We start from the raw sequence: 55743 nt of genomic DNA, 5'->3' as shown, positions 1-55743 counted from the left end.
ACGCAAGCTGCATCGGCGTCCGCTGGATGGGATTGTATGGGTAACCCCCACTTTTCAGCACCAGGATACACTGGTTCAATCGGCACCTGTTGTCTCTTTAACCGCAGAACAAATTGATAATGCCGCCCGCCATCTTCAGGCTGTTTTTACCACGCTCCGCTGGCGAGTACCGTTATACCTTTGGTCGCTGCATGGCACTCAATTCGTCCGGGATGACGTAACCCTGCACTCTGCGACATGTTTGTTCCCTGCAGGATGCACCACGTCTTTATGTCGTTCGCAGTTGACCTCGCTGGCAATGCAGATGGCGGAGCAGGGTACGCAGCAGGTTACGCGCAATATCCGTGATAACTTCTTACTGAAAATGGCTAATTTGCTGATGCCTGGCGCAGAAGCTATCAGCGAATCGTTGTCCACTTTTTTCAGCCCGCATCGGCCTCTGCCGCTGGCGGCGGTAATCCTGAGCCAGTATGCGGAAAATACTTCATCGCACGTCGCGCATGCCTGGATGCGTGATGAGCGCTGGCGTGCGCTGCTTGATTCACTCCCTGCGTTACCTGCTGAACTTAAGGCACAGCGTACAGGCCGTTCAGGGATGCGCGTGCTGGCAGTCGGTACAGCCGGTTTGATGCTGCTATGGGGAGCGGGAATGGTGGTGTCTTTCCTGGCGAATCGCAATCTGATTGGCGAAAGTCTGGACCAGGCGAGCCTGGCAGGCGGTGCGGATAAACCGCTCGCCGAGCGTCTTACGGCGCTGTCTGCTCTGCAGCAAACGCCAGGCATGCTTCGCTGGCGTCAGCAGAATGGGACGCCGTGGTACTACCGTTTCGGCTTAAGCCAAAATGATGCTCTGCTGGATGCGCTATGGCCGCGCTATAAGCGTATCGCTATTCCGCTCCTGCGTGATGAAGCCGCCCAACATCTTACCCAGGAATTAACGGCGTTAACCCGACTGGCTCCAGACAGCCCGCAGTTTGCCGCCCAGGCAAAGATCGCCTACAACCAGTTGAAAATGTATCTGATGCTTTCCCGGCCTGAACAGATGGAGGCGTCATTTTTTAGTCAGGCGCTGATGCAAGACTGGCCGGAGCGAGCGGGTATTTCGCGCGCATCATGGCAGGGCGTTGGCCCTGTGCTCTGGCAATTCTGGGGAGAGAACCTTCAGGCGCATCCTGAATGGAAGATAGCAGCCGATAAAAATCTTATTAGCCAGGTGCGAACGCTGTTAATTCGTCAGATGGGGATCCGCAATGGCGAAGCCGCCCTGTATCAGAAAATCATTGAACAGGTAACGCCGCATTACACCGATCTTCGTCTGGAAGACATGACCGGCGATACCCGGGCAGAGCACGTATTTTATACCCGCAGTTCGGTTGCTGGCGTGTATACCCGCAAAGCCTGGGAAGAGGAGGTTTTGCCCGCCATTGAGAAAATCGTCAACAACCGTCGGGAAGAAATGGATCAGGTGCTGGGAGATGATACGCATTCTGCAAGCGACCCTCTCTCTCCACAGGCCTTAAAGGTGCGTCTTAGCGAGCGTTACTTCACGGATTTTGCCGACAACTGGCTGGATTTTCTCAACAGTATTCGCTGGAAGCGCACCCAGACGCTAAGTGATGCTATCGATCAACTCACGTTGATTGCAGATATCCGTCAGTCTCCTCTGGTTGCGTTAATGAATACGCTCGCCGTTCAGGGACGCACAGGGTTAACCGGAGAAGCGCTGTCGGACTCACTGGTGAAGTCGGCAAAGGATCTATTTAACACCAAAGAAAATCAAACCATTGACCAACATGCGCGGGAAGAAGGCCCTATGGCGAGTACCTTCTCGCCAATCCTGGCATTAATGGATGAACAATCGGCTGGGCAGGATATCAGTCATCTGAGTCTGCAAACCTACCTGACCCGGGTAACGCAGGTCAGGCTGAAACTCCAGCAGATTACTAACGCTGCCGATCCGCAAGGCATGAGCCAGGCCCTGGCGCAAACGGTGTTTCAGGGTAAAACCGTCGATCTCACCACCACGCGTGACTATGCCAATCTGGTGGCTGCCAGTCTGGGGCAAGCATGGAGTGGATTTGGTCAAACGATGTTTGTACAGCCGCTGGAGCAGTCATGGCAGCAGGTGTTGCAACCAACCGCGGCGGGCCTGAATGCGCAATGGAAGGCGCTGATTGTGAATGACTGGAACAGCGCATTCGGCGGACGTTATCCGTTTCGCGATGTTGGCAGCGAGGCTTCTCTGCCGCTGCTGGCGCAATATCTGCGAAGCGATAACGGGCGAATCCCGCATTTTCTCGAAAGTCATTTAAGCGGTGTGCTGCATAAACAGGGAAGTCACTGGGTTGCCGACACGGTGAATGCTCAGGGGCTGGAGTTTAATCCGGCGTTCATTGAGGCAATGGATCAGCTCAGTCAAATTGCGGATGTCGCATTTATTCGTGGGGAAGCCGGGATGCGTTTTGAATTGCGTCCTGGAACGGCGCGCGACGTGATGCAGACTGACCTCGTGCTGGATGGACAGAAACTCACCTACGTTAATCAGATGCCAGCGTGGAAAAATGTTGTCTGGCCTGCTGATACTCAGGCTTCAGGGGCAACCCTAAGCTGGGTGAGCACCAATACGGGAACCCGAATCTACTCCGATAATCCTGGTACCTGGGGCTGGATAAGATTGCTTGAGAAAGCGGAGATAACCGATAACGCTGGCGTGGGCAGCGGTTTTAACCTGCGCTGGACTGCGCAGGATGGATTGCCGCTGAACTATACCCTGCGAACGGAAGCCGGTGAAGGTCCCCTTGTATTACTCAAACTCCGCGATTTTGAACTACCAGAAGCAATTTTTGTTGTAAGCGGCAATATTTCCTCAGAGGAAGAAGAATGAGTGCCCTGAAACGTCTACTGGCCGCCAGCACGGCTTCGCCAGATGAACAGCAGCAACTAATGGAACAGGCGCAAACGCAGACTACGCTATGGAAAAACTGGCTATTGCCCATTTCAGCAGCCAACCCCGGTGGTGAAGATCCTGGCTATGACGATGATTTTCAGCGCATGCGAGAGGAGGTGAATAAACTTTCTGGCGCACAAACGGATCTCATCATTGAGCTTGCGGAAAAACTTCTGATCACCACCTGTAAGGATGTCCGTGTTGTCACTTACTACACATGGGCACGTTTGCATCAGGATGGTGAGTCCGGCCTGGCGGATGGTCTGATTTTGCTGGCTGGGCTGATGCAACAATATGGCGATTCTCTCCATCCCTTAAGAGCCAACAGTCATAAAGCTGCTCTTGAATGGCTGGCTGGCGGGCGGATGCTGGATAGTCTGGCGCGTTTTCCCGAAGTTTCACGACCTGACGCGCAACGGATCGCCGGTGCGCTGATGCTGCTGGAGCAGCAGTTTAGCCTGCGAGAGGAGAGTATTCGTCCTGGGCTTGGGGCGCTGTATAGCGCGCTGGAGAACCGTCTGGTCCAATCTGGCGGGGCTCAGGCATTGGTACCGCAAAATATCAGTGCTCAACCCAGTCGGCACAGCGCAGAAACCCCTGTCCTTAAAAGTATTACCTCTGGCCGTGAGCTGCTGGAGCAGGCACGAGTGTTGGCGAAATACTTAAGCGATCAGCCGGATGGCTGGCTGGCGGCGCATCATTTGATGAAAAGCGTGCGGCTCGATACGGTCAGCCAGCTTCCACCGCCAGATGGCGCCGGACGTACGCGCCTGGTACCGCCCAAGAGTGATTATCGCGCGCAGCTCAAACGTCTCTATTTGCAGCAAAGTTGGACTGAACTGATTGAGTTAACGGACAGCTTATTTGTTGAGGGGGTGAATCATTTCTGGCTGGACGTGCAGTGGTACCTTCATCAGGCATTAACAAGAGCGGGATCGCCATGGGATAAAAATGCCGGGATTATTATCAGCGATCTGAAAATGCTGCTGCATCGGATGCCGGGTCTGGAAACGCTGGCGTTTAACGATGGGACTCCCTTTGCAGATGATGTCACGCGTGAGTGGATAGCCCGTGACGTGCTACAGGAAAGTGACTGGCAGATGGAAAAAATCGCTGCGGCTAGTGCAGGAGCGGACGACGATATTCTGCTACTTGAAGGCGAAGCTTTGACGTTAGCGGATAGCGAAGGCGTTGAAGCCGCGCTCGCCTGGGTTCAGGCACGCCCTGGTATTGTTTCACGTCGACAGCGTTGGTTACGCCAGCTGTTGATGGCCCGTCTGACAGAACAATGTGGGCGCAACGATCTCGCGCTGCATTTGCTTGGGGAATTGAATACTACAGCACACTCTCTCACTCTCAAACAATGGGAGCCTGAGCTGCTGTTTGAAGTTAAAGCGCGACGGCTGAAACTTTTGCGTTTAAAAGCCAACCGCAGTGAAAGTGACAAAGCGCGTCTGGCACCAGAGATGGACTCACTGTTGTCCGGTTTGGTCGCCATTGATCCCGCCAGAGCCGCCGTTTTGTGCGGTTAAAACAAAATAAGCGAACTGTGAAATGGAAGATTTAACTCTGCGTTATTATGACGCGGAAATGCGTTATTTAAGGGAAGCGGCAAAAGAGTTTGCGCAGGCGCATCCGGATCGTGCAGCGATGCTGGATCTGGATAAAGCCGGCATCCCCGATCCCTATGTGGAACGGTTATTTGAAGGTTTTGCATTTTCGATGGGGCGATTGCGCGCCAAAATAGACGATCATCTCCCTGAATTTACCGAAGGGTTGATGAGTCTGCTGTGGCCACATTATTTACGTACCATTCCCTCCTTAAGTATTGTCGAGCTTTTACCTGATATTGATGTGCTGAAAATGAGCGAGCGGATTAACGCGAGGTTTGGCGTATTGTCACAGCCTGTTGGCCCTAAAAAAACGGTATGTCAGTATCGTACTACCCAGCCCGTTACGCTCAATCCGCTGTCTATCGCGGCAGTGAAAATCGATGCCGAACCTGATGGGCGCTCGGTTATCCGTATGCGAATAAAGTGCAATCCACAGATGGACTGGTCGCAAACCGATCTGACGCGTCTCAGCCTTTACCTCAGCGGTGACGCGCCGGTAACCCACGCGCTGCACCTTGCTTTGACAAAGCGTCTGGCTTCTCTTTATTTGAGACTCCCCAACAGCGTAGAACGTATTCGACTGGAGGGTTTCTTTTCCCCGGGTGGATTTGCCGATGAAGACAGTTTGTGGCCAAAAGGCGATACGGCGTTTGGCGGCTGGCAATTATTGCTTGAGTATTTTACGTTCCGCGAAAAGTTTATGTTTGTCCATCTTAACGGTCTGGAAAAAATATCGTTTCCTGAGGGTATAGACTGCTTTGAAATAGAAGCGGTACTGACTCAACAGTGGGATTCTGAGCTTCCTGTGCGGAGTGAAAACATTCGTCTTCATTGTGTTCCGGTTATTAATCTTTTCACTATCGAAGCCGATCCGCTGGTAGTTAATGGTCTGGAAAGCGAATATTTGCTGCGTCCGCGAAGGTTGCAAGATGGCCACACGGAAATTTATGCAGTCGATGCGGTTTCAGGATCACAGCGAACGCGTAACGCCGTTTATGCCCCTTTCACCAGTTTTCGCCACAAGGGAGGCATGATGCGCCGAAACGCACCCGAGCGTTATTACCATACTCGTGTCAGACGCGGCGTATCCGGGTTGTATGATACATGGCTGATCCTCGGCGGAGATGCCTGGGAGCGGGATCGCCTTGCTGAGTATGAAACCTTGTCTTTGAAAGTGACCGGAACAAACGGTCAGCTACCGCGGCGAGCTTTGCAAAGTACATTGCTCAATCGTTGTGAGCAGATCCTCCAGACGCCGCTTGCCGTGCGCAATCTGTCTAAACCGACACTACCTGCTTACCCTCCCGCTGAGGATCGTTTTCACTGGCGAGTGTTGAGTCACCTGGGATCCAGCTTTCTGAATATGATGGCCAGCGCTGAAGTGCTCAAAGGAACGTTGTCTCTCTATAACTGGCAGGATGATGAACTTAATTATCGTCGTCTGGATGCGATCATGGATGTTCAACAACATGAAATACAGCGCTTTGAAAAAGGATTTCTACTCCGTGGTGTGGACATCGAAGTAACGCTTGATGAAAACGGATTTACAGGCGAAGGCGATATTCATCTGTTTGGTGAAATGCTTAACCGCTTTTTTGCATTGTATGCGGATATTCATTTGTTTAATCAGCTTACTTTAATCATACAGCCGGCAGGGAAAAGCTTGCGATGGAAAGAGAATCACAATCAGCGACTACCCGGTTGCTAACGAGCCTTGGCGAACACCTGCCCCGTACTAATTTTTATCGTTTCTGTCAGTTGCTGGAACAGTGGGATCCACAAGCGCCCTGTCCCGGAAGCCAACAAAGCCCACGTTTCGATACTATTCGTTTTCGCCCTCATCCGGGGATGGGATTCCCGGCGGGTGAACTAAAAAGTGCAGAATATGATCCGCAGCAACCCACACTTCCACCAACGGTTCGTGTCACTTTTATGGGGCTGTATGGCGTGGAATCGCCGCTGCCGACAACCTATCAGGATGATATTGCCCAGCGTCAGGAAGGTGCGGACGTTGCCGCTGAGTTTCTGGATATTTTTAACCATCGCTTAATTACGCAGTTTTATCGAATCTGGCGTAAATACAGCTATCCAGCGACTTTTCGCTCAGGCGCGACAGATGAGACTTCACAATATTTGCTGGGGTTGACTGGGCTGGGAATTCAGGGGTGCGCCACACAAACAGCTACCCCGATATCGCGCTTTTTGGCGCTGCTGGGAATAATGAGAATGCCAACGCGTACGGCAGAAGGTATATCCGCGCTGGTTTCTTTATTATCGCCAACAACAAATACCACCGTGACCCCTCATGATAAACGCTTAATCCTGCTGGATAAGGCGTTAAAAATGAGTGTGCGGCAACCCGTTAGCCTCCATTCTCGTCCGGTGATGGGACGTAGCGCCGTAGATATTAACAGTCAGGTGCTAATTACGCTTACAACGGACGTTCCCGATGAAGCTCGCGAATGGTTACCGGGTGGCCAGCTTTACCATGATTTTCTCGCGCTGATGCACGTTTATTTAGGTGCCAGAGTGAATGCGAGGCTGCAATTACGCATTCCTCGATCGGTGCTTCCGGATGCTCATCTTACCAGTAATAAAAGCGAGCACGCAGTTCAGCTTGGCCGCACGGCTGTGATGCGTCTGGATAATCCGGAAGATAAGAATCAATTTATAACAATTAAGCTTGGGCTTTGGCAGAGCCTTACTCAACATGTTCAACGGAGGGAAGCCGATGAGACTGGCGATTATCGCTATTAATTTTGCCGTAATAACCGGAATGGTCAGTTTAGTTACTGGGTGTGGTCTGACACAAAAAGTATCTGAAGGTACCGTGTCATTAACGAAGTCGATTTTTTATAAGGAAATTAAAACCCTGCATTTGGATCTTTCCGCTAGAGAAGCCGCAAATAAAAATGCGCAGGGCATAGCGCTTTCGACGGTCGTGCGTATTTACCAACTCAAAGATCGAAAAGCATTTGACTCGGCTAATTATCAGTCCTTATTTGCGCAAGATAGTACGGTGGCGAAAGCAGATTTATTGGCTCAGAGAGATGTTCGGGTACGACCTGGTGAAAGCGTAACTGTCGATATTCCATTCGAAAACGAAGCGCAATATGTTGCCGTGGCGGGAATGTTTATTTCTCCCGATCAGTCTGAAGATTCATGGCGTGTGGTATTACGTCGTGAAGATCTCGATCCTGATAAGGCGCGAGTGATTGAATTAAATTCTCAGGCTCTGGTTCTCCTGATGCCGGAGGATGAGTAATGATTAAACAGCCTTCTCTTTATGACATCTTGCTGGGTAATTTTTCCGGTGGTTTTCCTTTGCACGCAGTCAGCGAAAATACGCAGGTCATCTTGTCCGTCCTCGATAATATGCAGCGCATTTTGAATACTCGTGCCGGTAGCCTCAAACATTTACCCGATTATGGTCTGCCGGATATGACCAAAATCCTCCAGGGTATGCCGGGAACAGCACATCAGCTTATCAGCACGCTTTCTCAGGTTTTGTTGAAGTATGAACCGCGACTAAAAGACATTCAGGTAACGATGCAGGAGCAGGAAATGCCGGGGCATTTGCGTTATTCCATTGATGCGGAACTTCATGATCTTGGCATTGTGCGCTATGGCACTGATTTTACCCCTGAGGGGCGGGTTCTTATTCGTCATCTTAAGAAGCAGGGGTGGCTTGAGACGGGAGTGTACTGACATGGAAAAGAATCGCATCAGCACCGGCGGCGATCCGCGTGCTTTCACGGAGTTTGGTCAGTTACGCGATGAAATCAGCAAGCTGACTCACCCCGCACGCCCGGACGTTGACTGGCAAAAAGTGGAACAGTTAAGCCTGGCGCTGTTTCGTCATAACGGAGTCGAACTGCAAACACTGGCCTGGTATACCGTCGCCAGAATTCGTAGCGCAGGTCTGGCTGGGCTGGCCGAAAGCGCTGAACTGCTGGAGGCATTACTGACGCATCACTGGAGCGTAATATGGCCGCAGCAAACCCATGCCCGCGTTGAAATATTGGCATGGCTGTCAGCTCGTTTACAGCAAGAATTACGCACGCTAACGTTGTCATATGCAGATTTATCGATGGTGTATCGGGTTGAGCAGAGTCTGAAACATGTCTGTGAGGTGCTGCAACGCCTTGAGTTAAAATCGTTAAGTAAACTAGACGCTGTCGTTACCTGGATGCATAACGCAGCTTTACGCCTGGAGAAGTCTGAAGCGGATTCGGGATCCACCTCTGTGATGATACCGGCTTCAGTTACGACTAATCACGCTGAGACGTCTTTGCCACAGTTGGTCTTTGTGGTTAATGAGGCATCGTCGCCCGATCAATCAAGCGCAGCGGAGTTTGCTACTCAAAGCGTTCATCGACCCCGGCGAATGTGGGTGGGATTCACCATCGGTGTCATGGTTACGGCAGTGGTGAGTACAGGCGCTTTTCTTGGTATCAGCCCTATGTGGGCCGACAGATTTGAACTGGTTCAGCCATTGCCACGGGGGCTGACACCTGAACAATTGTCCACATTGAAACATTCCTCAGATTTGAAGGAGAAGAAACAGGAATTAATCGCCGCAACGCAAGGGCAATTGGACGTTTTACATCACCTGTCGCCTTTGTGGTCAAGAGAATATGCCGCATCATTAGCACAGCAGTTAGTCACCCTGTGGCCGGAAGAATCGCAGACTACGGTATTCGCCAGTGGATTACAGAAACAGTTAAACACGGAAGCGTTGCCGGAAAGTGCTCTGCAAAACTGGCATCATGCCCAGCAGGGGCTGGAGGCGTTAACTGCCCAGCTAAATTCGCTTGATGAACGTAAAGGTAAATATCTGACGGGTTCGGAGCTGAAATCAGCCATTTTCACTATCCGCCGCCAGCTTGACCAATCGCCGCCGACAGAAGAGTTATTGCGTCAAATTGATGAGGAGTTAAAAAAGCAGGGAAGTGTATCACCCGCTTTGTATCAGCAACTCGATATGCGGATTAATCAGCTTCTTAATCGTTATGCGCTGTTGAAACAAAGTTCGGTGAGGAGAGAATAGTGATTATTCGCCAAAAGCAAAAACCCGCCTTTTGGGCGGGTTCTTTAAATGAGTGCTGCCTGGACTCGGACTAACGCTGTAAGCGTTGAACAGCGCGCTTGTCGCGCTGGCCCCGAAGGGGTGAGCCGCTGGCGGCGAATAATCGAACGAAGTTCGATGAAGAGTCCGTTTCGCCAAAAGCAAAAACCCGCCTTTTGGGCGGGTTCTTTAAATGAGTGGTGCCCGGACTCGGAATGGATTTTGTTTTGTAATTGCATTGATTAGAATGGTTTTTATCTTGTTCCATAAACGTTGAGGCCCCCATTAAGGCCCCCTTCTGCAAAGGGTCAAAATTTGATGGTTGAACAGGAACTTTTACATCCATCTGAATACTATTTGATGGCAAGGTATAGTGATCTACTACGGAATCGCAGTGAGCACCATCCATGTTTGAAAATGATACCATAATTTGGTTCCTTACTGTTTAGTGGGCAACGCCCCTGGATAGTGTTTCGCGATAATGTCGTTCAGCTTATCGACCAGCTCCGATCGCCTGAACGTGATATGGACAGTTCCCTTCTGAAAATACTTAATCACAGACATCTCATCCTCATAACGGGTGCTATGCCTGTTCTCATGGATATGGTCGCTTAACCGGCGCGTGACGTCGGCGCGATTGTCGGGGATGGCCTTCCCATCCAGCAGCATCAGCATGCGCTCAAGGTCCGTTAACCGGTCACGCTGCCAGCCCCAGTTCAGACCAAATCCCCACCGGTCATATTTGACAAGCCCCGTCACGATGATTTTCCCGCCAAACCTACAGGGGCTGTTTGTCTTAAAATTCCAGCTCAGACCTTTAAACACGTTAATCACACCTCGTTCAAACACCTCACCTTTATTCAGATGCAGTTGTTCGAATGTGTTGAGAATATTCTCTTCACTGATAGCCGGAATATCGTCTTTCTCCAGGCTGTTGTACCACTCGTCGCGGACCTGTGCGTCCATGAGCGCCAGCATTCCCGAGCGTTGCATCAGATCCCGCCATATACCACGATCGATATTGCGAGTAATGGCTTTCATGGCCGTATCAGTATCCTCCATCAGCCAGCAGTCGTAGCTGTATTGCCGCATTCCCTATTCATTCGCTTTACCACCGCCGATGCTGCGGGTCAGCGTCGAGATATCGTCAAGTTGTTGTATCAGCGTTTCAATCTGTGCAATCGCGAAATTACGTCCGGTGATGATGCGCTCAATACTGGTAGAACAAATCACATCGGTATGGCCGGTTAACACTTCAGGTTCGGTGAGGGTAAGATCTGACATTTTAATTTCCTTTATATAAAGCAAAGCGCCAGCCGGTAAGGGCTGGGGCTTATAGGTGTGTGGTGAGTATGGTTCGGTGGCTAACAGGTTCTGGTCTGTTGCAGAAGCTGAAGATGGCGGAGATTACGAACATCGTTTCGCGCCTGCTCAATCCAGGGCAACAGCACTGCTGAATCCGTCTTGTCTTCGTCGTTGTCGAAAATAATGCCGGTGTTGCAACTGATGTTGTCCTGCAGCCAGCCAATCAGAATGTTGAGAGCCACTTCGGTGGTTAATTCCGGCATGTAAAAACCTTGTGGTGATTGAGGTGGGGTTACCAGTCAAAGGTTGTAAAACTTGGTAGCACTTCGCCAAAGGCATCCAGATGAACAATGCCAGCGGCGTAGCGACGCATAAGCGTCACTAATAACCGACGGCAGGCTTTTGACAGACCGAGGCGTTTGAGGCGTAAGACCGGAAACGACCACGCGCCCAGGTGGAGCAGATAACCCGAGCCGGTATAACTAATCCATTCAGACTCGCCAAAGTCTTCATGCTGGTGTGAAAGGGTAAACAGCAGAGCATTGTCTTCCGCCGTGATATGTGCAGTGCTGCACTGAATGCCGTTCAGGCGGGCAACGGGCGGAATTGGATCTTCAACAATCAATTTCCCCGGTTCGTCAGCAACGAGAAGCGAATAACCGTTCTGGTTCACCACATTGATCAGGTCGGTCAGTTCAATACCGTCAATGTCTACGACGATCCGGCCCATGTTGAGGGCCAGTACGTTGATGGCATCGGCTTCCACCGTCAGGGACAGCTTCATGGTTGCACCTCACGGTATTTGCCGGTGGTGATGTCGGTAACGGCCCTGTAGCTATGACGGGTCATCAGCCCGGTGGCTTTGCGGGCGCGGAGAATATCGATACTGGTGAGAAGCGGCGACTGAGTTTCCGCGTTAAAACCGCGACGATCAGTGCGTACCAGGTCGTATTTCTCCACGATGAAATTCACCGCGTCGCACAGTGAGATACCGGCATCGATATGCTCTTGGATCACACCATCTTTGCCAAATGGCGTGTCGTTGAGCGTCAGACCGTAGTGACGGTCCAGCAGGTGACTCAGGAGGCGCTGCCAGATCGCCACGGGTGACGGGCGTGGCGAAACCTCCCGTTTCGGAGGAACAGGTTGTGTTTGCATAATGGAAACCTTTACTGGTGAGTTAAACGAAGGAAAACTGCCGGGAGGTTTATTCTGTTGTTGCAGGTGTCGGGTAAATTGCGAGATAGACGTACCCGTGCGAGCCGAGGCTGTCGGCCTCGCATATCAGCCCTTTTGCATACAGCGTGACGCAGTGCTGATGACGGGGATTCAGCTCACCGGAAAGCAGCATCAGCTCCAGTTGCTTCAGCAGTAGCGGGAATGCCTGGTCGAGATGGCGTAAATCCGCGTCGCTGAAGGTGCCGGTGATGCTGGCGCGGTCGTTCAGGTAATGCAGCCGGTTGCCCTCCTGCACCAGACGTGCGCCAAAACAGGGGGTGATATCGCGTTTAAGCCCCCACCAAGGGGCGGCGATATCGTGGTTTACAGGCGGTATTGTATTCGACAATTTTAGCCTTCCTTAAACGTGAATTAATTCAGCGTAACGCTGCGTAATACGACGTACGGGCCGTTGCGGTCCTGACGGTGTTCTGCGAAGACGGCGAGCACGCCGCTGATATCCTGCACTTCCCGACCTGCGTAGTGGCAGATGCTGCCGGACCATGTGTATTTGCCGGCACAGAAGCGAAACAACCGGGACTGCGGATGCTGGCGGTATATCGCCATCGCCTGGCGTTTGCTGATGATTTTCATCGTTATTCTCTCCTTAAAGCCACCCTCTCTCAGCAAACGAGACGATCTCCATGCCGCCCACCACCAGGTGATCAAGCAGTCGGATATCAACCAGCTCCAGCGCCTGCTGAATACGCGTAGTGACCTGACGATCTGCATTGCTGGGTTCGGCAAGGCCTGACGGGTGGCAATGCGCCACAATGACAGCGGCACAGTTATGCTTCAGACCGGCCTTAACCACCTCGCGGGGATGGACCTGCGTATGATTGATGGTGCCGGTGAAGAGCGTTTCGTGGGCTATCAGACGATGCTGGTTATCGAGGAAGAGTACAGTGAATACTTCACGCTCCAGTGAGGCGAGTTGCAGACGCAGCCAGTCACGAACGGCGGTGGTGGAGGTAAAGGAGGCGCCGGGCTCGCGTAACTGGCGTTCCAGCAGGGTCAGCGCACGTCGGATAGTGCGCTGTGCGGCGGGAGATATTCCCCCGCTGTCGGGGGGGCAAGGGGTTATATTCATTGGCTTTTCCTTTATGTTGACCCGTCCGGGATTGATGTGTTGTACAGTTTCACGGCAACGACGAACTCGTCGTGCTGGGATTCAAACCATGACCAGATAGGGAAGAGAGAGGTGCCCGTCAGAAAATGCAGGAAGAGTTCGTCGGTCACAACGTCTCCGTCCTCATCCCTGACCGTTATTTTCCCCAGCGCATCCCACAGGGTATTCAGGTGAGACAGTTCATACGACATGGCGGGATGCTCAGTCGATGATGTGCATGATGGCGCTGCATTCCGGGTGACTGAGCGCGTAATCCCGCAGGCGGTAGTAGTGCTCCGTCATGGCATCGCATTCGGTGCGCATGGCATGGTGGCTGTAAGTCATCAGACAGACGGCAATCCCCGCAGCGTCGGCACTGAGTTCACCGCCGTTGCCGTTCATAGTGTTGAACAGCGACCACGGTTCATTGTTCTCCGCTTCCGGGGCCATAAACGCACCACCGTTGCTGAGCGTATAAAAATTCCAGATACCGCCGTTGTAGTCGGCGCAGAAACGGTCCATCCACGCGAAGACCGTCGGCTCAAGGATTATCCACTGCGGTATGCTGCCGAAGTACTGCGGCCAAAAGCCGATGCGCTGCTCGTCCTGTACGAGGGTGGCGGTCAGCGCTGGCGCAGAACCGGCAGGTTGTGGCGGTAACGGAAGGGTATCGTGAAGGTTAATAATGTCGGTCATGTTAGTTTTTCCTTGTTTATTTATCGGGTTGGGGATGCTGGTTCAGCAGGAGTGACGGGCAGGACTGCGCATAGCCATCTTCATCGCACCGTGAGGGCCAGATGCTGTCAGATACAGACAGTCGGCACAGGCTGAGCTCGCCGGGACGGTAGCAAAGATGTCTGCACCAGGCGCAGAGGTCATCGTCGGAGATGGAACGGCAGCCGGACTGGTTTTGCAGGGAAACGGGCCAGACAGCCGTCAGACGGGTATTTGCAGGAATGTGCTGCATCAGCTCAGTGCCTGCTGCAGTTCTTCGGCCATCACCCAGAGCGCGCGGTTGAGTTTGATATCCCCGTCGATACCGTTAACCGCACGAGTGTGGGTACGTTTACCCTGTGCGGTGCGTCCGCTCAGCCCGCCTTTCAGCAACGATTCCTGAATGCGGTTATAAACGGTCCACAGGTCGTCCTGATGGTCCTCATACCGTCGCGGTGTCAGTATCTGCGCTGCGGTCACCGGCTGATATTCTTCACCAAAGCGGTATGTCAGTGCGGCGTTCGCCAGGGCATGTTGCGCGGGTGCTGGTAGTCGAAGTGACTGCATGGCCTCGCGCTTTTCTTCCACCCGATCAAAGACACCGAGCACTTCATAAGCCCCCTCAATCACTTTCCCGGCCACATCGCCACGATGCGGTACACGAATTTCACCGAACGACTGTCCGCAGACGAGCCCGTTGGTGCAGATGGCTCTGAACAGCCCCGGCAGCATCTGGTATGAGCTGCTACCATCGTGCGAGTTAAGCAAAATGATTTCGGGAACCTGCTGGCCGGTTATCTGACCGGTACGACGCAGGCGCAGCAGATGTTTGGTGTGCTCCCGGCGGTCAGGGTCGCGTACGCGTGACTGGCAGGCGAAGAAGGGTTCAAAGCCTTCGCGTTGAAGATTTTCGAGCAGAGTAATGGTGGGTATGTAAGCGTATTTTTCGCTCCTGGAACCGTGGCGATCTGCACTGAATACGCTGGGAACGACCTGCATCAGTTCTTCGCGGGTTAACGGACGATCGCGACGGATCTGGTTTGTCCGTCCAAAGCGGCTGGCTAGTCTCATGGTAAATTCCTTATTGTTGATTTAACGGCATAAACAAAACAGCCATGCTCCTGTGGGAGCATGGCTTTTTTGTGTGGTCGCTATTGGGTTAAGCTGTGGTGTGTCAGTGTTTGGGGATCCCGTGGCTGAGCAGATAGCGGTTAAGCCATTCCCCGGCACTGGCTTCAAAATTCCAGGCCCGCCAGATTAACGTCCCCTCGCTGTCGCGAATAACCAGCCGAAAGTGCGTACCCTGGTCATCTTCTATAGTGACGTTGTGGTAAAGCGTGACCACGGCTTCAGCCTGTCGGCGGGTGAATTGCCCTGGCGGTAACGACGTATCGTCAGTGACTTGCATATTCAGTTCCTGATGAATGGCATAAAACAAAATGCCCCGCTCAGTGAGCAGGGCATCAGTGGGTTAAGTGTGTGGCAATAAGCTGCAGTATCTGTTCCATGAGCGCTGTGATTAAGGCACCTGCGAGCAGGGTTGCCGCCTGTCTGGCGATGTAAATACTGTCTTCGTCATAGCCTTCTTCGCGGAAGTGGTCTTCCACAAACTGCTGCGCCCGGCTGCTGGCGCACCACGTCAGCACCTGACGCAGGGTGTTGAGCACGATTTTCAGTAATGTCATTGGGTCAAATCTCAGAGGGGGGATCCGGATGAATCTGGGGCACACAGGAATGCCCCGGCCGGATAATAAGAGGAGAGCTGCGTTACTGCGGTGACGGAGACTCCGGCGGCACAGGGGCCTGACCATGAATAATGCGGTGCTTCGCCAGTGCCTGCGGCATATCGTTGATGCAGTATGTAATGTAGAAGACGTTGAGCACCACGGTATAAAACGCATTCATCTTCAGGTCAAACCGGAAGGTGTTCAGCGCATAGTGTCGCAGTGCTGCTCTGGCCTTAAAGGCCCAGACGATGTACATCACGCCGCAGGTGAGCGACAGAATGCCGCTTAAGGCCAACAGTGTATCGCTGCCCGTGTAGTAGCCCGCCAGGTCCGGTGAGGCCATCACGCCGAACTGTCGTCCGAGCCCAAAACAGACGGCGAGCCAGATGATAAACAGATTGCCGCAAACCGGATATCCGGTGGTGTCGCTGATAATCTGCTGTTTTCGGTACAGCCACAGTAACGGCCAGATGCCGCAGGTGGCGACGGTGAGTAGAACAAAATGCAGGGTTGGCGTCGTCAGTCGCTGGCTGAGTGTCGAAATGTCGGTCATATCGTATTGTCCTTGATTGATTTTGCTGTAAACCGGGGATGCGCCGGGTTACCCGGCGGTCAGTGTCGTGCATTCGGGCATATCAGCCAGAACCTTGTGAACGTTTCCAGCCGAAGGGGTAAAGTGCCCCACCTGTTTGTCGTTGACGTAAATCTCAAACGACGTTGCTTTTCTGATGGCATCAATGAACGACAGCCAGGCGTTGTCGCCGTTACGCCAGCCCAGAGAGGACGGCAGGGGGAACGTCTGGTCATCCGTGACGACGGTGATGGCGGTTTTCTCATCCTGTGAATCGGCACCGCTGCCGTCAGGCAGGGTGAGCATGACGTGATGCTGCAGGATATTCTGGTCGTCAGGGTTGCCGGTGCAGTTCAGGTTCATCATCACGTTTTCCGGGCTGGTGATGATGTACTCGGTGACGCCCATACCGAAGCCACTGCTCCACATATTGGGGACCGCCTGTGCCGTGATGGCAAAGGTCAGTAATCCTGCTGACAGGATGGCGTGCATGAATCGCATGGTATTTTTCCTTCTCAGTCAAAAATGTTGTTGGGGGGCAGCCGTGTTACATGAGTTGTTTACCCACGACGATAAGTCCGGCCAGCCAGCCGATATACTGTGGGCCCACAAGCCAGAACAGACGGGCCTTGAGTAATCCGGTCATTCCTTCGCGGGTGTATACCGCATCCGGCATCAGCCATTGTCGAAGAGCAGCACCGACCGTCATACCGGCTCCGGGCCCAAGCGTCATCCAGAACAGATATTCCATTCCCTGACCAAAACTGCGTATCTCGCCGGTACTCCCGAACACGTTAAACAGCACGACCACAAGCGCGATGGCGAAGGCAATCGCGAAATATTTAATGACAAGCGCCATGTTCAGATTTCCTTATTTTCTGCACTGCTGAGCAGCGCTCAGCATGTTGTCCATGAAGCGCGGGGGGACATAACCGTATTGCTGGTTCATTTTCTCCAGCTCCCCGTGCGTATATTTCGTTTTGAGGTCATCCCGGATACATCCGCAGACGGCGGTAGTACCGCCGCCTGATTTGCATCCCCGGATAAACTCGCGTTCATTTTTGTCGCCACAGCCGCTCAGGGTTACGGCAGACAACATCAGGGTGAAGAGCAGCAGAGGGCCTTCGACAGGTTTCACGATTTGACTCCTTTGGGTCTGGATGGATGTTCAGGGTGTTGTTCCCTGAAGGTGTGAATGACATCACTGATAAAGCGAAAGTGGGGCAGTGCGCTGATAAATCCCTCTTCAGTAATGAGCGAACTGATTTCGCTCCGGCGACGGAAGGTTTGCTCTGAGAGTGAGGCCGAGATAATGTCTTCCAGCCGGAACACCCGAAGGCTCCCCCGGCAACAGACGACCAGATACCAGTGCTGATGCCGGTAAATCAGGCGGTAAGGCTCCTGCTCATCGTGACGGACACCGCCGACCAGCAGACTGACCACCCGGTGATGACAAATGGCTTCGGCCAGACGATGAAAACTGTCAGCCTGTGTCCATGCTGGCGGTAAGTCGTGCCAGATAAAGCAGGGTGAGGTGCCCGTTTCATTCATCAGCAGGTGCATCAGTTGCCGGTTCTGCGACGGGATAATGCGTGCGATACCGGTACTGCGGGCAAAGGAAACGGCCCCCGGAGAGTGATCACGCGTGGCGCTCTCACTGAGCCGATACGTGCCGTTCTCCCCGATAATGTCGAGGTGGACCAGCCGTTGATGTAAGTCACGACGCAGGGTGCGTATCGATACACCAAACTCACCGGACAGTGTCTGAAGGGTCAGCGTTTCTCCGGCCATTAACCGGCTGATAATGACCGACAATCTGACGGCCAGCCGGTCGTAGCGGGCCTCTTCATCGGGTCGTTGCATGGACGCTCCGTGTGCGATAAATAGGTTGATATTTCATGCGGTTATTATGCGGGCGGGGAGGGACACGTTATGTCCATCCCCCGTAATGGCGGAAAAGAAAAAGTAAAATTCATCTTTCAGTAAACAGGAGAATTAACAAAGGGTTAGTGCCAGGTAGCTGAAATGACGACAGCATGCTGACACGCCCTGTCATCAGTCGTGCCGTAGCGAGTACGGTCAGCGGCTCAGGCTTTGTGCAGGATGGGCTGACCCTTATTAACGTTACGGTGCACTGAAGATATGCTCGCACTGCGTGCAGCCGTATTCATCAAAGACGGTACCGTCCAGTTGTTCTCCGGCCAGAGAGCCTGCCACCGCACCAGCACAGGCGCCGGACAGAAAACCAATGAGGCCTCCGGCTATCGTACCGACAACCGGAATGACTGAACCTATCAGCGCACCGGTGGAGGCTCCTTCAAGCCCGGCAATGCCTCCGGCTGTTGCGCCAATGACCCCACCCGTCTTTTTACCCACATGGCGCAGTCGTATGTTTTGCGAACCGCAATTCGGACAATGCATTTCTTTCTCCCTTATTACTGGCAATAAATAGCCGCCTTCATGAGCTGGCGGACCGTGTATCAGAGAGACCTGGGTACCGGAACAGAAAGCATAGCTGTGACTTAGCGCGAGAAGCATACGCACGGGTATTTTGTGGGACAGTTGACCCGGGAGAAGGAATAACGACGGTAACAGGGTATCGGGACCCCGTTTGTTCTTACTGGACACATTAACCTCCGTGAGTGAAATAACAAAACGGCAGCACTTCTGCTGCCGTTCTCACACCGGTAATATAGGTCTGAAATTATTTTGAATGTCATTTCTGGTCTGTATTACTGCCTCCGCTCACCTTGTTTTTAGCGCAAAGCCCTCACTCACCACCACAGGTTTTTCGGTAATGGTCATTAATCAGCATTTCCAGCATATCACTGATGCGAACTCCGCTACGTTCTGCCATAAAGTCCAGTCGAGTTTTTGTTTCGTTCTTCAGGTACGTATTGAGTGCTTTTTTATCGGTACGGGACTGACGTAATTTTTGCTGGTTCCAGGCTTTATTCAGGTTCAGAAGGAATAAACGCTTTGTATCCGGTGCATCGTCCCATAAGTCGATCGCCGTGCGCAGGGCTAAATTGCGTTCAGAATGACTCAGGGGGGTAAACCAGGTACTCATTCCTGGCGTTGAAATATTTAATGAGAGCCCGATAGTGGGCGCATTTCTTTCTTCCTGAAGCGATTTGAGGCTGTTCCATGCCCACAGTACCGCGTCTTCTTCATTAGGTAACCATTTCAGCGGAGCTGGTTTGCTGTAAATATTTTTCCACTGGTCTTTCAGCCTGTCCATGACCTGGCGCTTGAGATGATTTACCGGTGGGGTCGGAATAATAATGTTGTCGAAAAAAGAGATGATAATATTAATTCTTTCCTGGTGGCTTGTCGGAGATACACTCAGATTCATTCGCTGATACCAGTTCTTTCCGAACTCTGCATTTGCTGGTTTGTCAATACCAAGTTCGTAGTCTCCGGCCTTGCAAATATACGCCCATAACCAGAATGTTGCCCGTTCATCCTGTTCTAGCCAGTCAAAACTTTCCAGCGGAAGGATGTTTTCATCACGGGCTGTTTCCATATCAGAAAAAAGTCTTGCCCGCTGTTCTGCATTCGGTATGAACTGATTAATCAGTTTGTTGAGTGCCTGTCGACAACTTTCTGCATCCTGGTGAGGAATGTCACGGGTGTTAATTATTTTATTAACACCCAGCCACCCGGCATAAAAAGCACAGACTCTCAGGTCACGGGTTTTTATAAGATGTTGTCTGCCATTGTCGTAATGTACAACCATTGTGGATACCTGTAATCGTAAACTACATAGTAGTGGTTATGGTGGTGATTGTTGTAGCTACACAGTATCACGATGATGGTTTTATCGTCACTTAAAAACACATCTGGTAGTCATCGTGAGGTTTTATTGTTGATTTATACTGGTTTTGACAAGGTTTTACCATGGTTTTAAAGTTGTCATTTTCTTTGTTTATCTCTCAGATGCTTCTCTGTTTACTGGATGAGTATCGTCTCAATAGGTTATCTTGTTCTCCTGCATGCTTTCGTTTTCATCCCCATCATGGTGCCTGGTTCGCTTCAGGGGGCATTTCTGGTATCAGGTCGGGCTGCCATGAGGTATTTCCATTTTGTTGCTCATAATCAGGATTGAGGGCTTCTGCGGGCAGTGATGATACGGGGTTAATTTGATTGAGGTTATTTGATATGACGTGGTGTCTATTTTCATGTTATTGAAAAAAGATAATTCCAGAGTAACTGATGCAGGCGTTTGTTGTAGGTAAGTGCTGTCTGGCGTGGTTATCTTCATAGCTATTGTTATGCCTGGCGTGTTGGATTGGTATTAATATATTAAAGAAGGGGTCTTATCATTTGTAACAGTAATCGATGATGTGTTATCAGTAAGTGGGTTATGCCTGGGAGGTATTATTATCTGAAGGTATTCACTAAGGGGATAGTACTATTGGATGGTATCCATTGAGCAATCATTGCCATCAGGTAAGAAATACACCATTCAATGTAGTCACAACCTGAATGTTTAGCACTCATTAAAAATCTATCATTAAGAAAACAGAATTGAATTGAGTCGATATTACCATTGACTAGTCCTCGTCAGGATAAAAGTGAAGATGATTAACATCAGTAATCTAATAATCATAACGACAGGGTGGTTACTGGTTAACAGTAACGTTTTGGGTGAATGGTCATGCCTGAAAATCAGCAGGTGAGTATCAATGGTTTATTACTGGTCTGCGTATTAGTGATGAGCGTTAAATGCTCAGTCAGTGAACTAACCTGTAGTAAGCCTGTCGGTATTGCTCTGTCTGCCTGATATTGACGCTTACAATACCTGTCAGTTACAGATACTACGGTGACCCGTTATCCCTGAAAGTTTTTTGATATGTGTAAACAAGGCCATTGGTAACGACTGTAAACGGGGCATTATCCGTGTTGGTGATAATAGTCATGATTGTATCGTAAACAGAATAACCCGATTGAGGTGACGTGGAATAGGGTGATTATCCTGGTAATCACCGCAAGCTATTTAATAAGTAATTGAGCGCTGTAGTGTCTTATACCGCCATAGCTTCCTGTGAGCCTGCATAAGCGCATTGAATAACACGATAGTGGAAATCTGTGGTTAGTATGAATATGGCGCTCCTGATGCGTTACAGGGCGTTTTAGCAGTAGTCCCGATAACGATTATTTATCGGGCTTATTGAACGGGGTAATAATATCATGACAGCAATGAGGGACTGGTACAGGGGCTCTTGCCCCGGGTATATACATCCCTCTGGGGTAATATTTGCTTTTCAGGGTAACCACAACCTATTTTGGGTCCAGGTCAATACAAGGGCATCGCAATCTTCAGCTGCTTCTGTAAGCCAGAATTGCAGCGACTTAACAGTTTCGATCTTCGCTACTGGCCTGACATTGCCGGGATCATTCGCTCACTGGGGATGGAAGAGGTGGAGGTAACATTCAGGGATGAAGCGACAGAGGCAATTATCAACGCCCGCAGACCTTCACAGACGGATTTCTTCAGAGCGTTATTCGATAACATCAGTAACCAAAAAACCGGGGATTACTACGCCTTGTCACGGAGTTTTAAACTCTCCGATACAGCACTGGCGACGATTTGTAATATCACCCGTGATTTGCCACCCGATGAACTCGTTGACGCCGCTTATGTCAAGCGTACCCGCCATCGTCTAACGGGAAGACTGTTTTTTCGCAGCCTTCGGGTCACCCGGCATTAGAACCGATTTCTGAGAGGCGATTACCCTTTACGCAATCATTCTGCCAGCCACGATATTTTACTGAAGCCAGCCGTCTCTGAGGGATCGACTGGCGGACTCGCTGAAGGCAATAAGTTTTTTTTAACAGCACCGGTAATGGTTATGAACGATAACCCACCGGAGTCCATTTTAATGAGTTACACATACGACCCTTACTGGCAGCAACGCATCGCTGATACCTTCAGTTGCGCTCTTAACGCTTACACCCGCTTACTGGCCCTGCGTGTTGACCTCCGTCTGCCGGATACGCCAGCGGCCACCGATGCTGCTGTTATCTCCCGCTTCACCGATTCCCTGAAAGCCCGGATTGATGCCCTTCAGACGCGTCAACGTCGCGAGGGCAAACGCGTCTGGCCGACCACGCTGCGTTTTATCTGGGCGCGGGAGTTTGGTGAAATCAAAGGGAAGAAGCATTACCACGCGGTGCTGTTGCTGAACCGCGATACGTGGTGCGGACCGGGAGATTACAAAGACCCGGATTCGCTTGCAGGTATGATTAAACAAGCGTGGTGCAGCGCCCTGAAGGTGGATGCACAGGCGCATGCCGTTCTGGCTCGTTTCCCGGCGAGTCCAGTCTCATGGTTGACACGTGGCGATGGTGCTCAACTGCAACAGGCCCTGTCGCAGGCGGCCTATTTAGCCAAGCTGGAGACCAAAATCACCGGTGACGGTGAGCGTAACTTCGGTTGCAGCCGTGGCTGAGCCAGACATATCTCGATTCATCAGGCCTGATTGTGCGGGCCGGGTAATTTTTTACAACGTTCCCCTATCCTCTGAGGAGAACCGGTAACCCCATGATTCAACCACCACCGGACGTCTCCCGATAGCCATATCCTCAGAGGGAGAAAAATACCATGACCACGTTGAATACGAATATTAATGCCAGCCCTGACACACTGCTTTCAGCTCAGGACCCGCTTATCGACATGACCTTTATCACCACGTTTACCGGGATGACCGACAAATGGTTTTACAAACTGATTGGCGACGGGTTGTTTCCGAAACCCATCAAGCTGGGGCGCAGCTCCCGCTGGCGCAGAAGCGAGGTGGAAGCCTGGATGCAGCAGCGTATTGCTGATTCCCGTGGCGTCTGAGCAGGGAGGATATCTGAATGGAAAAACGACGCCGCACTCAGCCACAGGCCATCCCGGTTCGCTGGACGTGTCCCCGTTGCCGGCGACAGTACTGTGGCGCCAGACCCTGTCCCGTTTGTTTCAGACCCACCGACGCACCTGCACAACCGTAACCTTTCTGTATTCCGGTGCCGACCACCAACCGTACCGACCCGCTAACGCATAACTGAACCGCCATTCACCCTGCCACGCTGCCCGTACCGGGACGGCTGACGCCTGCGTGTCGTCTGGCGGTAAGGAGAGTACCACTATGTATGCAAAATCGTTTATGGCTCTGGACGGCAACGGCCGTCTCACGGGAGCCATAACCGCGCAGACCGCGCCGTATGACCGCTACAGCTGCCATCTGTGTGCCAGTGCCCTGCAGTACCATCCTGAATACGACACCGAACGTCCGTGGTTTGAACATCATGCAGCAAAGCTTTCGGAGAACGGTCGACAGCACTGCCCGTATGTAAAGCCCGGGGTGAGGGAGACCCGCCATATCCGGCAACTGCAGTCTTATGTACCGGAAGCCCGTCCCCTGGTTTTCTACGCAGACTGGCACTGTCACGGCTGCGGCAGTGATTACCACGGTGAGCGCTACTGCCTCACCTGCCGGACGGGCGAGCACAGTGATGTGCGTGCTGATACCAACCGGATAGAGGAAGTGACGGCATGCGCATGCTGAAATGTTATCTGGCCAATGACCGCGAAGGCCACTTCGCGACAGCCGGGGAGGCCGTGAGTGCGCCGGGGCAGATATGGAGCTGCGCGTCCTGCGGCTGTCGACTGGTGCTCCATGCGGGGACATACGGGGAGCCGCCGTGGTTTGAACATGACCAGCAGAGCGTGGCCCGGCATGTGCTGATGGCCTGCGCCCACCTTGACCCGGAAGTGAAAACCGAAGCCCGGCACCGAAAGCTGCGCAGTCTCATCAACGGGCTGGAAGCGACGGTAATGGTGCTCTCCTGGTACTGCGTGTGGTGCGGCGACCATTACCAGGGCGTGAAGCACTGTCCCCGGTGTCTGACTGGTATCTACAGCATCGAAGAAGCGCACTGGCAGAGAAACTACTGCTGCAGTACCAGATAGTTCCCCGTCTTTATGAACCAGATACCGCCGTAGAGGCGGTGTCCTCCCTGATTTAACCTAAAGAGAGTCTGCATTATGAATCATTCTTACATACGGGCGTCTGATGCTGTCAGCGCGGATGCCGTCAGCACGCGTGCATTTCTGCAACAGGCCGTTGACCATTACCCGCGACTGGCGGCATTCAGCTTTACGCTGGCGCTACCGTATCGTGAAGCCATGAGCGAATACCGGTCATTGATTCTGCGTTTTCACTCTGAAGTCTGGCAGCGCACCGGCGAATATTCGCGCCAGCGTCAGCAGGCACGACATCGTTCACTCCCGACGCTGTTACGCTGGATATGGGAGACGGCCAGCGCACCGGAGTGCAAAATGGTGCTGCTGCTCAATCTCGATACGCTGGGTACAGGGCGAAACCTGCAACTGACCGACAGTGCGCCTCCGGGGCTTAACGCCATCATCGCCGACGCATGGCAAAAGGTGACCGGTACCGCCTGCACTGACGGTGTAACGAGTATGACGCAGATCATTATTAACCGCGTCGCTCAGGGAGTCTTCGCAACACCCTTTAACCAGCTTACCGTGCATGTTAAGGCCATGTCAGAGCCAATAGCAACGGCCAGAACGGGGATGATTTGTCCGTGAAAGTAATAGCTTCTCTAATTAATGGGGGAGTTATCCAGGTCTTCCCCGGTGTCTGCAGCGCCGATATAATCCCTGAATGAAAAAAGCTCACGATACCTTACCCCCGGAACAAACCGTCACAGCACTTGCGCATTTCGCCTGGTGCGCCCTTGTCGCCTTACGTACCGCTCAGCAGGATGGTCAGGCATTGTCGCCACTCAGCACGCATGCATTTATACTGCGCTGGTTAACGGTGGCGTATAAGCAAAAACGGTTTCCACGTGCAATCGCATCTGATATTGAGGGATTGCTGACGCTGGGGCGTAACAAAGGCCTTGCCGCCAGCTTATTCAGTCGTCTGGAATATCTGTGGTCTTCGTGCACCGGACCGGTGTCAGCGCAGTCGGATTTGTATCGGCTGACGTACGCAATTGAACAGCTTAAATCGCGGGGCTGGGTCAATGCAGCGGTGAGTGACAGGGACTGGGACAATGAAACGCTTCTGGCCCTGGAATACAGCGATGCGAATGCACTGCTGGTAAGGAAGTCGGCACTGACCTGCGGATTTTCGGATGGAGGGAAACTCGTTGCGCCGGTTGAGTTTCTTGTGAATGGCGACTTGTCAGCCTGTATGGCTGTTTTTGCGGCTCATACACTGTCGGCTGTCATGCTGGAGTCGAATCGGATCGTGTTACAACCTTGAGCAGTAAAACAACCGTTCTCAACCCGCAGCAAAGCTCATCACTGTCCACGTCTGTCTTTCTGTAAACCGAACGGGTGTTGTTCCTGGTCGCGCTAATGCACCGGCGGCTGAGATATTCATATCGCTGGTACAGGTATGAGATATGCGTAAAGTCCGGGCGTTGCAATTCCTTTAATCTGAAAAAAAATAAATAAGCCCGGTTTACGTGAATAATAAGAAATGATGGAAACCTGAAACTGTCGCCAGTTTTTCACATGCTCAGTCACGTCCAGCTTCTCAATTTCTGATAAAAGTACAAAATCAGATATTTCACGTGACTGGTGATATTTTGTACAAATATACACCCTAAGCCAAATTGATCATTTTCTGTACATCCTTATCCCGCGGGGCCTGAAGGGTTATGGTGTAAAATTTTTATAAATCAGAAAGATGATATTTTTTTTGTTAAAAGCCAGGAATGTAAATCTTTGTTACATTTTTTCATTTTCGATCTGGCAGGGAACGTTCCCAAACTCCAGCCATTGGGCCTTATCCGAAATTTTTCATTTCAGACAAATACCCAGAAAATACAGTGTCGACATGCTGGTGGATGGAATGCGCCCGCTTTTTTTGGTTCCGGGATTTTTATTTACGTCGGATGACGCGAACCGGAAAGTTGTTCTGGCTGGGTAATTTTTTCTTATTTATTTTTCACTGGCATTGACCGTTTCTATCACTCCATAGAACAGGGACAGCCATGTCTAATTCTTCCTTTCAGTCCGAAATCCCTAAAGCGCGTATTAATTTAAAACTTGATTTGCATACCGGTGGTGCGAGCAAGAAAACGGAGCTCCCCCTGAAATTGCTCGTGGCGGGCGACTTCAGTAATGGTCAGGAGTCTGCCCCTTGTCTGAGCGCAAAAAAGTTGATTTGAATAAAAATAATTGTGATTCTGTCATTTCTGAATATTCCCCAAAAGTCAATCTTACCGTTAAAAACACGCTTGCTGATGATGGCAGTGAAGACAACATCAGTCTGACCTTCCGGAGCATGAAGGACTACCAGCGTCGGTGAGACATCCGCGTCATACAACTCTTTGAACGCAGCCACTATCTCACGGGTGGTCATCCCTTTGGCGTACAGTGACAGGATTTGGTTATCCATCCCGGTGATCCGGGTCTGGTTTTTCTTCACCAGTTGGGGCTCGAAGGAGCCGTCACGATCGCACGGCGTACGCAGTTCCAGCGGGCCATCGCCGGTGGTAACGGTTTTTGTGAAATAGCCGTTGCGGGAGTTGGCACCCGGTTTAGACTGATGTTTACCGTAGCCGAGGTGATGGAGCATTTCGGCGTTGAGGCGGCGCTCAACGTTGATTTTTTTCAGCAGGCGATCGAACTGGTTGAGATCGTCAGGGGTTTTGAGATTTTTGGTCAGTTCGTTAGCCAGAGCCTACAACTGTTTTTCGTCCATAAAGTAACCTGCTTTTGATGTTGAATTGAACATATCAAAATCAGGCAATTACACAAACTTGTGTACAGGCTCCATACAGCTAACCCGGCCCGTCACATCGTAATGTCAACCCGTAATGCATAACATCATGCAGCGTTCCATTAATGAGTCGGGAATCATATTCAACCTTCTTGAATCGCCACGGGTAATCTAGACACTTCCGAGCCGTTGATGGACTGACCCCACCCCGGTAGACGATCCTGCCCTATAGTAACGAGCGCATGGCAGACATGTCCCCGTTCTGGATGCTAAATGTTCTGAACAGCGCCGAACTGGTACTGGGGCAGTATCAGCGCCTGCAGCACAGCCCGCCAAGTACTGTGGTTCCGACCTTAATGGGGGCCGCCAGCTGTCAGTAAAGGTCAGTGTCTGACCCCGGAGACACGCGGACAGCCAAGCACCTACCAATCATCTGCTGGTCCCGCGCTAGCAAATCAGCCAGTTGCGTAAAGAAATGCGGCATGTTGTGCCGCTGGTTCTGAATGGTCAGGTTGGCAGCGCGATGACGAATGACATGCTGCCGCAGGCGGCTATCCCGGGAGAAGGGGGAAGGTCTGGCGTGAGTCTTCAGCGGTGAGCTCAATTGCTGCATGGGTCACTACCTTCGCCATATCTTGAGCATACTACCGGAGTAGTCCAGCAACAAAGTGGCCGAACTACTTCCATGGAACGTGGTTCTTCCCGATAAATAATCGTCAATACGGCGCTCGTTTAACGCTTACACATTAAATATTAATTAAGCCTGATTGGATGTTTTTCATTTTTTTTAATTGGTGTGCTTGACCTTCCAGTAACATCAACCTTTAGCCTTGTAAGAAATTGCTACAGCGCCGTTTTCGGATGGGCCGGGGCTGCCTGTGGCGTATGAAAGGATCACTGTTATGAAAATGAAAATTGGGGTTCTGATTGTGTCGGCCGCAATCATCGCCACTGCCGGGATTGCGTTTGCCCGGGATAGTGGCGGCAACGATGAGCCGGCCGCAGCGGCCGCACCTATGGCTCCCCAGGTTCCCGTAGCCGAAGTGCTCTCGCGTCAGATAGTCCCTTCGGCAGAGTTTACCGGTTCATTGGCGGCCCCAAAAACCGTAGAGCTACGCCCACGCGTTGGCGGTACCATCGACGCTGTCAGCGTACCTGAAGGCAGCATGGTGCGTCAGGGGCAGCTGCTGTTCCAAATTGATCCTCGTCCATTCCAGGTGGCTCTTGACAGCGCGCAAGCACGACTCAAGCAGGCAGAAGCGCTGGCTATCCAGGCCAATCGCGATTTTGAACGAGTTGGTCGGCTGGTGAACAATGGCGCGGTATCCCGGAAAGATTACGATGACGCCGCTTCTACACGTCATGCTCGTCAGGCTGAGGTGCAGGCTGCAAAGGCCGAGGTTGCGGCGGCGAAACTGGACTTGTCTTATTCGCGCGTGGTGGCACCGATTACCGGCCGCGTGGATCGCATGCTGGTGACTGAGGGAAATCTGGTCAGCGGCGGTGGTACGGGATCTGCGACGCTATTGACAACGATTGTTTCCGTCAATCCGCTATACGCTTACTTTGATATTGACGAAGCGACGTTCCTTAATTCAGTCAGCAAGGCACGTCCTGACGCAGTTAACAAGGTGGAAGAGCGTTTACCCGTGCATGTTGGGCTGGCGACAGAAAAAGGTTTCCCGCATCAGGGAACGCTCGATTTTGTCGGGAATCAGATCGATCGTAGTACCGGTACTGTCAGGGTACGTGCCGTAATCCCTAACGACGATGGGAAACTGACGCCAGGTGCCTTTGCCCGCGTGCAGCTGGCCACCGGTGCGGCACATCAGGCGATTCTGATTGACGATCAGGCGATAGGGAGCGATCAGGGACGCAACTATGTCCTGGTGGTGGGTGCGGATAATAAGGCGCAGTATCGCCCGATTGAGCTGGGCGCGGTGGTTGATGGTTTGCGCGTGGTCAAGAGTGGCCTGAAAGCCGGTGAGAACATTATTATCAAGGGGCTGGTGCGTCCCGGTATGGCGGTGACGCCGCGTTTGACCCCGATGCAGGCTTCTGGCGCGTCGGTTAGCGAGGGGGAAAAAGCCGGCTCCGTTGAAGGGGGAGGCCAATAATGAAATTCCCACACTTCTTCATCCAGCGGCCTATTTTCGCGATTGTGTTATCGGTGTTTATGCTGATAGCTGGCGCTCTGGCTTTCTTTCAGCTTCCGCTGAGTGAATACCCATCGGTAACACCGCCTACCGTGCAGGTTTCGGCAAGCTACCCTGGTGCTAACCCTAAGGTGATTGCTGACACCGTTGCTGCTCCACTGGAACAGGCAATCAACGGGGTGGAAGGCATGTTGTACATGAGTTCCCAGATGTCTGCCGACGGTCGAATGGTCTTGACGATTTCATTCCGGCAGGGAACCGACCCCGATATTGCGCAGATTCAGGTGCAGAACCGGGTTTCTCGGGCCTTGCCGCGCTTGCCGACTGAGGTGCAGCAGATCGGTGTCGTGACGGAGAAAACGTCACCGGATATCCTCATGGTTGTGCATATATTTGCACAGGGCGATCGCTACGATCCGCTTTATGTTTCCAACTATGCCATGTTGAACGTGCGTGATGAGCTATCACGCTTGCCAGGTATTGCCAGCGTCACGCTTGGGGGCGAGGGTGAATACGCGATGCGCGTCTGGCTGGATCCGACCAAAGTCGCTTCCCGCGGTTTGACGGCCAGTGATGTGACCGCAGCAATTCGTGAGCAGAATGTCCAGGTCGCGGCCGGTTCTGTCGGTCAACAGCCGAACAGCTCCTCAGCCTTCGAAGTCAGTATCAATGCCCAGGGGCGTCTGACCACCGTTGAGCAGTTTGGCGATATCGTGATCAAAGCTGGCGCTGACGGGCAGGTTACCCGCCTGCGCGATGTTGCGCGTCTGGAATTGGGATCGGACAACTATTCCCTGCGCAGCCTGCTGGACGATAAAAATGCCGTGGGTATGCACATCGTTATGACGCCAGGCGCCAATGCGCTGGACGTCTCTGCCTCGGTTCGGGCGACGATGGCGAGGCTGCAGGCCAACTTCCCGGAAGGTATCGAATACCGTATCGCTTATGACCCGACAGTGTTTGTCAGCGCCTCGTTGAAATCAGTGGCAATGACGTTGCTGGAGGCGACGGTGTTGGTGGTACTGGTGGTGATGCTGTTCCTGCAAACCTGGCGGGCTTCGATCATCCCTCTGGTCGCGGTACCTATTTCGTTGGTCGGTACTTTCGCCCTCATGTATTTGTTCGGCTTTTCGCTCAACACGCTGTCGTTGTTTGGTCTGGTGTTATCGATTGGTATCGTTGTCGATGATGCCATTGTGGTGGTTGAAAACGTCGAACGGCATATTGCACAGGGCCGTTCTCCGAAAGAAGCGGCAAGAAGGGCCATGGACGAGGTGACTGGCCCTATTTTAGCCATTACTTCCGTTTTGGCTGCTGTGTTTATTCCTTCTGCGTTCCTGTCAGGATTGCAGGGGGAGTTCTATCGCCAGTTCGCGCTGACCATCGCCATTTCGACGATCTTGTCTGCGATCAACTCGTTGACGTTGTCGCCGGCGCTGGCATCGGTTCTGCTTAGACCCCATCAGGATATGGCGCAGGCCGACAGGTTGACGCGCATCATGGATCGCGTATTCGGTGGTTTCTTCCGTCGCTTTAACGCTTTCTTCGATAGATTGTCGAACAACTACGTTGGCGCAGTCCGCCGGGCCGTACGCGGCAGTATCATCGTGCTGGTGCTGTATGCCGGTTTCCTGGGCCTGACACTGTTGGGGTTCCAGCAGGTTCCTAACGGTTTTGTGCCCGCTCAGGACAAATACTATCTGGTTGGGATTGCTCAATTGCCTTCCGGCGCCTCGTTGGATCGCACGGAAGCCGTAGTGAAAGAGATGTCCCGAATTGCGCTGGCGGAACCTGGAGTGGAAAGCGTCGTGGCGTTTCCTGGGTTGTCGGTAAACGGCCCTAACATGCCTAACTCCGCATTGATGTTTACCATGCTGAAACCCTTCAGTGAACGTAAGGATCCTTCGCTGTCTGCCGAGGCTATTGCCGGTAGCCTGATGGGGAAATTTAGCCAGATACCTGACGGTTTTGTCGGGATCTTCCCGCCACCACCGGTACCGGGGCTGGGCAGCATGGGAGGATTTAAACTCCAGATCGAAGACCGGGCAGGGCTTGGCTTTGAAGAGCTGACCCGTGTTCAAGGGATGGTTATGGCGAAGGCCATGCAGGCTCCTGAACTGGCAGGGATGATGGCCAGTTTCCAGACCAACGCACCTCAGTTGCAGGTTGATATCGACCGCGTCAAAGCCAAGTCTCAGGGCGTCGCACTGACCGATATCTTTGATACGTTGCAGGTGAATCTGGGGTCGCTGTATGTAAATGACTTTAACCGCTTCGGTCGTACGTATCGGGTGATCACTCAGGCGGATGCGCAATTCCGTATGCAGCCTGAAGATATCGGGTTGCTTAAAGTGCGTAATGCCGCGGGTGACATGATCCCACTGGGAACGCTGGTGAACATTACCCGTACCTCTGGACCAGACCGTGTTATGCGTTACAACGGTTATCCGTCGGCGGATATTACCGGTGGCGCAGCGCCTGGCTACTCCTCCGGACAGGCAACGGCAGCTATTGAGAAGATCGTTAGTGAAACGCTGCCTGAGGGAATGACATACGAATGGACCGATCTGACTTACCAGGAGAAGCAGACTGGCAACTCGGCGCTGTATATCTTCCCGTTGGCGGTGTTCCTGGCGTTCCTGATCCTGGCCGCACAATACAACAGCTGGTCGCTGCCGTTTGCGGTGCTGTTAATTGCCCCAATGGCATTACTTTCCGCGATCGCCGGGGTTTGGCTATCGAATGGAGATAACAACATCTTCACGCAGATTGGTTTTGTGGTGCTGGTGGGACTGGCGGCGAAAAACGCAATCCTGATCGTCGAGTTCGCTCGCGCCAGAGAGAGTGAAGGCGTCGATCCTCTGGCTGCTGTGCTGGAGGCCGCTCGCCTGCGTCTGCGCCCGATACTGATGACCTCGTTGGCATTTATTGCGGGGGTTGTGCCTTTGGTGATCGCGAGCGGTGCCGGTGCGGAAATGCGTCATGCCATGGGGATTGCCGTGTTTGCCGGGATGCTGGGGGTGACGCTGTTCGGACTCTTGTTGACGCCAGTGTTCTATGTCGTGGTCCGTAAGCTGGTTATTCGCCGGGAAATCAAGCAGGCACAGCGGGCAATCAGTGATTCACGGCCATGACGGGCGGAGAGAGAATAATGAAAGCAGAGTATGAAATGAACCATCGTATTAATAAACTCTCGGTGCTGGCGATGGCGCTGGTATTGGCCGGTTGTACTATGGCGCCGGACTACGAACGGCCTTCTGCACCAACGAGCTCAAGCTATCCTTCGGGAGCGGCTTATGCTCAGGGAACAGTTTCAGCGGCTCAGACTGCCGTGGCTGATATCGGTTGGCGCGATTTCTATCGTGATCCGTTGTTGCAACAATTACTTGAGGTCGCGTTGGCAAACAACCGCGATCTGCGCAAGTCGGTGCTGGATGTTGAGGCCGCGCGGGCTCAGTACCGGATCCGTCGTGCCGATATGTTGCCAACACTGAATGTGGATGCGGGCGCTACCGTGCAGCGTCTGCCCGCAGATGTCAGCCCGAGTGGTACAACGCAGATAACGCGGAGTTATGACGTTAATGGTGCGGTGTCAGCCTGGGAGCTGGATTTGTGGGGACGGGTTCGTAGCCTCAGCGATCGGGCGCTGGCAACGTACCTGGCGTTGGATGAAACACGGATTGCGGCAAGGCTGAGCCTGCTCGCTGAGGTGACAAACGCTTATCTGACGTTGCGTGCGGATCAGGAGTTGCTGCAACTGGCTCACGATACGCTGAGCACGCAAAAGAGGACTTACGCATTGACCCAGGCGCTGTTTGATGCGGGTAATGCAACGCAAATTGATTTGCGGCGCGCAGAGATTGCGTTGCGTACTGCGGAAGTCAGTCAGGCTGCTTATACGAGGGTGGCGGCGCAGGATCGCAATGCACTGGTTTTGCTTTTAGGGCAGCCATTGACGGCCGAACTCTCGGCCAGCCTGGATAAGGCGAATACCTTGCCCGATGACATCATCCCTTCCGCGTTGCCGGCGGGCTTGCCGGCAGAATTGCTGGTGCGTCGTCCGGATGTCCGTGCGGCAGAGCAGCAACTGCGTGCGGCCAATGCCAATATCGGGGCCGCTCGCGCGGCATTTTTCCCGGCAATCAGTTTGACAGGATCGGCTGGTACGGCCAGTTCGAGTCTGGACGGGTTGTTCGAGCCGGGGTCAGCGGCCTGGAGTTTTGTTCCGCAAATCTCGTTGCCTATTTTCCGGGGAGGCGCTCTGCGCGCCAATCTGGACCTAGCCCAGGTACAAAAGCGCATCGAAATTGCGAATTACGAGAAGGCGATTCAGGTTGCCTTCCGCGAAGTGGCTGATGGCCTGGCGGGCAGACAAACCCTGGACGATCAATTCCGTTCAGAACAATTGTTGGTGCAGGCCAGCCAGGCTAACTATGAATTGGCCTCACAGCGCTTCCGGGCCGGTATTGACGATAATCTGGCGGAGCTTGACGCGCAACGAGCGCTGTTCAGTGCACAGCAAACTCTGGTTCAGACCCGACTGGCGCGAATGAGCAATTTGGTCAATTTGTATAAAGCGCTGGGGGGCGGATGGACAGAAAGCTCTCCGGCTAAGCCATAACTCTCCGGGCAGGTTAACGCCACTGTCTGGCGATAAGGTCGGCAATACGTGGGTGGAGGGATAAAACCGCCCGCGTATTGCATTGTCGTAGGGATAAGGGGTTACGGCGCGGCAACCACTTCTTTTACTGCGAGGACTGCTACGTCTTCGTCTTGTTGCCCGACAGCCGGCAGAAAGCACAACTGAACGGTTTACTTGAAATACTTTGGGGCAGTATATATCCCCACCTCAGGTGAAACGCTTAGTCAGAGAATATAAGCACGAAAATTTTTGGCGATAGGGCTTGACCTTACAACGGTGGCAAGTTCTATCATTGAAGTTACTACAACTAAATAGGATATATATATGCAATTACATCTAGAAAATATGACATGCGGCGGATGTGCCCGGACAGTGACTAAAGTGATTCAAAATATTGATCCTGAGGCAAGTATCATAACTGATCCACCGACTCGTAAGATCGAAGTGAAAACTTCTTTATCTACTGAACAAGTTGCTAATGCTTTACGTGAGGCAGGTTTTCCTCCGAGAGAGTAGTTAACTAAAAATGGTTACCTCCCCGCTGTGGTAACCATTTTTTATCATGTATCCTTACGGTTAGAAGTATTTCTGTTATTATTATGCACCATGGTGGGGTGTTTAGATGTCTTGAGTTGTAGTTTTGATTTAATATGTCTATTACTTAACTCACTAATTTTTTCTCTATGTTAAATGTATTGTGTTCAATATTTATGTGTGATTTACTAAATCATCGGTTTTTTCTTTTAAGGCCTCATTAATGTATCATGTGACGTCAAGTATTTGTGGAGGGAGTATTTGGTTTTTTTTAAATATATTAAGAACAGGGTGGTATGCCAAATTTATCATCATAAAAAGTAAGAAGAGCGAAGTATACGTAAACCAAACGCTGTAAGTTTAAGCATGCCATTTTTGTTCCATGCACTTCTTGATAGCTCCGGGTTTTCAGTCATCAGCCGATACCTCTTCCTGTATCAGGTTATTCAGAGATTCATGAGGCCGCTCGTTATTGTATTACCTCAGCCAGCATAATGTAATTCTCCCGTACCTCATTCTGAGTTCTAAATAGATTAAAATCCAGTATTTATGTCCGATAGCGGCGGTTAAACAGTTCTGCTTTGCATTAGTAACCCGCGTCCCCGGTAGGCGTTGATACGATATGCTTCCCGCAGAGAATGCACCGACTGGTATTTCTGTGCCGGCCTTAGAACTTTTGCTTCAGCATCTCCTGAAGCATCTCCTTGTCCACACTCAGGCCAGCCACCTGTTTCTTCAGTAGCTGATTTTCATCCTCCTGCTACCGCATGTGATTCAGTTCTGAATGAGAAATATCGCCTTATTCCTTACGGTATGTAATGGGATTGTCAGGGCATCGTACAATAGCGTGTTCGACAGCGTGATGAACTACTATCCAGAAGAGCTTGACCGTACGTTCGAGATAATTCTCGATAGCGTGGAGGCTCATATAAAGGTCTATGTGTCGGTCAAGAATCTTGATGCCAGTATGGCGGTAGAAGTACTCAATGAAGTAATATCAGCAAATATTATTGCTATCTAAAAATCAAAGAGACTGATATGTTAGTCTTAAAATAATAGTCAGTTAGAGACTCAACGGACGGAACAAACTAGCTGGCAGTTCGTACTATGCCCATACTATTATGGAATGACGATATTCAATTTATGTCAAATTTTTCAAGTATTCATTCGTCAATTCTGGTTAAGCTGGGATTCGGCCCATCTGACATGTGATGTCGTAGTTTTCCTGATATTTTCGTGGTCATTGTTTATGGGGGGGAGAAGAACCTCGGCGCAAAAGACTGTCGGTGCGGTCTTATTTAAGGTGCTAGGGTTTTCTTTCGCTATACATGATTTTATACTAGCGAGAATATAGATAAAGGATTTGGGAATGTAATGAATTTTAATGCTGTCCTCATATGCTATTATCCTGCGCTTATAATCCACTCCACTGAAAGTGTAATAGTACATGCTCCTGCTCGTAATCTTCCGGTGATATATCACTCAGGGCTTGAAGCCATTTCCAAGCCAGTAGATGACTCGCAAAACATCATCTGATATCAACATTCAAATATATGTTTCTGATAGTCCACTTTTCGGAGACTCTGCCAGTTCCTGGCGTGTCAGAATGTCCAGTTGATACCAGCAAAACCGCTGATATTGTCTCGCGCTGACACAACAGGACTGTCACTGGTTTTATCCGCAAGCCAGGCATATGAAGCGCCCAGTAGGGTGCCCCAGTGTTCATTAAACTGATGCTGCCAGCTCAGGGTAGTCTGCGTAGCATAAAATCCTGCGCTACGGTTGTATTCCCGGAAACCGGTTGTGCGGCTCTGGGCAGCATTAACGCCGTACCAGGTGTTAATGTACCGGGCGTCACCAAAAAGTGCCGCGCCCTGCAGGGCAACCGTATCTGTGTCGTTCTGCCAGGGCACGAGCGTCAGCGAGGCCTGGTACTGTACCCCCTGTGAATCCGTCAGCGGCAGAGTTGCACGGATTTCCGGGGTAAACCAGCTGTTCACCTGCCAGCCAACAGCAACCTGCGTGTTCAGTGCACCACGGATGTTTCCCATTCCTTTCAGTTTGTCAGAACCATCGCGCCACGATGAATTTTGATCGGCACGGCCAAAACTGTATCCGAACGCATTTTCAAAATAGAGGCCATTATCCGTCTGCAGGTCATAACCGATACCTTTTGTTGAGTCGAAGAAAAACGCGCCTTTACGGACCTGCAGGGAAGGCATCACTGTCCAGTGCTGCTTATCCGCGCCACTGTAGCGGGGGGCGTTTTCTCCCATTATCCCCACCGTCACTCCATCCTGATTGCCGCTGTCGGCAATAGCGGACCCGCAGGTCGCTGCCAGCAGGATCACTGTACACCCTGTTACAGACGAATACGTTGCCATCATATATCCCTCGTTTTATGTTTATGCATTACGGTAAGCTGTGACCCGCCCGGCCACCCGCAGTGGATTATGACGATGCTTTATCAAGACTCAGCGTGGAAACCATCAAGAAACCATCAAGGCAGAATGAATGAACACAAAACGTATTCTGATTATCGAGGACGACCGGGATGCGGCGAATGTGCTCGAAGCCTATCTTCGCCGTGAAAACTTCGGGGTCATACTGGCCCATGATGGAAAAGCAGGACTTGAAGCCGCCCTTACCCAGCATCCTGCACTTATTCTGCTTGATATCATGCTGCCGGGTATGACCGGAACAGAAATACTCAGCCGGCTGCGCCGCGAATCCGATGTTCCCGTGATAATGGTCACCGCAATGGGCGAGGCCCCGGACCGTATCGGGGCCTTACGCTTCGGTGCGGATGATTATGTCGTCAAACCTTATGATCCGGGTGAGGTCGTGGCCCGGGTGCAGGCGGTGTTACGGCGTGGGGCGGCAGCGCATGCTAGCGCTGAAAATTATCGCCGGGTGGGGGCCGTTGAACTCAACCGGGACACCATGTCAGTCGCTGTTATTCACGATGAAAACCGGGTGCACCTTGAGCTGACCCCCACCGAGTTTTCACTGCTGGACATGATGATGACCCGCCCCCGGAGCGTCTGTTCCCGTCAGACGCTGCTTGAACACTGCCTGCCGGAAAGTGATGCGCTGGAGAGGGTGGTTGATACACACATCTATAACCTACGCCGCAAACTGGAAAAAGCGGGGGTCAGCGGTGTGCTGACCAGCGTGAGAGGGATCGGTTACCGGTATCTGCAGCCATGAAAAAAAGAGAGTCCCGTTCATTATGGCGCTGGATTTGCGTCAGGGTGTTGTCGCTGGCGGCCGGCAGTGTCGTGCTTATCGCCCTGTGCATGTGGCTGCGTTTTGCCCTGCTGGATGCCTGGGTACAGCATCGGATGCCGGAGGCGGTACGACAGGAATTTCTGCATCTGCGGGAAAATCCCGATCTTAATCGCATCCGTTACCATGAAATTATTGATGACTGGTACGGACTGCAGTTCTCAGATCCGTCCATTGCGTCAACAGACTGGCTGACGCTGGGAGGGCTGGTCCTGTTTGTGACACCGCTGATAATTATGCTCGGTTTGCTGGCCGCCCGGCCTCTCGCCCGGCAGTTCGGTCTGCTGACGCGAGCCTCCGCAGCGATAGCGCAGGGGCGTTTTACCACTCGCTCAAAAATGGATGCAAGTGCGCCCTCTGAATTGATGTTGTTTACGCAGAACTTCAATACCATGGCCGAAAGACTTGAACGTTATGACCGGGAATTACGGGCATCTCATGTTGCAGCCGCGCATGAACTGCGCTCTCCACTGACGGCCGCGGTGGGCCGTCTACAGGGAATGATGGACGGCGTATTCCCGGCTGATAAAGCGCAGATGAATATGGTGATGAACCAGCTCCTGAGCCTCAGCCGTCTGATTGATGATTTGCACCTGCTCTCACTGGCTGATGCAGGGCAGCTTACGCTGAATAAACAACGCTTCTCACCCGCCGGATTACTGCAGGAAAAGATTGCCTGGCTACGGCCACAGGCTACCGCCGGGCATTTCGGTTACGACACGGATATCCCTCCGGGAGAATGTTGTGCGGACCCGCTGCGAATCGGACAGGTCTTTACCATTTTAATGGAGAACGCACTGCGTTACGCGACGGAAGGCGGGAAGCAAACGATACAGGGTTCCGTTCAGTCAGGCTACTGGACGTTCTCCTTCCGGGATTACGGCGCGGGCGTCGAACCGGATTTTCTGCCGGTGATGTTTGACCGGTTTACCCGTTCTGATGTTTCCCGTTCCCGTCATTCAGGAGGCAGTGGACTGGGTCTGTCGATTGCCAGAGCCATTTGTGAGTCTCACGGCGGAACGCTGACCGCCAGTATCCCGCAAGAGGGGAACGGACTCCTGTTTCGGGTGAAACTGCCCGTATGAGTTTTCTTTTTCACTTTTCTTGACCAAATCTTGATGGTTCGTCGAACGTATCTGGACACACCTGCGGTTTACTCATGGCAGCATTTTTTCCGGAGGCTGCCATGCCATCATATTCATTCATCCCCCTGATAGCGTCTTTGCTTTTCTGGCGACGGGGCTCAGCCCTGGTTTTCGCCCTCGCCCTGCAACTGACCGGCTGTGATAATGAGCCGGTATCCCGCCATGTCCCACCAAGACCGGTGATGACCACGGAGGTATCTGCCGGCAATCATGGCGGACAGACGCTGATGACCGGTGAAATATTGCCCCATGAAGAGACGATTATCGGCTTCCGTACCGATGGCCGGATGGTGAAACGACTCACGGATGTGGGGCAGTCAGTGGTTGCCGGGCAGGTACTGGCTGAACTGGATGATACCGATTTGCGTAATCAGTACCGCAGTGCTCAGGCGGCAGTACAGGAAGCCGAGGCAAGCGCCAGGCTTGCTGAGATAAACCTGCGACGCATGACGCTGCTTGCCCCGCAGGGTGCGGTTGCCCGGGTTCAGCTTGACGAGGCCCGCACAAACCGCGACACGGCAACAGCAAAACTGCAGAGCGCTCAGGCCGACCTGAGCAGTGCAGCGGACCGTCTGGGGTATGCGCGACTGCTCTCACCGGTTACCGGGGTGGTCACCACCGTCAGCGCCGGTCCGGGACAGGTAGTGACCACCGGACAGGAAATCCTGCGGGTGGCGCAGTCAGGGGCCCGTGATGCGGTCTTCAGCGTACCGGGGGCTCTGGCTGACACCCTGAAACAGCAGCAGACACTCACCCTGCGTATGGCGGATAACCCGTCGGTGTCGGTAACCGGAACGCTGCGTGACATCAGCCCGCAGGCCGACACACAGACCCGGACCTGGCGGGTACGCTATGACCTTGAGAATGCACCCGCGGTAATGGCTATGGGGGCGACGGTCACCGGGTCATTACCCCTGGGCGGCAGTGAAGTGTTTCAGGTACCGGCATCTGCCCTGACGAGGAAAGAACAGAAACCGGCAGTGTTCGTGGTGGACACCGGCAAAAATCGCCTGCGCCTGACACCCGTTGACATTGCGGCCTATATGACCGATTCGGTGCTCATCCGCAAAGGGCTGACAGCCGGTGAACAGGTGGTCACTGCCGGGGTCAGTCAGTTACGTGACGGGGAAAACGTGCTGACGGAGAACCAAAAATGAAAAATGTTATGCACGCTTCCGGCGGTTTTAATCTTTCTGCCTGGGCACTGGCCCACCGACAACTGGTGGCTTTTCTGATGCTGATGGTCACGGTGACAGGCGTCATGAGCTTTCTAAATCTGCCGCGCAGCGAAGATCCGGCGTTTACCATTAAGACCGCCGTGGTGTCGGCACAGTGGCCGGGCGCAACGGTAAAAGATACCGTCAGTTTCGTCACCGACACGCTGGAGAAGAAGCTCCAGGAAATCCCACATCTGGATTATATCGAGAGTTACACGCGTCCGGGCTCGTCGGTGATTTTTGTGAACCTGCGTGATGACACACCGCCGTCAGAGGTTGCGGGTATCTGGTATAGCGTGCGGAAAAAGATGGACGACATCCGGGCATCCCTGCCGGACGGCACCACCACCCCGGCCGTGGATGATGAATTCGATGATACATACGGCACAATTTATGGCTTCACGTCGGACGGCTTCACTCCCCGGCAGTTACGCGATACCGTCGATGATATCCGGACATCTCTGCTGGCTGTTCCGGGAACAGGGAAAGTTACGCTGCTGGGTGACAGCGAACAACAGGTGGTGATTGCTTTTGATCCACTGAAACTGTCGGGAATGGGACTCGATCTTCAGCAGGTGACGGCGGCTCTGCAGGCACAGAATGCCGTCACGCCCGCCGGACGTATCCGGACATCACAGGAAAATATGTCGGTGGAAGTCAGTGGCGCCTTCACATCCGTGGACAGCCTGCGGCAAATTGTGCTGCATACCGGAAACCGTTTTATCCCACTCACCGATTTGGCCACGGTCACACTGCAGCAGGCAGATCCGCCCTCACCGGAGTTTAGGGTTAACGGTAAACCAGCACTCGGGCTGGCGATTTCGATGGCTCGCGGTGGAAATATTGTTGATTTTGGTCGGGCGCTGAACGCGACGATGGACAGGATCCGCACGCATCTTCCTTACGGGATCAGTGTGGAGAAGGTGGCAGACCAGTCGGCCGTAGTCAGTGACGCGGTGGGAGGATTCGTCCAGGTGCTGGTTGAGGCCGTTATTATTGTGCTGGCCGTTTCTTTTGTTTCGCTGGGCAGCCGGGCAGGTCTGGTGGTCGCCGTGGCCATTCCGCTGGTGCTGGCCATGACATTTACCGGGATGGAACTGGCCGGAATAGGGCTACAGCGAATCTCCCTCGGTGCCCTGATCATTGCACTGGGACTGCTGGTTGATGATGCCATGATCACCGTAGAAGCCATGGTGTCGCGGCTTGAGGCTGGCGATGCCCTGAGTGTGGCCGCCACGCAGGTATTTCGTACCACCGCGTTCCCGATGCTGACGGGGACACTGGTGATGATTGCCGGATTTATACCGGTGGGATTTGCGGCATCGAGCGCAGGAGAATACTGCTACTCCCTGTTTGTGGTGGTACTGACAGCGCTGCTGAGCTCATGGCTGGTTGCGGTTCTTTTCTCGCCGCTTACCGGCGTCTGGTTACTGCCGGAACAGCATTCACATCAGTCACATAAGCACAGTTTCTTTCACCGTCATTATACCCGCCTGCTCGACCGGGTGATGCAGCACCGGCGCAAGACACTCGGTTGTGCCCTGGCGATACTGATATTGTCCGGGGGCGGAGCCCTGCTGATGCAGGGTGAGTTTTTCCCAGCGTCCGATCGCCCGGAGCTGCTGGTGAGCCTGACTCTGCCGCAGAATGTCAGCCAGGCACAGACGCACCGCGACGTCCTGAAGTTTGAAGCGAAGTTGCGCGATAATCCTGATATTGACCATTACTCAAGCTACATCGGTTCCGGCGCTGTGCGTTTTTATCTGCCGATGGATGTTCTGCTGCAGAAAGAGAACATTGCCCAGCTGGTCGTAGTGGCGAAAAATGAAGCGGCGAGAAACCGGCTGCAGAAACAGCTTGAGCAGATCCTGTCGAAAGATTTCAGTACGCTCACAACCCGGGTATCCACACTGGAGCTGGGCCCTCCGGTGGGCTGGCCGGTCAGATACCGGGTATCCGGGCCGGATAATACCCGTGTACGTGAACTGGCCACGCAACTGGCAGGGATGATTGCCCGCAATCCCGATACCCGGGGTGTCAATCTGACGTCCGGTGAACCGGAGCGGGTCATCCGTCTGCGGGTGGATCAGACGCAGGCGCGTGCCACCGGCATGACGTCTCAGTCACTGGCAGGAACGCTTGCCACGCTGTTTTCCGGAACCACCGTGACCACCCTGCGCGACCGTAACCGCCAGATTGATGTGGTGCTGCGGGGAAATGAAGCCTCACGACAAAACCCGGCGTTACTGAATGCTCTGATGCTGACATCATCGACCGGGAATAAAGTTCCCCTGGGACAGGTCGCCACGCCAGAATGGACGCTGGATGATCCGGTTATCTGGCGTCGGCAGCGGTTGCCGTTTATCACGGTTCAGTCGGATACCGCGCCCGGCGTTCGTGCAGAGACCGTGTCATCGGCACTCTCTCCGGTGGTTGCCGGTTTCCGGGAGAGTCTCCCGCCGGGTTACAGTGTGGAGGAAGGTGGAGTGGTTGTGGAATCGGAGAAAGGAAACAGCTCAGTGTATGCGGTATTGCCTGTCACGCTGATGGTGATGCTGTTACTGCTGATGATTCAGTTACAACGCTTTTCGTCGATGCTGCTGGCCCTGCTGATGGCACCGTTTGGTTTGCCTGGGATAGTTGTGGCTATGCTGCCTTTTGGCATACCGATGGGGTTTGTGGCGCTGCTGGGGATCATTGCACTGGCCGGGATGATCATCCGTAATGCCGTCATTCTTATTAGCGAAGTGGATGTGGGGATGAAAAATGGTTTCACTGCGGATGAGGCGATCAAAGTCGCCGCGCTGCACCGTTCACGCCCCATCATGCTGACCGCTTCGGCGGCCATTCTCGGGATGCTGCCGATTGCCCGGGATGTTTTCTGGGGACCGATGGCATTTGCCATTATTGGTGGGCTGCTTTCAGCCACACTGGCAACGCTGACACTACTGCCGGCAGCAATAAGTCTAATCTTTCACTGGAAACCGTATCCCTGACGAGTCCTGCCGTATCATCGCCTAGTGCTTCGACTAATGATTGCAACCCGCGGATATGGGGATGACCGTCGCTGCCGGTTGCGACTGCTAGGATCATGGCGCCGGACGCCGCCATGACCTGCTGGATCGTGGTGAACTCAGGAGGGGATTCGGCGTGTGAGACAGCGACTATCTGTGACCTCCGAATGAGGTGAATGGATGGTTCGTCGTTGTCTGAGCGCGCACTGGTTCAGTCGTCTTTCCCAGAACCACTTCAAGTACCAGCGCAATTTCGAGCATCCAGGGGATGGGACCCAGCAGACGTTTGAGGATAGCACGCACCTGGTCCGGAGGCTGTTCACGCACTTCGTTATAGCCACATTGACCCAGCCGGGTCTGCACCTCGGCTTCGGAAAGTCCCTTCACGATATTCTCAGGGAGCATCTCCATACACCCTTCTCCGGAAATACCTGACCCGGCAGGTCAGGTATGTTGTTATGGCGATAAAATGAAAATCTGCCGGAGACATGGCGCGGTTAAGTGTATGGCGCATATGCTTTTACAGCAGTGTCATCACAAAGAAACCAGTGGCAGTCATCAGAAGCGAGCCAGTTACGTGCGTCAGTACGGAAATGACAGCCCATGCATAATTGCCATTCTGAAGTAACACCACCACCTCAGCAGAAAAGGTGGAAAAGGTTGTCATACCGCCACATATGCCGGTGGTAATAAAAAACTTCCAGGCGGGATCAAGGTGAGGCTGCCGGACAAAAAAGGCCAGTGCCATACCGATGATAAATCCGCCAACCAGATTAACCACCAGGGTACCAGGTGGAAGATTGGGGAAAAGTGCATTGAGACGCATGGACAGTATCCAGCGGATCACACAGCCGATCGATCCGCCTATCACCACCGCGAATAATGATTTGTACATACCACCTCGCTGAAATCAGGGCACCATCAGACCGTCATTCAAGGGAATAACGTGCGGTGATGGCCCGTTTTTCATTCATTTCATACAGTACGGGGATTCCCGTCAGGACATGCAGATCGGGAACCTTATTTTCATCAATCTGCTCAATAAACATGGTCAGCGCACGCAGTGTATTAGCATGACTGACCAGCAACATGGTTTCGCCACTGGCGACGCGCAGGACAATGACGTGGTGCCAGTAAGGCAACAACCTTCGTTGCGTCATTTCCAGACTTTCTCCCCCCGGCAAATCCGTCAGGGACACATGACGATAACGTGCCTCACGATGAAGTGAAGCAGGTGCATCCGGCAACGGAGGGGAGATACCACGATAGCTCCTCCGCCAGTGATAAACGATTTTCTGGCCAATCTGTTGAGTGGCTTCATCTTTGTTCATTCCCTGAAGCGCACCGTAATGACGTTCATTTAACCGCCATGATTTGTCCACCGGTAACCACAATTGATTCAGCGCTTCCATTATCAGCCAGAGCGAATGAATTGCCCGGTTCAGAACGGATGTGCAGGCTCCATCTATGATTGTAGTGGCACACTGATTCCGGACCGTTTTATCAGGTTTGCTGCGCGCCGGGTTTCCTCCACTCCTTTCAGCATCAGCGGGACATTTTCCCATCCGGTAAAACGATTTTGCGATTCAACTAACTTTCGCCATGGCGGAGTAAAATAATTTTCCCCATAACAACTACCTGTCTGTCACCCACAACTGAACCGGAAGGACCTGAACCCGTTGAGTTGTTTGTACTGATTACCCGGATTTACCTGGACTCCGGTCAAGGAGGTGACGCATCAGAAGATGGGCACCGCTCCCGATGAACAGCGCGATTACAACGGCACTGGTATCATCCGGCAGTATATTAAAAAAGGCATCAGCGATCAGGAAAACCAGACAGTTTGCCTGGATCCCCGTTGCTGTTACAGTATGAGTATTTTTCCGTTCACAGAACCACCCTACCCCTTCCCGTATCTGAGCATACGGGAAGGGTGACGGAATCAGCGTTTTTTGAAGGCGGCTTTACCGGCGAAGATGGCGGCATCACCTAATTCATCTTCAATACGCATCAGTTGATTGTATTTCTCAATGCGCTCCCCACGGCTGGGTGCACCGGTTTTCAGGTGACCAGCCCGCAGGCCGACGGTCATATCTGCAATGAAGCTGTCCACGGTTTCCCCGCTCCGGTGCGAAATAAAGGTTCCCCAGTTGTTATCCTGACACAACTGGACGGCTTCGATGGTTTCACTCAGGGTGCCTATCTGGTTCAGTTTGATCAATGCGGCATTGGCCAGGTTTTCATCGATACCTCGCTGGATATATTTCACATTGGTCACAAAGATATCATCGCCAACCAGCTCAACTTTATCGCCGAGCGCGCGGTGCAGGAGCTGCCAGCCGGCCCAGTCGTCTTCCGCAAGGCCATCTTCAATCAGGACTATCGGGAAATCCTTCACCAGTTGCTCATAGTAGCGGGTCATTTCGTCGGCGCTGAGCCGGGTATTTTCGGTACGCAGGGTATATTTCCCATCGACGTAGAATTCACTGGAGGCCGGATCCATGCAAATAACGATATCTTCGCCTGGGCGGTATCCCGCCTTGCTAATTGCCTCCACGATAAGCTCCAGCGGCTGACGGTTTGAGGAAACGGCCGGTGCAAAACCGCCTTCATCGCCCACGCCGGCGGATAAACCTTTTTCCAGCAGGACCTGACGCAGGGCCTGGTAGACCTCACTGCCCCAGCGAATAGCTTCGCGTACGGAAGAGGCTCCCCATGGTGCAATCATAAACTCCTGAAAATCAGCGCCCTGCCAGCGGGCATGAACTCCGCCGTTAATGATATTCATACAGGGAACCGGCAGCAGATTCGCGCCGACGCCACCCAGATAGCGGTAGAGCGGGGTAGAGGATAGTTGTGCCGCCAGGCGGGATACTGCCAGCGATACGCCAAGGATCGCATTAGCACCCAGCCGGCCTTTGTTTTCTGTGCCATCAAGGGCAATCAGACAGTTGTCGATTTCTTTCTGGCGGCGTACATCGTAGCCCTGCAGGGCATCGTTAATTTCGGTATTGACGCACTGGACCGCATCCTGAACACCTTTACCGCCAAAACGTGTCTTGTCATCATCGCGATGCTCGATGGCTTCACGGGAGCCGGTGCTGGCACCGGAAGGAACGGAGGCACGGGCCATACTGCCCCCTACAGAAGTCACTTCAACCTCTACGGTCGGGTTACCGCGGGAATCCAGAATTTCTCTTGCGATGATACATTCAATTTCAAAGCTCATAAGTTTGACCTTCTTTTAAGGGGCTGGAATATGTTTAATCAGAACATCAACAGAAAGGTGATTGATGAATTCGAAAGAAAAGGAGGAAAAAACCCCGAACAGGCGGTTTTCATGCCCCAGCATGACCAGATCGATATCTTCATGCTGAACAACGGCCTCAACGTCCCGGAAACGATGGATGCTGACGATGGACCTGACGTTGATATCAATACTGCTGGACTCCACCAGACGGCTAAGCATTGCCTTTGCATCAATAACTTCGCGGGACTGACGGTCTTTGGTTAATGAGTCACTGGTATAATCCAGTTCCCTATAGTCAGCACTGAGATGCCCGACAGTAATACGGGTGCCCATCTCTTTTGCCAGACGTTCTGCCTGCTCAAGCAACAGCAGACCATCGGTTTCATTCTGTACAAGTAACAAGGCATGCCGGTAAATTTGCATAAATCACCTCTTATAAGAAGCGAAGCGGTTGGTCAGCCAGGGGAGGATTTCTTTTTTCCGGCTTGTCATGCCGGGCAGCGATACCTGGCGGGAGCCTGTCAGGCTGCTGTCTGAAAAAAGCAAAACGGAGTTCCGGCTGGTAATGTCTGTCACCATCAGGATCACCATGTCCAGCACGCTGTCCTTGCAGGTTTTATCCATTTCCTGCAGTAGCTCAGGCAACAGGGGAGTAATATCAGCCATGTCGCGGACCTCAATTTGTGACAACAACAGCGGCACATCATGGATCCGGTAATTTTTGGCGTCACGATTGAGTAAAACCGACGCGGATTGCCCGGTTATATCTGTTTTGGCTCGCAGCAGCCCTGTCACAAACTGGTCATAATCGATACCGGCGATTTCCCGCAAAACAGCCACGGATTCCTGATCCTGAGTGGTGGTGGTGGGACCCGTCAGCGCAACGGTATCACTGAGGATCGCCCCCATCAGCAACACAGCCTGAGCGGCAGTCAGCGGCATCGGAATGTCATGCATGAGAATTGAGAGAATTACTGTTCCGCAGCATCCTACCGCCCGCACCCAGACATCCGGTGGATTGCGGGTAACAAGGGTACCAATACGATGATGGTCAATGATGCCGATGACGTTGCTGTCCATCAGCGAAGACGGTCCCTGCTCTGCATCCGTAAAATCAACCAGCCATACGGTTTTATCTGTCAGATCGACGGTGAGTAAATCGGGTTGTGAAACACCCGCAGCGTTGAGGATATAACGGGTTTCCGGGGTGATATCCCCCAGGCGCCAGGGCGTTGCGGGACGACCGGTGTAATTAAGCCAGTCAGCCACAACCAGCGCGCTGCAAATAGCATCGCTGTCAGGATTTCGATGACCGAAGACATAAATCGGATTATCTCTTTGAAAAGAGAGAGATTCTGCGGTAAGCGGTAATGTGGTTTTATTTTGCATAGCTATACCTGACATACATGCCTATAAGAGGACAACTTCATCTGTATATCAGGCGCCATCATCCGGTGTTGAAAAACCGGCGGTTGGGAAAGGTGGAGCACCATCACCTTGTAAATCAATCTTATATGGGCCTTTGCATTAAATCAATATTTATTGTTGGCCCTCGGTTTCGTACACACAAGTACATCCTGTCCCGCCAAAAACGTTTACAATAGTGCGCCGAATGAAGCAATTTATACCTTCTTAATTATATTTATGATGAGTATTATCGCCGACGTATCCTGACTCAGCTTAACCGGAGAGAAGGTCGTAATGCAGTGGCTAGGGCAATCTGTTATGGCCAGCGTGGTGAGATCAGAAAACGTTACAGTGAGGGATTGCGTGTGAGGTCGCCAGCGGAACCAGATGCATCCCACTGGGGGACAGCCAGTCCGGCTATTTGCTCTGCGACCATCTCTTGCGTTAACTGGTCAGGTTCAGGGTAGTACAGTCCCGGGTTACTTATCTAGGACTGCAGTCATGCGGGCAAAGTTGTTCTGGTCAGCACTGGTGATGCGGTAGGACGAAGCACCGGATTCCTTGGCGATAGCGGCAATTTTCGCTTCCGCGTTGCTGAGTGTGTCAGCAGTAACACTGACTGACTGGGCGAAGCCAGAGAAAGAGACTACGGAGAGCATACTGGCAGCAACAAGCAGTTTGATATTTTTCATGGTCATATTCCTTGGGTTATCTGGTCATCTGGTGATACCGGCATCATCGCCGTCTCACCTGTTGATGTGCATTAAAAACCCTGTAGTAAATACAGGGTCAATAAGTTATTTTGTAAATTATTGTTGGCTGTGTTTTTTCGTTTTCATACAACCCAGCTCTTGAAAGAGCCTCACCGTGGCTGACGAGGCATGAGAAAATACGGCCGTAACAGACACCGCGAAACCGGGATTGCGCTGGGGAGATAGGTCGGTGCAGGGCCGTTAACTTACAGGATTAGTGAGGGTTTATGATGTTATGGCTACTGATTAAGTACGCGATCACCGCCGGAATGGTTGTTTTTATCTCTGAAGTTGCCAAGCGTAGTGATCGGCTTGGTGGTCTTGTCGCCGCGCTTCCCCTGGTTACTGTGCTTGTGCTCGTGTGGATGAAGCTGGAAGGACAGAGTCAGCAAAAAATAGCCAATCATGCGTGGTATACATTCTGGTATGTAGTGCCGACACTACCTATGTTTTTACTATTCCCTGTTTTCTGTCAGCGATTTGGCTTTTGGATCACGCTGGGTAGCTGCTGCGTCGTAACCGTCCTTATTTTCTTTTTGTGGGCCAGTGCGTTACGCCGTTTTGGCATAAATCTGATGTGATAATGTACGCTGTTGTGAAGCCAACTGCACTATTGCCGGAGGAAACACCGACTAACTCCGAACCATATCAGGCTTTTTAACAGGATAAGAGAGTTTTCAAGGGGGCCGGCTTCCTGCCGGAAGCGCGGTTCTTTCTGTCAAAGACAAATTCAGATGTTCTGGGGAGGTGCGGATATTACAACTATTATACTCGCTGTCTTTCCTTATTGATAATGTCACCCTGATTTCCCGGTTTTAAATGTCACTTTCTGCTGATTTCTGATGAAGAAAAAAGGGCAGTGAGCTCATTTTTTCAGGCTTGATTTGAAAAGAGAGGGTTCAGCCAGAACCGGATTGATGGCTCTGAGCTGAGCCTGAATCTGTGCCCGCCTTTTAGGCATACTCTGGCTGCGCCTTTCTTTTTCCTGCGGCTTCAAGCTCATCCTGTTTTTCCTTCGCCAGCTTCAGCACCGCGTCAAGCCTTTTGTTATCAACGATGCGCCCCTGACTGATGCAGTCCAGCTTATCGAACATCTGATATTTCAGTGTTCTGTTTCCATGGCGGAATTTGAGCGTACCGTCCGTATAATCAAAAGCGAGGATTTCTTCTCCGACTATGCGTGAGTTTTCGTCAGTGGGATCAACCAGATAAAGGATTTTTTCATACTGAAAAGTCAGTGCTTTTGAGAGCGTCCGAAGCGTCTGCCAGGCGAAAATGTCGTCCAGTTCCAGGTGGCTCTCTAGACCGTGCGGTGAAGGTTTTTCGGGTATTTTGCCAGTCTGGCAAAGCGGTGGTTGAAGTCGCTGATGAACGTTTCGATCCAGGCGTTGGCGGCATCAATGCAGGTGATATTCTCCAGGCACATCTCCTTAACCAGCCGCTCCTGCAGCGTCAGGTTGGCGCGCTTAACGCGGCCCTTGGCCTGAGAGCTGTTGGCACAGATACCCGCCAATAGTGGACACGCGACTAAGTGAGTAAACTCTCAACCAGAGGTAGCTCACATGACTAAATCAGTAACCGTCAGTAAAAAGCCGCGTAAACAGCACACTCCCGAATTCCGCCAGGAAGCTCTGAAGCTTGCTGAACGCATTGGCGTCGCTGCCGCTGCCCGCGAACTCAGTTTGTATGAATCGCAACTCTATGGCTGGCGAAAAAAACAACAGCAACAACTGACATCATCTGCACGCGAAAGCGAACTGGATGCTGAAAATGCCCGGCTTAAACGCCAGCTTGCGGAGCAGGCAGAGGAGCTGGCTATTCTCCAAAAGGCCGCGACATACTTCGCGAAGCTCCTGAAATGAAGTATGTTTTTATCGAAAAATATCAGGCTGAGTTCACCATCAAAGCCATGTGCCGGGTGCTGCGCGTGGCCCGTAGCGGCTGGTATGCCTGGTGCTCCCGGCGTCATCAGATAAACACGCGACAGCAGTTCCGTCTGGCCTGTGATGCCGCGGTTCTCAGAGCATTCACTGATGCAAAACAACGGTATGGTGCGCCACGGCTTGCGGATGAGCTCCCGGCCTACAACATCAAAACGATAGCTGGCAGCCTGCGTCGCCAGGGGCTTCGGGCAAAGGCAGCCCGCAAGTTCAGCCCGGTCAGTTATCGTGAGCATGGCTTGCCTGTGTCTGAGAACCTGCTGAAGCAGGACTTTTACGCCAGCGGCCCGAATCAGAAGTGGTCGGGAGACATCACCTACTTACGCACCGATGAAGGCTGGCTGTATCTGGCAGTGGTGATTGACCTGTGGTCGCGAGCTGTCATCGGCTGGTCAATGGCACCGCGAATGACGGCACAACTGACCTGCGATGCGTTGCAGATGGCGCTGTGGCGGCGTAAACGCCCGAAAAATGTCATTGTTCATACTGACCGTGGCAGCCAGTACTGTTCAGCGGACTATCAGGCGTTGCTGAAGCGGCATAATCTGCGCGGGAGCATGAGCGCGAAAGGCTGCTGTTACGACAATGCGTGTGTGGAAAGCTTCTTCCACTCGCTGAAAGTGGAATGCATCCACGGTGAACGCTTTATCAGCCGGGAAATGATGAGAACAACTGTATTTAATTATATTGAGTGCGATTACAATCGCTGGCGTCGCCACAGTGCCTGTGGTGGGCTCAGTCCTGAACAATTTGAAAACCAGAACCTTGCTTAGGGCCGTGTCCACATTACGTGGGTAGGATCAGTTCACACCAGGAAAACGATTAATGACTGGCGGCAGGATTATAACGAGTGCCGTCCACATTCATCGCTGGATTACCAGACTCCAGCTGAATTTCCAGCAGGCTGGCGAAACGGGAAATATGAAGAAAAACCAACCGACATTACTAATTGAAGGTTATATCTAATCCTGGGGTCAGTCCAGTTTATTTAGACAGTTTTGGCATTTCATGTCACGTGATTTAATGTCTGGGTATTTATTCTTTTGATCAGAGTAAAGCTAGAGTTGTTTGAAGGGAAGGGGATAGGAATGCGTGAGTTCCAGCCTCCAATTACCTGCAAAGACATATTTTGAAACCTATATAAATGGGGTAAGAAAAAATATCTTCAGTGTAAAACGATATAAAAATTGCCATATCTTATTGATTATGAGTGAATTTTATTGTTTAAGAAAAATTTCTCGATAAGTGGATGTTCAAGACAGTCAGCGCTATATAAAAAATACAATAAAAAGTATTGACCCTATAGTAGTTGCAGGGTTTTTAATGCTCATCAACAGGAAACGAGCAGTATGCTCTTATGATGAACATTAACTTTACTAGGGTTATCACTATGAAAAATATCAAACTTCTCGCAGCAGCTGGTTTTCTCTCTGTTGTCTCATTCTCTGGTATGGCGCAGACGGTCAGCGTAACTGCTTCCACTCTTGACAGTGCAGAAGCAAAAATTGCTGCTAAAGCAAAAGAAGCACAAACGTCATACAAAATTCTCTCTGCGTATACTGGTAATCGAGTGCATATGACCGCTAAATTAGGGGATTAATAGATAATCATTTTAGGGTATCTATAGGAATATATACCTTGATAAAATCTGCCACTATATACTAATTTTTAATGCTTGATATGCCACATGTTTTTTCCTTGAATAGACTTTAGCGGACTGCTGATAAAGAGTCCGTATTTTTTTAATGTAATACTAATAGTTAAGTATGGTTTTTTATCCGTGCAAATATTTTAGCTCCACGTCCTCTTTGTGGAGTTGCCCCCGCTAAAACGGACACGGTTAATTTATAGCTAGCAGCGAACTTCTGTATTCCCTTGGTGACTGCATTTTCAGCCCTTTATGGGGATGCCAGTTATTATAGTCTTCCATCCATTCCGTCAGTTTTCACATCACTGTCATGGCATCCGGCAGGTCATTAACATACACGTAGTCACGCTTGAACGTTTTAACGAACGATTCAGCCATCCCATTGCTCTCCGGACTGCGCACTGGCGTCGTACACACGATGAACCTGAGTGAGGTGGCGAACGTTCTTATTGAGTCCGCTATGTAGCAACAGCCATTATCGGTCAGCCACTCAACGGCATGTGGCAGGTAAAGCGTATTGCCAAAGCGCTTTTCCACACTCTCTGTCAGCAGATCCTGCACCATAACGCTGTTTATTCCACCTGTTGTCGCCGACCAGCAGATGGCTTCGCGATCACAGCAGTCAAGGCTGAACACTACCCGCACGACTTCCCGATTCAAGCAGCGGATTTCAACACCAGTGCGTATCCGGCTTGAGTGTCACGACGTTGCCGGTATGACTGTGCTCTGGCTTTCTATGGCCAGATTTTGCCAGCAACAGGTTATTCGCCTGCATGATCCGGTAAATGCGTTTGTGGTTAACCCGCCAGTTTTGTTCCTTCAGCGCACGATTGAGGTGTGCCGTCACGCGACGGTAGCCGTTTGTCGCCCGCTCGCTGCATATCTGGCGGATAAGCGGTAACAGTCGGGCGTCATCATCTTTGCTATAGCGGGCTGGCCGCTGCTGGCGCTTCTTTAGCAGCCGTTCATAAAGATTCGAACGCGATACGCAGAGCACTTCTGCTATTCGGATGAGGAGGTATCGTCCGGTGGCAGCAATGGCATGCGCGATATCAACTTTTTTGCCTAGGCTATCTCAAGCGCGTTCCTATGGATTTCGGCTTCCATCGTCTTGCGGCCCAGCATTTGTTCAAGCTGTTTGACTTTTTTCTCCAGCGCTTGGACCTCGGAGACACTGACGACCTCGTCGCCAGCGACGATCGCAGACTTTCCACCCTCGTTCATGAGCCGTTTCCACTTAAAAAGAAGACTGGGTGTGATGTCATATTGCCGGGCAACGAGTGAGACGGTGTAGCCGGGCTGCATGGCGAGCGCAACAAAACGGGCTTTCTCTTCAGGAGTATAACGACGGCGTTTTTGCTCGCCAGTGATCACTTCGATTCTTTGCACAGGACACTCCTTAAACATAGCTCTATGACTATGTCTTACTGGTGAGGTGTCCGGTTCAAACGGAGGCTATTACCCTTTGATATTTTCACTTTTTTGATTCATTCTCAATGCCGATGCTTGGTTAAATCAGAGAAGCGTTCATCATCAGCTATCAACCGGTGCTTTTACGATTTAAGGGGTTAAGACACCGCTCACTATTCTATTCCGTTAGCCTGACTCTGTGATTTCCCGAACATAGTTCAGTGTTCTGAACAGATAAAACCAGCATATTTCTGTCCGGAGCGTCAGACAAGATTGTCTGATAAAGGGGGAGCTGCTCCTTGCAGATTAGAGCATCTCTATGTTAGCAACGTCCGCTCCTGGCACGCATGAGACATTCAGAGCCATAACTGCTGGGGACAGCCTGGCAGTCCAGTTCTTCTGTTCGGTTTCACGACTACACGTCGCCATAATTCGCTATGATGAGAAAAACAGAATAGGATATCGAAGATGAAAACTGTCGAATTTTTGCTGTACACCCTCAAACCCGGTACTGGAAAAGACTTTCATAGAATAATGAAAGAAGTGAGTGTTCCACTTCACCGTTCAGTGGGAATGGATGTTATTTCTTATGGTATATCAGCACATGACGACGATGCTTACTATCTGATCAGGGCTTATAACAGCCTCTCTCACCTGAAAACTGCCCAGGACACCTTTTATGATAGCGAAGCATGGCGTCATGGTCCCCGGCAGGCCATTATCGATAGAATAAGCATCAGCGTTAAATCGGTACTGACTCTCACTGAGAGTGCCGTTGAGCATTTACGAACCCACTGACCCTATCGCTATACGTCATGGTAAAGCCGGGATAGACACACCAGCAAGACGTTACTGTTATTCAGTACATCAGAGATGAGGCTACCGCCTCACATGCTGAATGCGGGATGTTTGACCGGCATCTATGAGCGAAGAGCGGAAGTTCGCTTTCGGAAAACCTAATCCATGTGCCAGAGGGTCTCTGAAAGAGAATGGGGCGTTTAAGTGGGGTACTTACAAAAAATCAGCCTTAACGTACAATAATTTTCGATATCCAAACTGACCCCATTAAGAGTTATCCAGCATGTATGTTGAATCGCCACGGGTTTAACAGACACCTCGGAGTCATTTAAGATGACTTAAAGAGAGGTGCCCATGAGCGGTAAACGTTATCCCGAAGAGTTTAAAATTGAAGCAGTCAAACAGGTTATTGATCGCGGTCATTCTGTTTCCAGCGTTGCAACACGTCTCGATATCACCACCCACAGCCTTTACGCCTGGATAAAGAAGTACGGTCCGGACTCATCCACTAATAAAGAACAGTCAGATGCTCAGGCCGAGATCCGCCGACTCCAGAAGGAGTTGAAGCGGGTTACTGACGAACGGGACATATTAAAAAAAGCCGCGGCGTACTTCGCAAAGCTGTCCGACTGAGGTACGCCTTTATTCGTGACAACTCCCGTTGCTGGCCTGTTCGTCTGCTCTGCAGGGTGCTGGATGTTCATCCCAGTGGCTTTTACGCCTGGTTTAAGCAACCGTATTCTCAGCGCCACCAGGTAGATCTGAGACTGACGGGACAGATCAAACAGTTCTGGCTGGAGTCCGGTTGCGTTTATGGTTATCGCAAGATCCATCTGGACTTGCGGGATAGCGGTCAACAGTGCGGAGTGAACAGAGTCTGGCGACTGATGAATCGTGCCGGGATAAAGGCTCAGGTCGGGTACCGGAGCCCGTGGGCACGCAAAGGCGAGGCCAGTATCGTATCGCCCAACAGGCTCCAGCGACAGTTCAATCCGGATGCTCCGGATAAGCGTTGGGTAACGGACATAACCTACATCAGGACCCACGAAGGCTGGCTGTATCTTGCTGTGGTTGTTGATCTGTTCTCACGCAAAATTATCGGCTGGTCAATGCAATCCCGGATGACAAAGGACATTGTCCTGAACGCACTGCTGATGGCTGTATGGCGGCGTAATCCCCAAAAACAGGTGCTGGTTCATTCGGACCAGGGCAGTCAGTACACAAGCCATGAGTGGCAGTCGTTCCTGAAATCACACGGCCTGGAGGGGAGCATGAGCCGTCGCGGTAACTGTCACGATAATGCGGTTGCAGAAAGCTTTTTCCAGTTGCTGAAACGCGAACGGATAAAGAAAAAGATCTACGGAACGCGGGAAGAAGCCCGCAGCGATATTTTTGATTACATCGAAATGTTTTATAACAGTAAGCGTCGGCATGGTTCGAGCAATCAGATGTCACCGACAGAATATGAAAACCAGTATTATCAACGGCTCGGAAGTGTCTAGATTATCCGTGGCGATTCA

The 55743-nt window shown here is 52.0% G+C and carries 56 protein-coding genes, 8 pseudogenes and 1 riboswitch (1 of these 65 only partly in view); of the genes and pseudogenes, 31 read left to right on the top strand and 33 right to left on the bottom strand.

The features are described from left to right. The 7 genes in view from OGY33_RS13785 to OGY33_RS13755 are tightly spaced (at most 22 nt apart) and all read left to right on the top strand, a layout consistent with a single transcriptional unit that may run on beyond the window. Positions 1-2884, top strand: partial view of an ImcF-related family protein gene (locus tag OGY33_RS13785; protein ID WP_191238129.1) — the 3' portion only. It extends 503 nt beyond the left edge of the window; 2884 of the gene's 3387 nt are visible here — the last part of the coding sequence; its start codon lies beyond the left edge, outside the window; it ends in the stop codon at positions 2882-2884. After that, complete coding sequence (gene tssA, locus OGY33_RS13780) at positions 2881-4479, top strand: type VI secretion system protein TssA (RefSeq protein ID WP_191238130.1); 1599 nt, start codon at positions 2881-2883, stop codon at positions 4477-4479. Before OGY33_RS13785 ends, tssA begins: the two co-directional genes overlap by 4 nt. Positions 4480-4501: 22 nt before the next feature. Then, positions 4502-6268, top strand: a complete 1767-nt coding sequence (tssF, locus tag OGY33_RS13775) for a type VI secretion system baseplate subunit TssF (protein ID WP_191238131.1) — start codon at positions 4502-4504, stop codon at positions 6266-6268. Next, complete coding sequence (tssG, locus tag OGY33_RS13770; RefSeq protein ID WP_191238132.1) at positions 6229-7317, top strand: type VI secretion system baseplate subunit TssG; 1089 nt, start codon at positions 6229-6231, stop codon at positions 7315-7317. The genes tssF and tssG overlap by 40 nt, the downstream gene beginning before the upstream one ends. Then, positions 7292-7825 (top strand): type VI secretion system lipoprotein TssJ, encoded by a 534-nt coding sequence (tssJ, locus tag OGY33_RS13765; RefSeq protein ID WP_137377731.1) that lies wholly within the window; start codon positions 7292-7294, stop codon positions 7823-7825. Before tssG ends, tssJ begins: the two co-directional genes overlap by 26 nt. Further along, positions 7825-8268 (top strand): type VI secretion system baseplate subunit TssE, encoded by a 444-nt coding sequence (gene tssE / locus OGY33_RS13760; RefSeq protein WP_003825386.1) that lies wholly within the window; start codon positions 7825-7827, stop codon positions 8266-8268. Before tssJ ends, tssE begins: the two co-directional genes overlap by 1 nt. Before the next feature lies 1 nt (position 8269). Further along, complete coding sequence (locus OGY33_RS13755) at positions 8270-9610, top strand: VasL domain-containing protein (RefSeq protein ID WP_191238133.1); 1341 nt, start codon at positions 8270-8272, stop codon at positions 9608-9610. Between the two features lie 70 nt (positions 9611-9680). Here OGY33_RS13755 and OGY33_RS13750 read toward each other — a convergent pair whose 3' ends face one another. The 21 genes and pseudogenes from OGY33_RS13750 to OGY33_RS13650 all read right to left on the bottom strand — a co-directional run bounded on the left by OGY33_RS13750 (position 9681) and on the right by OGY33_RS13650 (position 20010). Continuing rightward, positions 9681-10055, bottom strand: a complete 375-nt coding sequence (locus OGY33_RS13750) for a hypothetical protein (protein ID WP_191238134.1) — start codon at positions 10053-10055, stop codon at positions 9681-9683. Positions 10056-10066: 11 nt separating this feature from the next. Beyond that, positions 10067-10912, bottom strand: a pseudogene (locus tag OGY33_RS13745) (DUF4942 domain-containing protein). Positions 10913-10992: 80 nt separating this feature from the next. Beyond that, on the bottom strand, positions 10993-11196 hold the full coding sequence (locus OGY33_RS13740) for a DUF957 domain-containing protein (RefSeq protein ID WP_009652505.1): 204 nt from the start codon (positions 11194-11196) through the stop codon (positions 10993-10995). Positions 11197-11225: 29 nt separating this feature from the next. Beyond that, the gene (locus OGY33_RS13735; RefSeq protein WP_009652438.1) at positions 11226-11717 is read right to left on the bottom strand and encodes a DUF5983 family protein; all 492 of its coding nucleotides are present in this window, start codon (positions 11715-11717) and stop codon (positions 11226-11228) included. Continuing rightward, on the bottom strand, positions 11714-12091 hold the full coding sequence (locus OGY33_RS13730) for a TA system toxin CbtA family protein (protein ID WP_016154457.1): 378 nt from the start codon (positions 12089-12091) through the stop codon (positions 11714-11716). The genes OGY33_RS13735 and OGY33_RS13730 overlap by 4 nt, the downstream gene beginning before the upstream one ends. Before the next feature lie 49 nt (positions 12092-12140). Continuing rightward, entirely contained in the window at positions 12141-12500 is a 360-nt protein-coding gene (locus OGY33_RS13725) for a type IV toxin-antitoxin system YeeU family antitoxin (RefSeq protein ID WP_009652436.1), read from the bottom strand. A gap of 23 nt (positions 12501-12523) precedes the next feature. After that, the gene (locus OGY33_RS13720; RefSeq protein ID WP_009652392.1) at positions 12524-12745 is read right to left on the bottom strand and encodes a DUF987 domain-containing protein; all 222 of its coding nucleotides are present in this window, start codon (positions 12743-12745) and stop codon (positions 12524-12526) included. 13 nt (positions 12746-12758) lie between these two features. Further along, entirely contained in the window at positions 12759-13241 is a 483-nt protein-coding gene (gene radC, locus OGY33_RS13715; protein ID WP_016154455.1) for a RadC family protein, read from the bottom strand. 11 nt (positions 13242-13252) lie between these two features. Next, complete coding sequence (locus OGY33_RS13710; protein ID WP_009652503.1) at positions 13253-13471, bottom strand: hypothetical protein; 219 nt, start codon at positions 13469-13471, stop codon at positions 13253-13255. Between the two features lie 10 nt (positions 13472-13481). Further along, positions 13482-13955, bottom strand: a complete 474-nt coding sequence (locus OGY33_RS13705; protein ID WP_009652453.1) for an antirestriction protein — start codon at positions 13953-13955, stop codon at positions 13482-13484. A 16-nt stretch (positions 13956-13971) separates the two neighbouring features. Then, entirely contained in the window at positions 13972-14226 is a 255-nt protein-coding gene (locus OGY33_RS13700) for a hypothetical protein (RefSeq protein WP_009652519.1), read from the bottom strand. Continuing rightward, positions 14226-15044, bottom strand: coding sequence for a DUF932 domain-containing protein (locus OGY33_RS13695; RefSeq protein WP_009652424.1), 819 nt, complete (start codon positions 15042-15044; stop codon positions 14226-14228). Before OGY33_RS13695 ends, OGY33_RS13700 begins: the two co-directional genes overlap by 1 nt. Positions 15045-15147: 103 nt before the next feature. Then, a complete protein-coding gene (locus OGY33_RS13690) occupies positions 15148-15381 on the bottom strand; it encodes a DUF905 domain-containing protein (RefSeq protein ID WP_009652474.1) in 234 nt (77 codons plus the stop codon). A 55-nt stretch (positions 15382-15436) separates the two neighbouring features. Then, complete coding sequence (locus tag OGY33_RS13685; RefSeq protein WP_009652443.1) at positions 15437-15658, bottom strand: hypothetical protein; 222 nt, start codon at positions 15656-15658, stop codon at positions 15437-15439. Between the two features lie 82 nt (positions 15659-15740). Next, positions 15741-16253, bottom strand: coding sequence for a DUF4234 domain-containing protein (locus tag OGY33_RS13680; RefSeq protein WP_009652395.1), 513 nt, complete (start codon positions 16251-16253; stop codon positions 15741-15743). Positions 16254-16301: 48 nt separating this feature from the next. Next, complete coding sequence (locus OGY33_RS13675; protein ID WP_009652431.1) at positions 16302-16772, bottom strand: YfjT/YkfB family phage-associated protein; 471 nt, start codon at positions 16770-16772, stop codon at positions 16302-16304. 46 nt (positions 16773-16818) lie between these two features. After that, the gene (locus tag OGY33_RS13670) at positions 16819-17130 is read right to left on the bottom strand and encodes a hypothetical protein (RefSeq protein ID WP_009652410.1); all 312 of its coding nucleotides are present in this window, start codon (positions 17128-17130) and stop codon (positions 16819-16821) included. Positions 17131-17142: 12 nt separating this feature from the next. After that, positions 17143-17409: a hypothetical protein gene (locus tag OGY33_RS13665; RefSeq protein ID WP_009652486.1), complete on the bottom strand. Its 267-nt coding sequence runs from the start codon at positions 17407-17409 to the stop codon at positions 17143-17145. Then, positions 17406-18134: a helix-turn-helix transcriptional regulator gene (locus OGY33_RS13660; RefSeq protein WP_009652433.1), complete on the bottom strand. Its 729-nt coding sequence runs from the start codon at positions 18132-18134 to the stop codon at positions 17406-17408. The genes OGY33_RS13665 and OGY33_RS13660 overlap by 4 nt, the downstream gene beginning before the upstream one ends. Before the next feature lie 261 nt (positions 18135-18395). Then, complete coding sequence (locus OGY33_RS13655) at positions 18396-18692, bottom strand: membrane protein (protein WP_009652512.1); 297 nt, start codon at positions 18690-18692, stop codon at positions 18396-18398. Positions 18693-19041: 349 nt separating this feature from the next. Beyond that, a complete protein-coding gene (locus OGY33_RS13650; protein ID WP_016154453.1) occupies positions 19042-20010 on the bottom strand; it encodes a hypothetical protein in 969 nt (322 codons plus the stop codon). Between the two features lie 1606 nt (positions 20011-21616). On the opposite strand from OGY33_RS13650, the gene OGY33_RS13645 reads away from it, so the two are divergent. The 3 genes from OGY33_RS13645 to OGY33_RS13635 all read left to right on the top strand — a co-directional run bounded on the left by OGY33_RS13645 (position 21617) and on the right by OGY33_RS13635 (position 23118). After that, the gene (locus tag OGY33_RS13645) at positions 21617-21985 is read left to right on the top strand and encodes a hypothetical protein (RefSeq protein ID WP_009652475.1); all 369 of its coding nucleotides are present in this window, start codon (positions 21617-21619) and stop codon (positions 21983-21985) included. 171 nt (positions 21986-22156) lie between these two features. Further along, on the top strand, positions 22157-22726 hold the full coding sequence (locus tag OGY33_RS13640; RefSeq protein ID WP_016154452.1) for an inovirus Gp2 family protein: 570 nt from the start codon (positions 22157-22159) through the stop codon (positions 22724-22726). Between the two features lie 152 nt (positions 22727-22878). After that, positions 22879-23118 (top strand): helix-turn-helix transcriptional regulator, encoded by a 240-nt coding sequence (locus OGY33_RS13635; RefSeq protein WP_009652493.1) that lies wholly within the window; start codon positions 22879-22881, stop codon positions 23116-23118. 37 nt (positions 23119-23155) lie between these two features. Here the strand turns inward: OGY33_RS13635 and OGY33_RS13630 are convergent, their stop codons facing one another. After that, entirely contained in the window at positions 23156-23335 is a 180-nt protein-coding gene (locus OGY33_RS13630) for a hypothetical protein (RefSeq protein WP_131334065.1), read from the bottom strand. A gap of 72 nt (positions 23336-23407) precedes the next feature. Between OGY33_RS13630 and OGY33_RS13625 the strand changes: the two genes are divergently transcribed. From OGY33_RS13625 to tssB, 5 genes and pseudogenes are all read left to right on the top strand, one after another. After that, positions 23408-23827: a putative zinc ribbon protein gene (locus OGY33_RS13625; protein WP_016154451.1), complete on the top strand. Its 420-nt coding sequence runs from the start codon at positions 23408-23410 to the stop codon at positions 23825-23827. Then, positions 23815-24231 carry a putative zinc ribbon protein gene (locus tag OGY33_RS13620; protein WP_009652429.1) on the top strand — a complete coding sequence of 139 codons (417 nt, stop codon included), beginning with the start codon at positions 23815-23817 and terminating at the stop codon, positions 24229-24231. The genes OGY33_RS13625 and OGY33_RS13620 overlap by 13 nt, the downstream gene beginning before the upstream one ends. Before the next feature lie 75 nt (positions 24232-24306). Beyond that, a complete protein-coding gene (locus tag OGY33_RS13615; protein ID WP_009652434.1) occupies positions 24307-24873 on the top strand; it encodes a UCP030791 family putative phage-derived protein in 567 nt (188 codons plus the stop codon). Between the two features lie 76 nt (positions 24874-24949). Beyond that, complete coding sequence (locus OGY33_RS13610; protein ID WP_009652485.1) at positions 24950-25555, top strand: DUF2913 family protein; 606 nt, start codon at positions 24950-24952, stop codon at positions 25553-25555. Between the two features lie 736 nt (positions 25556-26291). Then, positions 26292-26596: pseudogene (tssB, locus tag OGY33_RS13605) on the top strand (type VI secretion system contractile sheath small subunit); the annotation flags it as partial. Here tssB and OGY33_RS13600 read toward each other — a convergent pair. Next, positions 26594-26980: pseudogene (locus tag OGY33_RS13600) on the bottom strand (transposase); the annotation flags it as partial. The pseudogenes tssB and OGY33_RS13600 overlap by 3 nt on opposite strands. 272 nt (positions 26981-27252) lie before the next feature. On the opposite strand from OGY33_RS13600, the pseudogene OGY33_RS13595 reads away from it, so the two are divergent. From OGY33_RS13595 to OGY33_RS13570, 5 genes and pseudogenes are all read left to right on the top strand, one after another. Continuing rightward, positions 27253-27378: pseudogene (locus tag OGY33_RS13595) on the top strand (hypothetical protein); the annotation flags it as partial. Between the two features lie 546 nt (positions 27379-27924). Then, positions 27925-29139: an efflux RND transporter periplasmic adaptor subunit gene (locus OGY33_RS13585; protein ID WP_009652401.1), complete on the top strand. Its 1215-nt coding sequence runs from the start codon at positions 27925-27927 to the stop codon at positions 29137-29139. Further along, positions 29139-32312: an efflux RND transporter permease subunit gene (locus OGY33_RS13580; RefSeq protein ID WP_009652455.1), complete on the top strand. Its 3174-nt coding sequence runs from the start codon at positions 29139-29141 to the stop codon at positions 32310-32312. Before OGY33_RS13585 ends, OGY33_RS13580 begins: the two co-directional genes overlap by 1 nt. 17 nt (positions 32313-32329) lie before the next feature. Then, complete coding sequence (locus OGY33_RS13575; RefSeq protein ID WP_009652383.1) at positions 32330-33799, top strand: efflux transporter outer membrane subunit; 1470 nt, start codon at positions 32330-32332, stop codon at positions 33797-33799. Positions 33800-34144: 345 nt separating this feature from the next. Beyond that, on the top strand, positions 34145-34336 hold the full coding sequence (locus OGY33_RS13570) for a heavy-metal-associated domain-containing protein (RefSeq protein ID WP_016154448.1): 192 nt from the start codon (positions 34145-34147) through the stop codon (positions 34334-34336). A 1619-nt stretch (positions 34337-35955) separates the two neighbouring features. Here OGY33_RS13570 and OGY33_RS13565 read toward each other — a convergent pair. Continuing rightward, on the bottom strand, positions 35956-36741 hold the full coding sequence (locus OGY33_RS13565; RefSeq protein WP_016154445.1) for a MipA/OmpV family protein: 786 nt from the start codon (positions 36739-36741) through the stop codon (positions 35956-35958). Between the two features lie 127 nt (positions 36742-36868). Here OGY33_RS13565 and OGY33_RS13560 point away from each other — a divergent pair, with 127 nt between their 5' ends. From OGY33_RS13560 to OGY33_RS13545, 4 genes are all read left to right on the top strand, one after another. Then, a complete protein-coding gene (locus OGY33_RS13560) occupies positions 36869-37564 on the top strand; it encodes a response regulator (RefSeq protein WP_009652481.1) in 696 nt (231 codons plus the stop codon). Next, positions 37561-38727 carry a sensor histidine kinase gene (locus OGY33_RS13555; protein WP_009652412.1) on the top strand — a complete coding sequence of 389 codons (1167 nt, stop codon included), beginning with the start codon at positions 37561-37563 and terminating at the stop codon, positions 38725-38727. The genes OGY33_RS13560 and OGY33_RS13555 overlap by 4 nt, the downstream gene beginning before the upstream one ends. 101 nt (positions 38728-38828) lie before the next feature. Continuing rightward, positions 38829-39944 (top strand): efflux RND transporter periplasmic adaptor subunit, encoded by a 1116-nt coding sequence (locus OGY33_RS13550; protein WP_009652501.1) that lies wholly within the window; start codon positions 38829-38831, stop codon positions 39942-39944. Next, complete coding sequence (locus tag OGY33_RS13545) at positions 39941-43000, top strand: efflux RND transporter permease subunit (RefSeq protein WP_016154444.1); 3060 nt, start codon at positions 39941-39943, stop codon at positions 42998-43000. The genes OGY33_RS13550 and OGY33_RS13545 overlap by 4 nt, the downstream gene beginning before the upstream one ends. Positions 43001-43168: 168 nt before the next feature. On the opposite strand, the gene OGY33_RS13540 is transcribed toward OGY33_RS13545, so the two are convergent. From OGY33_RS13540 to OGY33_RS13515, 6 genes are all read right to left on the bottom strand, one after another. Continuing rightward, positions 43169-43423, bottom strand: a complete 255-nt coding sequence (locus tag OGY33_RS13540) for a cation-transporting P-type ATPase (RefSeq protein WP_197984771.1) — start codon at positions 43421-43423, stop codon at positions 43169-43171. Between the two features lie 115 nt (positions 43424-43538). Next, positions 43539-43913 carry a fluoride efflux transporter CrcB gene (gene crcB, locus OGY33_RS13535; RefSeq protein WP_016154442.1) on the bottom strand — a complete coding sequence of 125 codons (375 nt, stop codon included), beginning with the start codon at positions 43911-43913 and terminating at the stop codon, positions 43539-43541. Positions 43914-43947: 34 nt separating this feature from the next. Continuing rightward, complete coding sequence (locus OGY33_RS13530; protein ID WP_223175621.1) at positions 43948-44583, bottom strand: 2,3-bisphosphoglycerate-dependent phosphoglycerate mutase; 636 nt, start codon at positions 44581-44583, stop codon at positions 43948-43950. Positions 44584-44960: 377 nt separating this feature from the next. Beyond that, entirely contained in the window at positions 44961-46247 is a 1287-nt protein-coding gene (gene eno / locus OGY33_RS13525) for a phosphopyruvate hydratase (RefSeq protein ID WP_009652415.1), read from the bottom strand. Positions 46248-46262: 15 nt separating this feature from the next. Then, positions 46263-46691, bottom strand: a complete 429-nt coding sequence (locus OGY33_RS13520) for a universal stress protein (RefSeq protein ID WP_009652460.1) — start codon at positions 46689-46691, stop codon at positions 46263-46265. A gap of 3 nt (positions 46692-46694) precedes the next feature. Continuing rightward, positions 46695-47657, bottom strand: a complete 963-nt coding sequence (locus OGY33_RS13515) for a DHHA2 domain-containing protein (RefSeq protein WP_009652407.1) — start codon at positions 47655-47657, stop codon at positions 46695-46697. Positions 47658-47699: 42 nt separating this feature from the next. Continuing rightward, positions 47700-47774, bottom strand: a riboswitch (Fluoride riboswitch). Between the two features lie 116 nt (positions 47775-47890). Between OGY33_RS13515 and OGY33_RS24590 the strand changes: the two are divergent. Continuing rightward, positions 47891-48034: pseudogene (locus tag OGY33_RS24590) on the top strand (Tn3 family transposase); the annotation flags it as partial. 120 nt (positions 48035-48154) lie between these two features. Here the strand turns inward: OGY33_RS24590 and OGY33_RS13510 are convergent. Continuing rightward, entirely contained in the window at positions 48155-48367 is a 213-nt protein-coding gene (locus tag OGY33_RS13510) for a YdgH/BhsA/McbA-like domain containing protein (RefSeq protein WP_009652456.1), read from the bottom strand. Between the two features lie 290 nt (positions 48368-48657). Here OGY33_RS13510 and OGY33_RS13505 point away from each other — a divergent pair, with 290 nt between their 5' ends. Continuing rightward, positions 48658-49008 carry a DUF3147 family protein gene (locus OGY33_RS13505; protein ID WP_016154441.1) on the top strand — a complete coding sequence of 117 codons (351 nt, stop codon included), beginning with the start codon at positions 48658-48660 and terminating at the stop codon, positions 49006-49008. A gap of 284 nt (positions 49009-49292) precedes the next feature. Here OGY33_RS13505 and OGY33_RS13500 read toward each other — a convergent pair. Then, positions 49293-49931, bottom strand: a pseudogene (locus tag OGY33_RS13500) (transposase family protein); the annotation flags it as partial. 58 nt (positions 49932-49989) lie between these two features. Between OGY33_RS13500 and OGY33_RS13495 the strand changes: the two are divergent. The 3 genes and pseudogenes from OGY33_RS13495 (at position 49990) to OGY33_RS13485 (ending at position 51967) form a co-directional block, all read left to right on the top strand. Continuing rightward, positions 49990-51140, top strand: a protein-coding gene (locus OGY33_RS13495) for an IS3 family transposase (protein WP_085954962.1) whose coding sequence is annotated in 2 segments (ribosomal slippage) — positions 49990-50251 and positions 50251-51140 — 1152 coding nt in all. Because the reading frame shifts where the segments join, the coding sequence is not laid out codon by codon here. A gap of 30 nt (positions 51141-51170) precedes the next feature. Then, positions 51171-51320, top strand: a pseudogene (locus tag OGY33_RS13490) (integrase core domain-containing protein); the annotation flags it as partial. 437 nt (positions 51321-51757) lie between these two features. Further along, on the top strand, positions 51758-51967 hold the full coding sequence (locus tag OGY33_RS13485) for a YdgH/BhsA/McbA-like domain containing protein (protein ID WP_032443218.1): 210 nt from the start codon (positions 51758-51760) through the stop codon (positions 51965-51967). A 240-nt stretch (positions 51968-52207) separates the two neighbouring features. Here the strand turns inward: OGY33_RS13485 and OGY33_RS13480 are convergent. After that, positions 52208-53404: pseudogene (locus tag OGY33_RS13480) on the bottom strand (IS3 family transposase). 489 nt (positions 53405-53893) lie between these two features. Between OGY33_RS13480 and OGY33_RS13475 the strand changes: the two are divergent. Both OGY33_RS13475 and OGY33_RS13470 read left to right on the top strand, forming a co-directional pair. Next, positions 53894-54223, top strand: coding sequence for an NIPSNAP family protein (locus OGY33_RS13475; RefSeq protein ID WP_016154439.1), 330 nt, complete (start codon positions 53894-53896; stop codon positions 54221-54223). A gap of 354 nt (positions 54224-54577) precedes the next feature. Next, a protein-coding gene (locus tag OGY33_RS13470) for an IS3 family transposase (RefSeq protein ID WP_191238548.1) occupies positions 54578-55725 on the top strand; the annotation gives its coding sequence in 2 pieces (ribosomal slippage) (positions 54578-54815 and positions 54815-55725; 1149 coding nt in all). Positions 55726-55743 lie beyond the last annotated feature (18 nt).

This window comes from Citrobacter sp. Cpo032 (assembly GCF_030332975.1).
Lineage (GTDB): Bacteria > Pseudomonadota > Gammaproteobacteria > Enterobacterales > Enterobacteriaceae > Citrobacter > Citrobacter portucalensis.
This window is presented reverse-complemented; position numbering and strand designations above follow the sequence as displayed.

What these genes read in the sequence shown, in the direction of transcription:
- OGY33_RS13675 (WP_009652431.1), bottom strand. Translation starts at nt 16,772, where the DNA reads ATGCGATTCATGCACGCCATCCTGTCAGCAGGATTACTGACCTTTGCC.
- OGY33_RS13585 (WP_009652401.1), top strand. Translation starts at nt 27,925, where the DNA reads ATGAAAATGAAAATTGGGGTTCTGATTGTGTCGGCCGCAATCATCGCC.
- OGY33_RS13705 (WP_009652453.1), bottom strand. Translation starts at nt 13,955, where the DNA reads ATGACCGACATTATTAACCTTCACGATACCCTTCCGTTACCGCCACAA.
- OGY33_RS13635 (WP_009652493.1), top strand. Translation starts at nt 22,879, where the DNA reads ATGACCACGTTGAATACGAATATTAATGCCAGCCCTGACACACTGCTT.
- OGY33_RS13565 (WP_016154445.1), bottom strand. Translation starts at nt 36,741, where the DNA reads ATGATGGCAACGTATTCGTCTGTAACAGGGTGTACAGTGATCCTGCTG.
- OGY33_RS13615 (WP_009652434.1), top strand. Translation starts at nt 24,307, where the DNA reads ATGAATCATTCTTACATACGGGCGTCTGATGCTGTCAGCGCGGATGCC.
- OGY33_RS13520 (WP_009652460.1), bottom strand. Translation starts at nt 46,691, where the DNA reads ATGCAAATTTACCGGCATGCCTTGTTACTTGTACAGAATGAAACCGAT.
- tssJ (WP_137377731.1), top strand. Translation starts at nt 7,292, where the DNA reads ATGAGACTGGCGATTATCGCTATTAATTTTGCCGTAATAACCGGAATG.
- crcB (WP_016154442.1), bottom strand. Translation starts at nt 43,913, where the DNA reads ATGTACAAATCATTATTCGCGGTGGTGATAGGCGGATCGATCGGCTGT.
- OGY33_RS13650 (WP_016154453.1), bottom strand. Translation starts at nt 20,010, where the DNA reads ATGGTTGTACATTACGACAATGGCAGACAACATCTTATAAAAACCCGT.
- OGY33_RS13700 (WP_009652519.1), bottom strand. Translation starts at nt 14,226, where the DNA reads ATGCAGCACATTCCTGCAAATACCCGTCTGACGGCTGTCTGGCCCGTT.
- OGY33_RS13620 (WP_009652429.1), top strand. Translation starts at nt 23,815, where the DNA reads ATGCGCATGCTGAAATGTTATCTGGCCAATGACCGCGAAGGCCACTTC.
- OGY33_RS13530 (WP_223175621.1), bottom strand. Translation starts at nt 44,583, where the DNA reads ATGGGAAAATGTCCCGCTGATGCTGAAAGGAGTGGAGGAAACCCGGCG.
- tssA (WP_191238130.1), top strand. Translation starts at nt 2,881, where the DNA reads ATGAGTGCCCTGAAACGTCTACTGGCCGCCAGCACGGCTTCGCCAGAT.
- OGY33_RS13755 (WP_191238133.1), top strand. Translation starts at nt 8,270, where the DNA reads ATGGAAAAGAATCGCATCAGCACCGGCGGCGATCCGCGTGCTTTCACG.
- OGY33_RS13550 (WP_009652501.1), top strand. Translation starts at nt 38,829, where the DNA reads ATGCCATCATATTCATTCATCCCCCTGATAGCGTCTTTGCTTTTCTGG.
- radC (WP_016154455.1), bottom strand. Translation starts at nt 13,241, where the DNA reads ATGAATATAACCCCTTGCCCCCCCGACAGCGGGGGAATATCTCCCGCC.
- OGY33_RS13545 (WP_016154444.1), top strand. Translation starts at nt 39,941, where the DNA reads ATGAAAAATGTTATGCACGCTTCCGGCGGTTTTAATCTTTCTGCCTGG.
- OGY33_RS13625 (WP_016154451.1), top strand. Translation starts at nt 23,408, where the DNA reads ATGTATGCAAAATCGTTTATGGCTCTGGACGGCAACGGCCGTCTCACG.
- OGY33_RS13505 (WP_016154441.1), top strand. Translation starts at nt 48,658, where the DNA reads ATGTTATGGCTACTGATTAAGTACGCGATCACCGCCGGAATGGTTGTT.
- OGY33_RS13640 (WP_016154452.1), top strand. Translation starts at nt 22,157, where the DNA reads ATGAGTTACACATACGACCCTTACTGGCAGCAACGCATCGCTGATACC.
- OGY33_RS13610 (WP_009652485.1), top strand. Translation starts at nt 24,950, where the DNA reads ATGAAAAAAGCTCACGATACCTTACCCCCGGAACAAACCGTCACAGCA.
- OGY33_RS13720 (WP_009652392.1), bottom strand. Translation starts at nt 12,745, where the DNA reads ATGAAAATCATCAGCAAACGCCAGGCGATGGCGATATACCGCCAGCAT.
- OGY33_RS13670 (WP_009652410.1), bottom strand. Translation starts at nt 17,130, where the DNA reads ATGGCGCTTGTCATTAAATATTTCGCGATTGCCTTCGCCATCGCGCTT.
- OGY33_RS13630 (WP_131334065.1), bottom strand. Translation starts at nt 23,335, where the DNA reads ATGGCGGTTCAGTTATGCGTTAGCGGGTCGGTACGGTTGGTGGTCGGC.
- tssG (WP_191238132.1), top strand. Translation starts at nt 6,229, where the DNA reads ATGGAAAGAGAATCACAATCAGCGACTACCCGGTTGCTAACGAGCCTT.
- OGY33_RS13560 (WP_009652481.1), top strand. Translation starts at nt 36,869, where the DNA reads ATGAACACAAAACGTATTCTGATTATCGAGGACGACCGGGATGCGGCG.
- OGY33_RS13570 (WP_016154448.1), top strand. Translation starts at nt 34,145, where the DNA reads ATGCAATTACATCTAGAAAATATGACATGCGGCGGATGTGCCCGGACA.
- OGY33_RS13710 (WP_009652503.1), bottom strand. Translation starts at nt 13,471, where the DNA reads ATGTCGTATGAACTGTCTCACCTGAATACCCTGTGGGATGCGCTGGGG.
- OGY33_RS13750 (WP_191238134.1), bottom strand. Translation starts at nt 10,055, where the DNA reads ATGGTATCATTTTCAAACATGGATGGTGCTCACTGCGATTCCGTAGTA.
- OGY33_RS13540 (WP_197984771.1), bottom strand. Translation starts at nt 43,423, where the DNA reads ATGCTCCCTGAGAATATCGTGAAGGGACTTTCCGAAGCCGAGGTGCAG.
- OGY33_RS13740 (WP_009652505.1), bottom strand. Translation starts at nt 11,196, where the DNA reads ATGCCGGAATTAACCACCGAAGTGGCTCTCAACATTCTGATTGGCTGG.
- OGY33_RS13510 (WP_009652456.1), bottom strand. Translation starts at nt 48,367, where the DNA reads ATGAAAAATATCAAACTGCTTGTTGCTGCCAGTATGCTCTCCGTAGTC.
- OGY33_RS13690 (WP_009652474.1), bottom strand. Translation starts at nt 15,381, where the DNA reads ATGCAAGTCACTGACGATACGTCGTTACCGCCAGGGCAATTCACCCGC.
- OGY33_RS13695 (WP_009652424.1), bottom strand. Translation starts at nt 15,044, where the DNA reads ATGAGACTAGCCAGCCGCTTTGGACGGACAAACCAGATCCGTCGCGAT.
- OGY33_RS13655 (WP_009652512.1), bottom strand. Translation starts at nt 18,692, where the DNA reads ATGCATTGTCCGAATTGCGGTTCGCAAAACATACGACTGCGCCATGTG.
- OGY33_RS13680 (WP_009652395.1), bottom strand. Translation starts at nt 16,253, where the DNA reads ATGACCGACATTTCGACACTCAGCCAGCGACTGACGACGCCAACCCTG.
- OGY33_RS13685 (WP_009652443.1), bottom strand. Translation starts at nt 15,658, where the DNA reads ATGACATTACTGAAAATCGTGCTCAACACCCTGCGTCAGGTGCTGACG.
- tssE (WP_003825386.1), top strand. Translation starts at nt 7,825, where the DNA reads ATGATTAAACAGCCTTCTCTTTATGACATCTTGCTGGGTAATTTTTCC.
- OGY33_RS13735 (WP_009652438.1), bottom strand. Translation starts at nt 11,717, where the DNA reads ATGAAGCTGTCCCTGACGGTGGAAGCCGATGCCATCAACGTACTGGCC.
- OGY33_RS13485 (WP_032443218.1), top strand. Translation starts at nt 51,758, where the DNA reads ATGAAAAATATCAAACTTCTCGCAGCAGCTGGTTTTCTCTCTGTTGTC.
- OGY33_RS13580 (WP_009652455.1), top strand. Translation starts at nt 29,139, where the DNA reads ATGAAATTCCCACACTTCTTCATCCAGCGGCCTATTTTCGCGATTGTG.
- tssF (WP_191238131.1), top strand. Translation starts at nt 4,502, where the DNA reads ATGGAAGATTTAACTCTGCGTTATTATGACGCGGAAATGCGTTATTTA.
- OGY33_RS13475 (WP_016154439.1), top strand. Translation starts at nt 53,894, where the DNA reads ATGAAAACTGTCGAATTTTTGCTGTACACCCTCAAACCCGGTACTGGA.
- OGY33_RS13730 (WP_016154457.1), bottom strand. Translation starts at nt 12,091, where the DNA reads ATGCAAACACAACCTGTTCCTCCGAAACGGGAGGTTTCGCCACGCCCG.
- OGY33_RS13575 (WP_009652383.1), top strand. Translation starts at nt 32,330, where the DNA reads ATGAAAGCAGAGTATGAAATGAACCATCGTATTAATAAACTCTCGGTG.
- OGY33_RS13555 (WP_009652412.1), top strand. Translation starts at nt 37,561, where the DNA reads ATGAAAAAAAGAGAGTCCCGTTCATTATGGCGCTGGATTTGCGTCAGG.
- OGY33_RS13515 (WP_009652407.1), bottom strand. Translation starts at nt 47,657, where the DNA reads ATGCAAAATAAAACCACATTACCGCTTACCGCAGAATCTCTCTCTTTT.
- OGY33_RS13660 (WP_009652433.1), bottom strand. Translation starts at nt 18,134, where the DNA reads ATGCAACGACCCGATGAAGAGGCCCGCTACGACCGGCTGGCCGTCAGA.
- eno (WP_009652415.1), bottom strand. Translation starts at nt 46,247, where the DNA reads ATGAGCTTTGAAATTGAATGTATCATCGCAAGAGAAATTCTGGATTCC.